General features: G+C 58.9%; 42 protein-coding genes and 1 pseudogene (2 of these 43 cut by a window edge). 8 read left to right on the forward strand and 35 right to left on the reverse strand.

The genetic code is table 11. The features are described 5' to 3' along the window. Together DXT77_RS01415 and DXT77_RS01420 are read right to left on the reverse strand one after the other, a co-directional pair. On the reverse strand, positions 1-1,514 hold the 5' portion of the coding sequence (locus DXT77_RS01415; RefSeq protein WP_119426336.1) for an ATP-dependent DNA helicase. 805 nt of this gene lie to the left of the window's left edge; the window shows 1,514 of its 2,319 coding nt (coding positions 1-1,514); its start codon is at positions 1,512-1,514; its stop codon lies off the left edge, out of view. Continuing rightward, on the reverse strand, positions 1,511-3,163 hold the full coding sequence (locus tag DXT77_RS01420; RefSeq protein ID WP_119426337.1) for a VRR-NUC domain-containing protein: 1,653 nt from the start codon (positions 3,161-3,163) through the stop codon (positions 1,511-1,513). The genes DXT77_RS01415 and DXT77_RS01420 overlap by 4 nt, the downstream gene beginning before the upstream one ends. A 195-nt stretch (positions 3,164-3,358) precedes the next feature. Between DXT77_RS01420 and DXT77_RS01425 the strand changes: the two genes are divergently transcribed. After that, a complete protein-coding gene (locus DXT77_RS01425; protein ID WP_119426338.1) occupies positions 3,359-3,583 on the forward strand; it encodes a YgdI/YgdR family lipoprotein in 225 nt (74 codons plus the stop codon). Between the two features lie 57 nt (positions 3,584-3,640). On the opposite strand, the gene DXT77_RS01430 is transcribed toward DXT77_RS01425, so the two are convergent. The 14 genes from DXT77_RS01430 to DXT77_RS01495 form a co-directional block, all read right to left on the reverse strand. Then, the gene (locus DXT77_RS01430) at positions 3,641-4,015 is read right to left on the reverse strand and encodes a hypothetical protein (RefSeq protein WP_119426339.1); all 375 of its coding nucleotides are present in this window, start codon (positions 4,013-4,015) and stop codon (positions 3,641-3,643) included. A 163-nt stretch (positions 4,016-4,178) separates the two neighbouring features. Continuing rightward, positions 4,179-6,032 carry a polyurethanase gene (locus tag DXT77_RS01435; RefSeq protein ID WP_119426340.1) on the reverse strand — a complete coding sequence of 618 codons (1,854 nt, stop codon included), beginning with the start codon at positions 6,030-6,032 and terminating at the stop codon, positions 4,179-4,181. Positions 6,033-6,182: 150 nt separating this feature from the next. Continuing rightward, positions 6,183-7,871, reverse strand: coding sequence for a polyurethanase (locus DXT77_RS01440; protein WP_119426341.1), 1,689 nt, complete (start codon positions 7,869-7,871; stop codon positions 6,183-6,185). A gap of 57 nt (positions 7,872-7,928) precedes the next feature. Next, on the reverse strand, positions 7,929-11,015 hold the full coding sequence (locus tag DXT77_RS01445) for an autotransporter serine protease (protein WP_119426342.1): 3,087 nt from the start codon (positions 11,013-11,015) through the stop codon (positions 7,929-7,931). A gap of 191 nt (positions 11,016-11,206) precedes the next feature. Further along, the gene (locus tag DXT77_RS01450; RefSeq protein ID WP_119426343.1) at positions 11,207-14,101 is read right to left on the reverse strand and encodes an autotransporter serine protease; all 2,895 of its coding nucleotides are present in this window, start codon (positions 14,099-14,101) and stop codon (positions 11,207-11,209) included. Between the two features lie 42 nt (positions 14,102-14,143). After that, positions 14,144-15,511: a TolC family outer membrane protein gene (locus tag DXT77_RS01455; RefSeq protein ID WP_119426344.1), complete on the reverse strand. Its 1,368-nt coding sequence runs from the start codon at positions 15,509-15,511 to the stop codon at positions 14,144-14,146. Positions 15,512-15,513: 2 nt separating this feature from the next. Further along, positions 15,514-16,863, reverse strand: coding sequence for an HlyD family type I secretion periplasmic adaptor subunit (locus DXT77_RS01460; RefSeq protein ID WP_119426345.1), 1,350 nt, complete (start codon positions 16,861-16,863; stop codon positions 15,514-15,516). Further along, a complete protein-coding gene (locus tag DXT77_RS01465; RefSeq protein ID WP_119426346.1) occupies positions 16,860-18,647 on the reverse strand; it encodes a type I secretion system permease/ATPase in 1,788 nt (595 codons plus the stop codon). Before DXT77_RS01465 ends, DXT77_RS01460 begins: the two co-directional genes overlap by 4 nt. Before the next feature lie 204 nt (positions 18,648-18,851). After that, positions 18,852-19,280 carry an AprI/Inh family metalloprotease inhibitor gene (locus DXT77_RS01470; RefSeq protein WP_158593086.1) on the reverse strand — a complete coding sequence of 143 codons (429 nt, stop codon included), beginning with the start codon at positions 19,278-19,280 and terminating at the stop codon, positions 18,852-18,854. A 92-nt stretch (positions 19,281-19,372) separates the two neighbouring features. Beyond that, complete coding sequence (locus tag DXT77_RS01475) at positions 19,373-20,836, reverse strand: serralysin family metalloprotease (protein ID WP_119426347.1); 1,464 nt, start codon at positions 20,834-20,836, stop codon at positions 19,373-19,375. A gap of 405 nt (positions 20,837-21,241) precedes the next feature. After that, positions 21,242-22,327: a polyamine ABC transporter substrate-binding protein gene (locus DXT77_RS01480; protein ID WP_119426348.1), complete on the reverse strand. Its 1,086-nt coding sequence runs from the start codon at positions 22,325-22,327 to the stop codon at positions 21,242-21,244. A 56-nt stretch (positions 22,328-22,383) separates the two neighbouring features. Then, on the reverse strand, positions 22,384-22,728 hold the full coding sequence (locus DXT77_RS01485; protein WP_119426349.1) for a cupin domain-containing protein: 345 nt from the start codon (positions 22,726-22,728) through the stop codon (positions 22,384-22,386). A gap of 29 nt (positions 22,729-22,757) precedes the next feature. Next, the gene (locus DXT77_RS01490) at positions 22,758-24,164 is read right to left on the reverse strand and encodes an FAD-binding oxidoreductase (protein ID WP_119426350.1); all 1,407 of its coding nucleotides are present in this window, start codon (positions 24,162-24,164) and stop codon (positions 22,758-22,760) included. A 51-nt stretch (positions 24,165-24,215) separates the two neighbouring features. Beyond that, positions 24,216-25,031, reverse strand: coding sequence for an AraC family transcriptional regulator (locus tag DXT77_RS01495; protein ID WP_119426351.1), 816 nt, complete (start codon positions 25,029-25,031; stop codon positions 24,216-24,218). A 263-nt stretch (positions 25,032-25,294) separates the two neighbouring features. Between DXT77_RS01495 and DXT77_RS01500 the strand changes: the two genes are divergently transcribed. Then, positions 25,295-25,567, forward strand: a complete 273-nt coding sequence (locus DXT77_RS01500; protein ID WP_119426404.1) for a DUF1652 domain-containing protein — start codon at positions 25,295-25,297, stop codon at positions 25,565-25,567. Between the two features lie 57 nt (positions 25,568-25,624). Here the strand turns inward: DXT77_RS01500 and DXT77_RS01505 are convergent, their stop codons facing one another. Further along, the gene (locus tag DXT77_RS01505) at positions 25,625-28,099 is read right to left on the reverse strand and encodes a UvrD-helicase domain-containing protein (RefSeq protein WP_119426352.1); all 2,475 of its coding nucleotides are present in this window, start codon (positions 28,097-28,099) and stop codon (positions 25,625-25,627) included. Between the two features lie 279 nt (positions 28,100-28,378). Here DXT77_RS01505 and DXT77_RS01510 point away from each other — a divergent pair, with 279 nt between their 5' ends. Next, positions 28,379-29,074, forward strand: a complete 696-nt coding sequence (locus DXT77_RS01510; protein WP_119426405.1) for a pirin family protein — start codon at positions 28,379-28,381, stop codon at positions 29,072-29,074. A gap of 62 nt (positions 29,075-29,136) precedes the next feature. Here DXT77_RS01510 and pgm read toward each other — a convergent pair whose 3' ends face one another. The 4 genes from pgm to DXT77_RS01530 all read right to left on the reverse strand — a co-directional run bounded on the left by pgm (position 29,137) and on the right by DXT77_RS01530 (position 35,363). Then, complete coding sequence (gene pgm / locus DXT77_RS01515; RefSeq protein ID WP_119426353.1) at positions 29,137-30,783, reverse strand: phosphoglucomutase (alpha-D-glucose-1,6-bisphosphate-dependent); 1,647 nt, start codon at positions 30,781-30,783, stop codon at positions 29,137-29,139. A 109-nt stretch (positions 30,784-30,892) separates the two neighbouring features. Then, positions 30,893-32,293, reverse strand: coding sequence for a PLP-dependent aminotransferase family protein (locus DXT77_RS01520; protein WP_119426354.1), 1,401 nt, complete (start codon positions 32,291-32,293; stop codon positions 30,893-30,895). A gap of 46 nt (positions 32,294-32,339) precedes the next feature. Then, positions 32,340-33,794: a hypothetical protein gene (locus DXT77_RS01525; protein WP_119426355.1), complete on the reverse strand. Its 1,455-nt coding sequence runs from the start codon at positions 33,792-33,794 to the stop codon at positions 32,340-32,342. A 546-nt stretch (positions 33,795-34,340) separates the two neighbouring features. Further along, positions 34,341-35,363: a zinc-dependent alcohol dehydrogenase family protein gene (locus DXT77_RS01530; RefSeq protein ID WP_119426356.1), complete on the reverse strand. Its 1,023-nt coding sequence runs from the start codon at positions 35,361-35,363 to the stop codon at positions 34,341-34,343. A 270-nt stretch (positions 35,364-35,633) separates the two neighbouring features. On the opposite strand from DXT77_RS01530, the gene DXT77_RS01535 reads away from it, so the two are divergent. Beyond that, entirely contained in the window at positions 35,634-36,548 is a 915-nt protein-coding gene (locus DXT77_RS01535) for a LysR family transcriptional regulator (RefSeq protein WP_119426357.1), read from the forward strand. Positions 36,549-37,093: 545 nt separating this feature from the next. On the opposite strand, the gene DXT77_RS01540 is transcribed toward DXT77_RS01535, so the two are convergent. The 11 genes from DXT77_RS01540 to DXT77_RS01600 all read right to left on the reverse strand — a co-directional run bounded on the left by DXT77_RS01540 (position 37,094) and on the right by DXT77_RS01600 (position 49,176). Further along, complete coding sequence (locus DXT77_RS01540) at positions 37,094-37,591, reverse strand: GIY-YIG nuclease family protein (RefSeq protein WP_119426358.1); 498 nt, start codon at positions 37,589-37,591, stop codon at positions 37,094-37,096. Between the two features lie 69 nt (positions 37,592-37,660). Then, positions 37,661-38,392 (reverse strand): TIGR02391 family protein, encoded by a 732-nt coding sequence (locus DXT77_RS01545; protein WP_256662856.1) that lies wholly within the window; start codon positions 38,390-38,392, stop codon positions 37,661-37,663. A gap of 173 nt (positions 38,393-38,565) precedes the next feature. Then, positions 38,566-39,351 (reverse strand): aldo/keto reductase, encoded by a 786-nt coding sequence (locus tag DXT77_RS01550; RefSeq protein WP_119426360.1) that lies wholly within the window; start codon positions 39,349-39,351, stop codon positions 38,566-38,568. Next, positions 39,348-39,932, reverse strand: a complete 585-nt coding sequence (locus DXT77_RS01555) for an AAA family ATPase (protein ID WP_119426361.1) — start codon at positions 39,930-39,932, stop codon at positions 39,348-39,350. Before DXT77_RS01555 ends, DXT77_RS01550 begins: the two co-directional genes overlap by 4 nt. Next, complete coding sequence (locus tag DXT77_RS01560) at positions 39,926-40,540, reverse strand: 3'-5' exonuclease (RefSeq protein WP_119426362.1); 615 nt, start codon at positions 40,538-40,540, stop codon at positions 39,926-39,928. Before DXT77_RS01560 ends, DXT77_RS01555 begins: the two co-directional genes overlap by 7 nt. Beyond that, on the reverse strand, positions 40,540-41,676 hold the full coding sequence (locus DXT77_RS01565) for a radical SAM protein (RefSeq protein WP_119426363.1): 1,137 nt from the start codon (positions 41,674-41,676) through the stop codon (positions 40,540-40,542). Before DXT77_RS01565 ends, DXT77_RS01560 begins: the two co-directional genes overlap by 1 nt. 1,699 nt (positions 41,677-43,375) lie before the next feature. Next, the gene (locus DXT77_RS01580; RefSeq protein WP_119426365.1) at positions 43,376-45,841 is read right to left on the reverse strand and encodes a DEAD/DEAH box helicase; all 2,466 of its coding nucleotides are present in this window, start codon (positions 45,839-45,841) and stop codon (positions 43,376-43,378) included. Between the two features lies 1 nt (position 45,842). Beyond that, complete coding sequence (locus DXT77_RS01585; protein ID WP_119426366.1) at positions 45,843-46,643, reverse strand: hypothetical protein; 801 nt, start codon at positions 46,641-46,643, stop codon at positions 45,843-45,845. Positions 46,644-47,234: 591 nt separating this feature from the next. Beyond that, the gene (locus DXT77_RS01590; RefSeq protein ID WP_119426367.1) at positions 47,235-48,419 is read right to left on the reverse strand and encodes a sugar transporter; all 1,185 of its coding nucleotides are present in this window, start codon (positions 48,417-48,419) and stop codon (positions 47,235-47,237) included. 149 nt (positions 48,420-48,568) lie between these two features. Continuing rightward, complete coding sequence (locus DXT77_RS01595; RefSeq protein WP_119426368.1) at positions 48,569-48,853, reverse strand: hypothetical protein; 285 nt, start codon at positions 48,851-48,853, stop codon at positions 48,569-48,571. A gap of 44 nt (positions 48,854-48,897) precedes the next feature. Continuing rightward, the gene (locus DXT77_RS01600; protein WP_147406977.1) at positions 48,898-49,176 is read right to left on the reverse strand and encodes a hypothetical protein; all 279 of its coding nucleotides are present in this window, start codon (positions 49,174-49,176) and stop codon (positions 48,898-48,900) included. A gap of 189 nt (positions 49,177-49,365) precedes the next feature. Here DXT77_RS01600 and DXT77_RS01605 point away from each other — a divergent pair, with 189 nt between their 5' ends. From DXT77_RS01605 to DXT77_RS01620, 4 genes are all read left to right on the forward strand, one after another. Continuing rightward, positions 49,366-50,292, forward strand: coding sequence for an HTH-type transcriptional regulator ArgP (locus DXT77_RS01605; protein WP_119426370.1), 927 nt, complete (start codon positions 49,366-49,368; stop codon positions 50,290-50,292). A 192-nt stretch (positions 50,293-50,484) separates the two neighbouring features. Further along, entirely contained in the window at positions 50,485-51,738 is a 1,254-nt protein-coding gene (mexE, locus tag DXT77_RS01610; protein WP_085709792.1) for a multidrug efflux RND transporter periplasmic adaptor subunit MexE, read from the forward strand. A 15-nt stretch (positions 51,739-51,753) separates the two neighbouring features. Continuing rightward, entirely contained in the window at positions 51,754-54,945 is a 3,192-nt protein-coding gene (locus DXT77_RS01615; protein ID WP_119426371.1) for an efflux RND transporter permease subunit, read from the forward strand. Next, on the forward strand, positions 54,942-56,363 hold the full coding sequence (locus DXT77_RS01620) for an efflux transporter outer membrane subunit (protein ID WP_114882879.1): 1,422 nt from the start codon (positions 54,942-54,944) through the stop codon (positions 56,361-56,363). The genes DXT77_RS01615 and DXT77_RS01620 overlap by 4 nt, the downstream gene beginning before the upstream one ends. A 58-nt stretch (positions 56,364-56,421) precedes the next feature. On the opposite strand, the pseudogene DXT77_RS01625 reads toward DXT77_RS01620, so the two are convergent. The 3 genes and pseudogenes from DXT77_RS01625 to DXT77_RS01635 all read right to left on the reverse strand — a co-directional run. Next, positions 56,422-57,409, reverse strand: a pseudogene (locus DXT77_RS01625) (biotin/lipoyl-binding protein). Between the two features lie 4 nt (positions 57,410-57,413). After that, the gene (locus DXT77_RS01630; protein WP_085709788.1) at positions 57,414-57,614 is read right to left on the reverse strand and encodes a DUF1656 domain-containing protein; all 201 of its coding nucleotides are present in this window, start codon (positions 57,612-57,614) and stop codon (positions 57,414-57,416) included. Continuing rightward, positions 57,604-57,671: the 3' end of an FUSC family protein gene (locus tag DXT77_RS01635; RefSeq protein WP_119426372.1), read on the reverse strand. The gene runs 2,068 nt beyond the window's last position; 68 of the gene's 2,136 nt are visible here — the last part of the coding sequence; its start codon lies beyond the right edge, outside the window; it ends in the stop codon at positions 57,604-57,606. The genes DXT77_RS01630 and DXT77_RS01635 overlap by 11 nt, the downstream gene beginning before the upstream one ends.

A 57,671-nucleotide genomic window follows, 5' to 3' on the forward strand; every position in this document is an offset into this window, starting at 1 on the left:
ACGTTGCGCAGGCACAGTTGCGACAGCGGACGTTTGCGGTCGAGGTCACGCTTGCTGATGTCGAACAGGTAGTTCGCATCGAACAACTCCGCGACACGGCAGAATTGCAGCATCTCGAACCAGGCATTCTGCAAGCCGCTGTCCAGCCCTTGCGGGTGATCATTGAGGTAATCACCAATGCTCGCGCTGCACGACGTGATCGCCTGCAGCAGTTTTTCCGGTGCCTTGTCGTAGGCCTGATACGGCGCCAGTTGCGCGTTGTGCAGGGCATTCCATTCGCGGTTGACCCGTTGCAGGGGCTTCTTCAACGCCTCGGGTGCGGTTTTGCGCACGTTGTTGAAGACTCCCTGATCGAAGGTGGCGCTGTACATCTGTCGCCCACGCTCGACCAGGTTATGCGCCTCGTCCACCAGCACCGCGACTTTCCATTGATTGAGCTGGGCCAGGCCGAACAGCAGCGCGGTGAAATCGAAGTAGTAGTTGTAGTCCGCCACCACCACGTCGGCCCAACGCGCCATTTCCTGGCTCAGGTAATACGGACACACCGAGTGTTGCGCGGCGACTTCACGGAGTGCCGCCTGATCCTGCAACCTCAATTGACTGGCCGCTTCTCGGGCCGCCGGCAACCGGTCATAGAAGCCTTGAGCCAACGGGCAGGATTCGCCGTGACAGGCCTTGTCGGGATGCTCGCAAGCCTTGTCCCGCGCAACCATCTCCAGCACCCGCAGCGGCAGGGTTGCGTGGTGATCGAACAGCACTTGCGCCGAATCCAGCGCCAGTTTGCGCCCCGGTGTCTTGGCGGTGAGGAAATACATCTTGTCCAGCTGCTGCGGCGCCAACGCCTTGAGCATCGGGAACAGCGTGCCGAGGGTCTTGCCGATGCCGGTGGGGGCCTGGGCCATCAGACAGCGGCCGGTGCTGACGGCCTTGAATACCGACTCAGCGAGATGACGCTGGCCGGGGCGGAAATTGTCATGGGGAAAGCCCAGTTGCTGCGCCGCCAGATTGCGCGCTTCACGGTGGGCCATTTCCTGCTCGGCCCATGCCAGGAACAAGCCGCATTGTTGTTCGAAGAACTCGCGCAATGCTTCAGCGCTGAAGGCTTCGACCAGGCAGGTTTCCTTTTCGCTGACGATGTCGAAGTACACCAGCGCCAGATTGATCTGTTCCAGCTGCAACCGGCAGCACATCAGCCAGCCGTAGATCTTCGCCTGCGCCCAATGCAGCGCGCGGTGGTTGGCCGGCTGTTTGCTCAGGTCGCCACGGTAGGTTTTGACTTCCTCCAGGCAGTTCTGCGTCGGGTCGTAGCCGTCCGCCCTGCCCTTGACCTTCAAGGTGCGGAACTCGCCCTCCAGCGCCACTTCGCTTTGATAGGCGTCATTACGCCGCGAGGCGACGGTGCGGTGACCGGCGATACCCTCCAGCGCGGTGGGCGACGGGGTGAAGCGCAAGTCGAGGTCGCCGCTCTTGGCGGTGAACTCGCACAACGCCCTGACGGCGATGCTGTAGCTCAAGCGCCCTGCTCCGCCCATTGCACGTAACACACGGCTACCGGCATCTGGTGCGTGTGGCAGAACTCCAGCCAGCGCAATTGATTGTCCTGCAAGCGGTCGCCGGGCCCTTTGACTTCAATCATTCGATAAGTCTTGTGCTGCGGCCAGAACTGGATCAGGTCGGGCATGCCGGCGCGGTTGGCCTTGATATCCAGCAACAGGCGACTGAACCAGTGTTTGAGATGTTCGGCCGGCAGGCAGGTCAGCGCTTGTTCCAGCAGTTCTTCATTGAGTGCGCCCCAGAACACGAACGGCGATTGAATGCCCCACTTGGCGGCAAACCGGTTGCGGATGGTGTCGGCATAACGGCCGTCGTCGAGTTCCGCCAGGCAGACTTCGAACAGCTCGGCCCGACGTCCCTGAAAATCCTCGTGGAGCAAATCCGCCGGCCCGCGCTGGAACGGGTTGAAAAACGCCCCCGGCAGCGGTGCGAAAATCGCCGGCCAGCACAACAGGCCGAACAGCGAGTTGATCAGGCTGTTCTCGACGTAATGCACAGGGCCGGTGTCCTCATGCAGATGCGCTTGCACGTGATACTCCACCGACAGCGCCGGATCGAGCCGAGGCAGGTGCAGATCCAGGCGTTCAACAGGTCGTGCAGCAACGCGCTTGAGCGGTGGCCCGCCGAGTTTACGCCGCAGCCGTGGCAGTGCCCGTTGCAGCCCCTGTTGTTCGGCGGCGCTTTCCGGCACCTGTTCGGCCAGCGTGCCCAACTCCAGCGCCAGCGCATATTCGCCGCAGCGTTCCAGCACCCGGACCATCCGCAACCGCGCGCCGGGATAGGCACAGCCGCGATAAAGGCTCAGGGCCAGGGCAAATTCCGCGATGCGTTCGCAATGCTGACCGATCTGGAACAACAGCTTGCCGAGCCGGCGCTGCAACCACGGGTTATCGAACTGCAAAACGCTCAGTTCTTCGGCAATCGGCTCCAGCGCCTCGCCCGCCTCGAAACGCTGCTGGCAATCGTGCAGGAACAGGCAGGCATCGACGTCGGCACGGCTGCGCAAGCCTCGGGAATCAGCACTGAGCTCGACTTTTTCGTAGGTGTAGATTCCAAGGTCGGCGAGGACGAATTCCGACCAGTCCTGATACAGATTGCCGAAGAACATCAGGCGAAACCGGTCGCACAGTTCCATCAACGTCAGGCTGAACAATCGGTCTGCAATCGCCGGGCACCAGTCATGCCAGCAGCGTGATTCGGCAAACTGCTCGTGCAGGATCGGCAACCAGTCGACCTTGCGACCCTTTGGATCATCGATGGCCGGGCCGAAGGCTTGCACGACTTCAGCCTTCAGCAGCAGATCGAACAGCTCCGGCATCGTCAGCAGCGCTTGCTCGTCCAGCCAGCCATGATCGAGCAACGGCTGCGCGGCTGATGCAATGTCACCAATCTCCGGATAGTTGAGTTTGCCCGCGCGAAAATGCACGCCCTTGCGCATCACCATCCGCACCAGCAACCCCTGGGAGCCGCGCGGCAGTGACTTGAAGTCACGAATGAAGGCATGCTCCGTTTCGCTCATTACGTCGGCATAGCGAAGCTCAAGCCAGTCAAGCACTTGCCGGAAGTTGTTGAGGTAATAGAACGGATCGTCGAGGGGGCTGGAAGTCACGGTGATAACGGGCCATGGCAAGCGAATACTGGTTATGCGTACAGATACCAGTTCTGCCCCGACGGGCGCAAACGGAAAAGGATCAGTGGCATCCGCGATCCGGTTTTTTTCGCTAGTCCATCGAACTTTTACGGGCGCGATGGCACCAACCGCGTTAGAGGCCGACAATGGTCGAAATGAACAGGAACGCTGCGTATGAAAATCAAGATTCTCGGGATCCCGCTGGCTGTTGCTGCCCTGCTGACCCTGGCCGGTTGCTCGACCCCGACAGTAGTCACCCTGCAGAACGGCACCCAGTACCTGACCAAGGACATGCCCAAGACCAAGTCCGAGGACGGCTTCTACGAGTTCCGGGACATTTCCGGCGCGAAGATCCGGGTCAAAGCCGATGAAGTCGCCACGGTGCGTAAGGAAGACTGACGATTACCCCACGAAAAAAGGCTGCAATCCTGTAGGAGCGCAGCCTTTTTGCTTTTTTCAGCGGGGTAACGCCATCCCCGGCAGGGAGCCGTCGCAGTTCAACGGGCGTTCACCGCGCCGGACCATTTCTTCCTGCAAACGCTGGCAGCGTTGACGCTCCTGCTGCGCCATGCGGTCGATGCTCAGGTTGCCGGTCATTTCGGGCTCATTGTTTTCGCCGATGCGAACGGTCACGAACGGTTGTTCGGGCTGGATATGAAAGCGGCTTTTCTCTTCGACCGGCTCGCTGTTCTCGGTGGATGCCGGTTTCGGCAGTTCTTCGGAGCTGACACCGTAGCGGCTCAGAATCGAGCTGTGAGGCAGATCGGCCCAGACGTTGGCCGACAGCAGCGCCAACCCGACGATACCGATATACCCCTTGAAACCTTTCACGTTTGAATCTCCTGTACTCAATGGCGGCTTGCCCATACATGACGAGTGCGCATGCAATGGCTTTAGTCCGCATTTCCTGTTGGTGCAGGGGTTTGAGTCAGGTAGTGGCCAATGAGTCACTTTTGACAGGGAGAGGGAAAAAATTCCCTCTCCACCGTCACGATCAGGCGATCACGATTCCATCAGCACTGAGACTGTTCAGCGAAACCCCGACCAGCGTCACCGAATCAGCGCCAAACTTCAGCACCGTATCCTGCCCCACCGACGAGGCATGGGCGCGGAAGTCATCGCCGGGCAACACACCCTGTACGCCGAGGAACACCAGTTTGTCGTTGCCGTTGAAGCCCACAACCCGGTCCTGGCCGAATGCGCCGCTGAACAGGAACGTATCCGCCCCGCCGCCCGACTCCATCAGGTCATTGCCGGCGCCGCCGACGAACACGTCGTTGCCCGCGCCACCGATCAGGTGATCGTTGCCGTCCAGGCCGAACAACCAGTCGCCACCTGCATGGGCCTTGAGGGTGTCGGCGCCGCTGGTGCCCTTCACGCTCGACTCGTACTGGGTGACGTTGTTGCCGACCTTCAGGCCGTCGGCGGTCACGCTGTGGGTCACGTCGTCCTTGAACAGGCCCCAGAGGAAGCCCGGCTCTTTGGTGACGATGCTGCCGATGTCGCGTGTGATGCTGATGCCGCCGTTGGCATCGCGGATGTACAGGTTGCCGGCGCCGTCGTTGGCGAAGTCGAACTTGTTCACCGACTGCTGCAGCTCAAGGGTGTTGTTGCCTGAACCGCCGAGGATGATGTTGTAGCCGCCGCTGTCGCGGAAGGTGTCGTTGCCGGCACGCCCTTCCAGATAATCGTTGCCGCTGCCACCCTGGATCAGGTCGTTGCCGTCGCTGCCGATGATGAAGGTGCTGCCCTTGTGGGGCTCGGCGTTGCGGTTGAGGTCCTGCACCCAGGTGTTGGCCCGCGCCGGATCCGACAGGTTGGCGACGATGATCGTCGAGTCACGGCTGGTGAGGTCGTAGAACTTCGACTCGATGACCCGGTTCATGCCGTCGCCGTAAGCCGTCGGCAAGTGCGAGATCCAGGTCGGGATGTTGACGATCGAGTACGGCAGCACGTTCCACACGTTCGAGGCGTAGTAGTCGTTGAAGCTGACGATGTTATCGGTTGCCGACACTTTCGATGCGTCGTGTACGCCAACCGATGCAGCGGTGAAGGTCGAGCCGTCGAGGGCGCGGAATACCGGGTCGTTCTCATAGCCGACATTGAGCACTTTGTCAGTGCTGCTCTGGGTCGGCGAGGCGTAGGCGATGTAGTTGGAGTCCTGGAAGAACCCGCCCCACTTGCTGCCGCTCAAATCCGCCATGCTGTTGACCGCCAGCCCGCCGAGGCTGTGGCCACTGACCAGTATGTCCTTGCCGCTGAGACCGTTGGCCTTGGCGAACGCCACCACGTTGTTCATCAGGTTGCCGAAAGCTTCGCCGACGTAGTTCTTGGCGTAATCCTTGGGGCCGAATGCGGCGAGCAGGTCATTGATGGCGTCGGCGATGGAGTCGCCGATGAGGATTTCCCGTGGGCCGCTGGTGCCGCGAAAGGCGATGCCTATTTCCGTGAGATGGCCCTGGGCGTCGTACTTGCCGAGGATTTCCACTTGCGCGCTGGTGTAGCCGGGCTTTTCGCCGAAGAAGGTTCCGCGCACGTCGGTCTTGCCGTCATAGCCCAGTTGCGACGCGGTGATGGGCGTCCAGCCGGCCTTCTTTACGGCGTCGAGAGCGAGTTTTTCCGAGTCGGGGTTCCACGGGAGTCCGGGAATCACCCCTTGCGAATCGGTGCCGCCGATCAGCGCGCTGATCAGCGTGGCCGGCAGGCCGAGGCCGAAGCCGTTGTGCTGATAGCCGACCGCGAAACCGTTGTCGAGGTTGTGATAGGAGTACAGCGTGATGGCCATGGCATCGCTGAACAAGGCCTTGGAATCCGCTGTGCTGAAGTTCTTGTAGTCATACACACCCATTGCTGTTGCCTCTCTCTTTGTTGGAATTATTCAGAGATAGCTCACAACCAGAACGCCCCTCTCGGGGCGCCCCGGAGCATTTCCTTACAACACTTCTGTCATGCAACTCCAATGGGAACCGCCGCAGGCCGCGGTGGTTCCCGCACGGAATCAGGCGAACACGAAACTCGAGTCCGACAGGTTAGCCACACCCACCCCGATCAGGGTCACGGCATAGTCGCCAATCTTCAGCACGGTATCGGCGCCCGACTGCGAAGCATGCTGCTTGTAGTCGTAGCCCTGCCCCGCGCCCTGCACGCCCATGAACACCAGTTTGTCGCTGCCCTGGTAGCCATTGATCGAGTCGAAGCCGAACGCGCCGCTGAACAGGAAGGTGTTGTTGCCACCCACCGCACTCATCACGTCGTTGTCGGCGCCGCCGACGAAGGTCACGTGGGCCTTGTCGCTTAACAGGTGATCGTCGCCACCCAGGCCGAACAGCCAGTCGCCGTCCGCGGTGGCTTTCAGCGTGTCGCCGAGTGCGCCGCCGTTGAGCGAATGGTTGTACTGGGTCAGTTCGGCGCCGTTGGCCAGGCCTTTGCCGGTGACGGTCCAGGTGATTTCCTTGCTGCTCCACATCGAACCGGACTCTTTGCTCACGATTGCGCCGATGTCGCGGGTCATGCTGATGCCGCCGTAGGCGTCGCGCACGTATAGCGTGCCGTCGCCGTCGCTGGCGAAGCTGAAGTTCTGCAATGGCTTCTGCAGGTCGAAGGTGTTGTGGCCCTGACCGCCCAACAGAATGTTGAAGCCCCCGTCATCGCGGAACAGGTCATCGCCGGCACGACCTTCAAGGAAGTCGTTGCCCGCCCCGCCCTTGAGCCAGTCGTTGCTGTCGGTGCCGATGATGAAGGTGCTGCCGGTGTGCGGCTCGCCGCTGCGGCCCAGATCCTCGACCCAGGTCTTGCCCCGGGACGAGGCTTCCAGATTGGACACGATGATGGTCGAGTCCTGGCTGGTGAGGTTGTAGAACTTCGAGTCGATCACCCGGTTCAGGCCATCGGCATAGCCCAGCGAGCTGTGGGCCGACCAGTTCAGCGGGTTGACGATGCTGAACGGCACCAGGTTCTGCGCGGTGGACGCGTAATTGTCGTTGAAGTTGACGATGTTGTCGGTGGTCGAGTCGTGCGGCTTGTCGTGTTTGCCCATCGACGCCGTGCTGAACGTGGTGCCGTCGAGCACACGGAATACCGGATCGTTCTCGTAGCCGATGTTCAGCACGTTGGTGCCGGTGCTGCTCTGGGTCGGCGAGGCGAAGGAAATGTAGTTGGCGTCCTTGAAGAAGCCACCCCAGTCGCTGGCACTCAGTTCCGCCACGCTGTTGACCCCGAGCCCGCCGAGGCTGTGGCCGCTGATCAGCACGTCCCTGGCAGCGATGCCATGGGCCGAAGCAAACGCGGCCACGGATTTGAGCAGGTTGTCGAAGGCGTTCTTCGCGTAGTTCTTGGCGTAATCCACCGGCCCGATGGCGGCCAGCAGGTTGTTTTTCATGTCGCCGAAGGTGTCGCTGTAATTCAGCCCGCCCGTGCCGCGAAAGGCCACGCCGATACCGATCAGCTTGCCGGCGGCGTCGTATTTGCCGAGCACTTCCGCCTCGGCGCTGGTGAAACCGTCCTTCTCGCCGAAGAACGTCCCCTTCGCGTCGGTCTTGCCTTGATAACCCAGGGCCGAGGCGCCCAGTGGCGCCCAACCGGTGCCGGGCAAAGCCTGCCCGGTCGGCGTGTAGGAATACAGCGTCAGCGCGATGGCATCGCTGTACAACGCTTTGCCGTCGGCATTTTTGTAATCGAACAATCCCATGTCGTGCTCTCTCTTCCTTTCAAAAACGGCAGTTCTCTGCAGAACTGCCGCTACACCTTAGAACTGCCAGTCCAGCGTCAGGCCCACACCGTGGTCCTTCTCGTTCGAACCGATCAGTCCGTTGTAATCCAGGTTGACCCGGACATCGCGATTCAGCGCCAGACCGGCACGAACGCCGACCACCGCGGCATCTCGATCCATCGACACACTTTGCACGTTGAACGCGCTATTGCCATTGACGAAGGCCAAGTGGCTGTCGGAATCCACGCTGCTCAGGTTGTGCTGCCAGCCCAGTGTCGCGCCCAGTTCCAGCTGATGTTTGTCCGACAGGGCAAACGTGCGCTTGGCGCGGACGCCGAGGGTCGACAGCACGGCGTCGCGGTTGTCTTCACCACCCTTCAGTGCGGCGGCATCACCCTTCTCGGTGAAGCTGTCGCTGTTCAGGTGCACGTAAGCCAGGTTGGCGAACGGCTCCAGGTTCATCGGCTGCAGACCGAGATCGTAGGCGGCTTCTGTGAACAGTTGTGCGGTGGTCGCATCGCGTTTGGTTTTCTGCTTGCCGCTGACACCGGCGAATTGCAGGTCACGTTTGACGTCGATGCGATGCCAGCTGTAAGCCGCGCCGGCGGTCAGGCGCAGGGCATCGATCTGGTGCCCCAGGTACGTACCCAGGTGATAGCTGTCAATCGATGCCGACGAGTGCGTGCCGCTGCCCATGTTCAAAGAACTGTCGCTATAACCGGTAACGAAACCCAAGCGAGTATCTTCAGTAATCAAACCATCGACACCGAGCAACAGACCGCCAATGGAGCTGTTGGAATTGGCATTTTCATGGCCGCCATCGGTCTTGCCCCAGGCACCTAGCACTTTGAACCAGGCATTGCTGCGGTCATCGGTCGGCGCACCAGCGTCGAACAGATCCCGTTCGCGCAGACGCTCGCCCACCGCATCACGCAGGTAACGGCTGTCGTTGATCAGCAGCGTGCCGATGGCCGGGTGAATCTCGCCGGACAGTTGCTGGAACGCGTCCTGCGCAACGGCGGCGGTCGGCGACAGCAGCAGGGTTTCGAACAACGCATTGCCCGCCCCCAGACGTTCGGCGGCCGCACCGACGGCGCGCTGGTTCGGCGTCAGGCCGACGCTGGCGAACGAAGCACCGTTGCGCCCGACATTCAGTTGAACACCGCCCGAGGAGTAATCGAGGGTGCCGCCGAGGAACGCGTAGTTGGGCAAGACCTGACCAAAGCGCCCCTGAATGCCACCCGCCGCCTGCAGAATGTTGAACTGACTGCCCAGCAGCGATTTCACTTCAGTCGTGGTCAACAGCGTCGGGCTGTTTTCCAGGGTCAGGGCGACCGTTGCGCCGTCAATGATGGCGGTGCCGCCAGCGACCACGCGGTCGCTGCTGGTCGGCGAAACTTCCACGGAATAGGTCGAGCCCGGTTCGAAGGTCACGTCACCGGCCACGTTCAAGGTGCCGATGGAGTTGCCCGGCGCCACGATACCGCCGCTTTTCGCGGTCAGCGCGGCGATGCGCCCGTTACCGCCCAAAATACCGCCGTCATTGACCGTGACCGCCGATTGCAGTGAGCCATTGATCGCCAGTCGGCCACCATTCACCAGGGTCGGGCCGGTGTAGGTGTTGGCGCCGGTCATCACCAGGGTGCCGATCCCCTGTTTGGTCAGACCGCCGTGGCCGGAAATGTCGTTGCGCCAAGTGTCGAGCCCGCAGGTGATGTCGGTGCATACCCGTTGGGTAGGTTTGCCGGCGTCGATGATCGCGCCGATCCCCGGCAGATCCGCCACGAACTGGCTGGAACCGTAGGCGCCTTCGATGCGGAACTCGGCCGGGATGTCCTGCTCGGTGACGAACATCGCCGGGCCGTCGATGGCCTTGCGCAGGTTGATCATGCCCCAGCCGTACAGAGCGTCGATGCCCGGAGCGCCAAGGTCGGTGGCGGTGGTGCGCAACACGCTGGCGACCTGAGCGCCGGTCATGTACGGGAAACGCTCCATCAGCACCGCCACGGAACCAGCGGCGTGCGGCGCGGCCATCGAGGTGCCGTTGTAGTTGGCATAGCCGGTGGTCAGGTTGTCGGCGTTGGTGCCACCGATGATCGAACTGTAGATCTGTGTACCCGGCGCCGAGACGCAGAAGCTCGCGGTGTAACCGCAGCGCGAGGAAAAGGTACTCATGATGTACGGGTTGGCGCTGGTCTGGTCCGGGTTCCTTTGCAGAGCCGAGACGGTCATCCAGTTCGGCGCGATTTCCGGCACGAAGTAGCCAAGGCCGGCGATGGCGTCCGGGTTGTTCAGGTTGTAGTCGTTACCCGCCGCAAAAATGGTCACGATCCCGCTGCGCGCGGCCGCGATTGCACCGTCATAGGCACCGCCGGGTTTGGTACCGAGCAGCGTGCGGATCTCGTTGAACTGCAATTGCGCGTCGTTGACGGTGAAGTGCGGGTACGCCGGGTCGCGACCGCCAAGGTCGAAACGATCTGTGATGCCAATGCCCCAGCTGTTGTTGATGATTCGCGCGCCACTGGCGATCAGGGCATCCCAGCCGGCCTTGTACACCGCGCCGTCGTTGCCGCGGACGATGCCGTCTTCCGGCCCCGGGTCGCCGTTATCGGCACTGATGATCTGTGCACCGAACGCCACACCGTGCATTGGCCCGCCATCACGGCTGCCCGCCGCGATACCGCCGACGTGGGTCCCGTGAGCGCCGAGCTTGCCGTTGGAACCCACCGACGGTGAACCGTCATAGCGGAAGGCGTCCCCGGCTTTGACCGGGATGTACGGGTCGGTGTATTCGCGGATACCGCTGGTGACCAATGTGATCACTTTGTTCGGGCCGGAAAACTCCGGGTGCGCGGCATAGACCGGCTGGTCGAAGATCCCCAGTTTCACGCCTTTACCGGTGTAACCGGCGGCGTAGGCGTAGTCTGCGCCGATCGCGCCCAGGCCCCAGTCCGCCTTGAACTCGGCACTTCGCCAACTGGCCGGGTCCCCTGCCCGGCCGTTTTCCACGTAGGGCGCGGCGTGTGCGCTACCCCAGGTGGCCATGGCGCAGAGCAAGGCGCAGTTGAGGGTTTTCAGGCGAAAGCATCCACCCGATTGCGCGGGGGTGTTGTTGTTTTTCATCCAGCGACCTTCCTTAGTGATGTTGCACAAAATCCGTCTTTTGAATTGATCGTTCCGACGCTCCCGCGTGGAATGCAGCCCGTGACGCTCCGCGTCCCTTGAAGCATTCCCACGCAGAGCGTGGGAACGATCAGTCAGAACTGCCAGTTGAGGCTCAGGCCGACGCCGTGACTCTTCTCGCGGCTGGCCAGTTATCCGTTGTAATCAAGGTTTACCCGTACGTCGCGGCTCAGGGCCAGGCTGGCCTGTACCCCCACCAGTGCGGCGTCGCGTACCAGCGGCGAGCTTTCGACGCTGTATGGCGCGCTACCGCTGGCGAAGCGCAAATGCTGTTCGGATTCGATGTCGGTCAGGCTGTGCTGCCAGCCGAGATGGCCGCTGACATCGAGCTTCTGCGAGCCCGACAGGTTGATCGTCTTGACCGCCCGGACGCCGAGGGTGCTGAGCACCGTATCACGCTGATCGCCATTGCTTTTCAGCGCGGCAGCATCGCCCTTCTCGGTGAAACCATCGCTGTCCAGATGCACGTAAGCCAGATTGGCGAACGGCTCCAGAGCCAGCGGTTGCACGTTCAGCCGGTAGGCCGCCTCGCCGAATACCTGAGTGGTGGCGGCATCGACCTTGGCTTTCTGTTTGGCGCTGACATCGCCGTATTGCAGGTCCCGTTTGACGTCGGCGCGATGCCAGCTGTAGGCCGCGCCAGTGCTCAAACGCCAAGCGCCGATGTCATGCCCGGCATAGGCACCGAGGTGGTAGCTGTCGACCTTGGCCGAAGCGTGCGTGCCGGACCCCATGCTCAACGAACTGTCGCTGTAACCGGTCACCAGACCGATGCGGGTCTGCTCGTCCAGCGCACCGTCGACACCGGCCAGCAGGCCGCCAATCGAGGTGCTGTAGCCGGCGGTGTCGTGTCGCGAGTCGGTTGTGCCCCAGGCGCCGAGGGCCTTGACCCAGCCGTTGCCTTGCGCGCTGTTCGCATCGTGAAGGCGTTCGCCGATGGCGTCGCGCAACTGACGGCTGTCGTTGATCAGCACCGAACCGAGGGCCGGGTAGATTTCTCCGCTCAATTGCTGGAAGGCTTGCTGTGCATCACTGGCGGTGGCGGACAGCAACAGGCTTTCGTACACGGAGTTGCCGGCGCCCATGCCTTCGACGGCGCTGCCCACAGCCCGCTGATTCGGCGTCTGGCCGACGCTGGCAAAAGACGTCGCGTTGCGTTCGACACTCAGCATGATCCCGTTACGGGTGGACGCGAGGCTGCCACCGATGAACAAGTAATCCGGCACTACCGCGCCGAACTGCCCCTGAATACCGCCCGCCGCTTGCAGAATGTCGTACTGATGACCGAGCAGGCTTTTCGCTTCGGCGGTGCTGAGCAAGGTCGGGCTGTTTTCCAGTGACAGGCTGACGGTGGCACCGCTGATGGACGCCGTGCCTCCGGCGACGATGCGGTCGCTGGCCGTCGGTGACAGCTCCACCGCGTAGGTCGAGCCCGGTGCGAAGGTCACGTCACCGACCACATTCAAGGTGCCGATGGAATTGCCCGGAGCCACACGACCGCCGCTGTTGGCGGTCAGTGCACCGATCCGCCCGGAACCGCCGAGGGTGCCGCTGTCATTGACCGTGACCGCCGACGTCAGCGAGCCGTTGACGCTCAGCAGACCGCCATTGACTGTGGTCGGGCCGCGATAGGTGCTGTCGCCGGTCAGGATCAAATGCCCGGCGCCAGACTTGATCAGGCTGCCCTGATACACCCGATTGGCAGCCGCCGCCTCACGGGCCGTGCCGACGGCATAATCCGTCTGGTCCTGTTGGCTGGCACCGACCGGAACGCCGTTCTGCCAGCCCTTGTCCTGCAGGGTCTGCTGCCAGGCGCTGTGTTCGGCGAGGTCTTCGCTCTGGCGCTGGATCAGTGCCTTGTCGGAGATATCGTTGCTCCACACATCGCGTTGCCCGGTGGCCAGACTTGCGTCGAACGCCCCGAGCAACTGCCCCGGTCCGCCCATCGCCCGCTTCAGGTTGGCCACACCCCAGCCGACCCGCTCGTTGGGTGCGTCGGTCGCGGAACCGTCGAGCTGAGTGGCGGTAGTCAGCAGCACTTCCAGCGCCTGCTGGTTGTTCATGTACGGGTAACGCTCCATCACCAACGCCAGGGCGCCAGTGGCATGGGGCGCGGCCATCGACGTGCCGGACTTGATCCCGTAGCCGCCGTCGGGAACGGTGCTGTCGATCTTCGCGCCCGGCGTGGTGATGCACCAGTATTTGGCGATACCGCACTGGTTGTATTTCTGCTGATTGCTTTGATCCAGTCCCGACACGGCCAGCCAGTGGCCTTCCAGATCCGGCTGAAAGTACGGCAGCGCCGAGCGCACGCTGGCGTTGGGGTAACCACTGTTGCCGGCGCTGAACACGTTGATCACGCCGCGGCGCGAAACATCGGCGGCGGCATCGAGCCAGGTGCCCTTGTTCCAGTGCTGTGCGTAAGCGGCGTGCAGATCGTTCAGGGTTCGATAACTGACATCCGGCGGCTGGCTGCCCCAACTGTTGTTGATCGCCCGTACGCCGGCATCGGCAAGTGCGTCGTAGACCGCTTTGAAGTAGCGCGGGTCGGGATTGGGACCGAACAGGAAACTGTCGTTCTTGTTGGTGTTGCCGACGTAGATCTGCGCATTGAACGCCACACCGTGCATGCCGGTGCCGTCGCGGGAAGCGCCCATGGTTCCGACCACGTGAGTGCCGTGAGAATCGTTGTTCGGATTGAGCGTGCCGTTGACGCTGAAGAGCGCACCATCGACATAGCTGCCGCTGCTCAACACCGGATGATAACGGTCGCTGGCAAACTCGGGATGGGCGGCGTCGAAACCGGAATCCAGCGCGCCGATCTTCACGCCCTTGCCGGTGATGCCGGCGGCGTAGGCCTGATCGGCCTGCATCCGGTCCAGTCCCCAGTCCCGCAGGAATTCGGCGGAACGCCAACTGGCGGCGTCGCCAGGTTTGCCAGACTCCAGGTATTGCGCCTGGGCCTGGCTGACAGAAATTGCGAGCAACAAGGCGCCGACCGATGCCGGCTTGAAGCGTACGTCCATGTTCACCACTCGTTTTTGTTGTTTGGTGTAAAAACTACGGTGTTATTGCGTCCGTGGGCCTTGCCCGAATGCTTCGTCCACCCGAGCCAGATCCTGCTCGCTCAAGGTGCCCGCGTAGTAATGCAACTTGGTCCAGGCCATGAGGTAGTCATAGCGCGCCTGGGCCAGATCGCGGCGGGTGGTAAACAGTTGTTGTTCGGCGTTCAGCGCGTCCAGATTGGTCCGTTCACCGCCGAGAATGCTTTGTTTGGTCGACACCACCAGCGCTTCGGCCGAGGTCAGGGCTTTCTGGTAGGCGCGCAGTTTGTTGACCCCGGACAGGCACGCACTGAACTGGCGCCGCAGCTCGATCAGAGTCTCGCGGGTCTTGCCGTCCAGTTCGTATTCCGCCTGCTCCATGTTGCGGCTGGCCTGACGGGTCGATGCCGATACCCCGCCACCGGCGTACAACGGCACGTTGACTTCGAAGCCGATGGTATTGGTCTCGTAGCGCTGGTTGTAAGTGTTGCCGCTTTCCGATTCATTCTTGCGCATTGCCGCGTAGGCACTGACTTTCGGCAGATGCCCCGCACGATTGCGTTCGACTTCATAGCGCGCCACTTCCACGGCCTGACGCTGGGAAGCCAGGTTCGGGTTGTTGCTGATCGCCAGTTCGTGCCAGGTGTCGTAGTTGGCCGGCGTCAGGGCGAAAGTCTGGAAGTTCTGATCCAGCGGTGCCAGATCGGTGATGTTCACCGCTTGCTCACCGATCAGTGCCCCCAATTCACGCAACGCGGCATCCTGCTCGTTGCGGGCTTCGATTTCCTCGGCCGTCGCCAGTTCGTAGCGCGATTCGGCTTCGAGAATGTCGGTCCGCGTGCCTTCGCCCTGCTTGAACATGTGTTCGTTCTGCTGGAACTGCTGCTCGTAGGCCTTTTTCTTGGCCTGGGCGATGTCGATCTGATCCTGAGCGAACAAGGCCTTGGTGTAATTGTCCAGGACCCGTACCAGCAGTTCCTGACTCTTGCCGCGGAAGTTTTCGTCGGCAAACAGCGACTGCGCCACGCCTTTGCGATAGGCCGCGTAGGCTTCGTAGTCGAGCAGCGGTTGTTGCAGGGTCAGGGTCGAGCCGTAACTGTTGTAGTTACGCTCTTCAGTGTTGTTCCTTGCCCGGGAGTCGAGGGACGTGGCCTTCGACGTGTTATGGCCCTTGTTGTAGTTGTAACCCAGTTTCGGCAACAACCCGGCGCGGCCGATGGCCCGGTTTTCAAGGCCTGCATCGCGTTCCTTGATCGCGCCGAGGAACACCGGGTCGTTACGTAATGCCTGTTCGTAGATCTCGAACGGCCCCATGGCCGCCACCGCACTGTTGCCCGCGAGCAGCGCGAACGCTGCCGCCAGCATGGAAAGCTTATTCATACAGCCGAACATCCTTATTCTTCAGTCAATGCGGAGCCGGCCCGGTCGAGCAGCGGTTTGAACAGGTAGTTGAGGAGTGAACGTTCGCCCGTGCGGACGAACATTTCCGCCGGCATGCCGGGCTTGATCACCAGGCCGTTGAGCTTCTCCATGGCCTGATCGCTGACGCTGCTGCGCAACACGTAATACGGCGCGCCGGTTTTCTCATCGACCATCTGGTCGGCGGAAATCAGGCTGACTTCGCCCGGAACGCGCGGGGTCTTGCTCTGGTTGAACGCGGTGAAGAGGATGTCCACCGGCAGGTGCGTGCCGACCTTGTCGATCAGGTTGATCGGCAGGTGCCCTTCCACTTCCAGGCGCGTGCCTTGCGGGACGATCTCCAGCAGGGTTTCGCCCTGACGCACCACGGCGCCTTCGGTGTGCACGCCGAGATTGACGGCGATGCCGTCCGAGGTCGCAAGAATTTCGCTGTGTTGCAGGTCGAAACCGGCGGAGGTCAGTTGCTCGGACAGGGTGACGCTTTTCAGTTGGGCGTCGGCCAGTTGGCTGCGGACTTCTTTCTGGTATTCCTCACCGTGCTGTTGCAGTTTCAGGCGCGACTCGAGAATGCCCTGCTCCACCCGGCCACTTTCGCCGGTGTTCTCGGCCAGTTGCTGTTGCACTTGCGACAGCTGACGCTGGTATTCCATCAAACGGTTGCGCGGAATGTAGCCGTTGTCCGCCAGCGGTTGCAGATTGCTCAACTGCTGTTGCAGGGAATCGGCCTGGGCGTTGAGGTCGGTGCGGGCACGGCGCATGCCGGCCAGTTGCGCGGTGGCGCCTTCGATGCTGGCACGCAGCGCAGCCTGCTCGCGGGAGAACGCTTCACGACGGCTGCTGAACAGTTGCCGCTGGCCTTCCAGTACCAGCGCCAGACGCGGGTCGGCGTTGTCGCTCAGCTCTGGAGGAAACGTCACCTGCTTGAGGTTGTCACGCTCGGCCTGCCAGCGCGCCACGCTGGCCCAGGCCATGCGGTACTGGGCCTGCAGCGATTGCACGTCGGCGGCGACCTGGGTCTGGTCGAGGCGGAACAAGGGCTGGCCCTGCTTCACGATCTCGCCTTCGCGCACCAGAATCCGGCTGACCACACCGCTGCTCATCGACTGCACGGCCTTGCGTTTGCCGGAAACCACCACGGTGCCTTGCACCGGAATCCCTTGATCCAGCGGTGCCAGTGCCGCCCAGGCAAAGAAACTGCCGGCGCCGGCCAGTGCCAGAATCCAGCCCACGCGGGCGAAGAATTTCGCGTCGCGCTCCGGGCGTTCGGTGATATACGCGTGTTCCATCGTGGCTTCGTTTTCTGTGTTCATGCTCGCGCTGCTCATACACCCGAATTCCTTGTCGTGGGCTGGTACTGCCGGCTCATGCTGAGCCCGCCCGGTGCCTGCGCGGTTTTTTCAGTTTGTTGTTGCGGCTGTTGTTGCTGGTTGCCGGACAGCGCCTTGAGCACGTCATGGCTCGGACCGAAGGCTTGCAGTCGACCGTCGTTGAGTACCAGCAGCTTGTCGGCCTGGGCCAGCACCGAAGAACGATGCGTCACCAGCACCACGGTGGTGCCTTGCGCCTTGAGTTGCACGATGGCGCTGGACAGCGCCGCTTCGCCGACGGTGTCGAGGTTGGAGTTCGGTTCATCCAGCACCACCAGGCTTGGCGTGCCGTAAATCGCACGCGCCAGGGCCACACGCTGTTTCTGGCCGCCGGACAGACCGCTGCCGTCCTCGCCCAGTTGCGTGTCGTAGCCTTGCGGCATGCGCAGGATCATTTCATGAACCCCGGCCTGTTGTGCGGCAGCCACGACTTTCTGCGGATCGGTCTCGCTGAAGCGCGCGATGTTCTCGGCGATGGTGCCGCTGAACAGTTCGATATCCTGCGGCAGGTAGCCGATGTACGGACCGAGCTGATCGCGGTTCCAGCGATGGATGTCGGCACCGTCCAGGCGCACCGTGCCGCCGAGGGTCGGCCACACGCCGACCAGCACCCGCGCCAGGGTCGACTTGCCGGAGCCGGAAGCCCCGAGCACGCCCAGCACTTCACCGGCGGCCAGATTGAAATTGACCATGTGCAAGGTCGCGGCACGTTGCCCGGGCGGGCCGGCGCTGACCTGTTCGAACGTGATCTGGCCTTTCGGCGCCGGCAGCGCCATGGCGTCGTCGCTTGGCGGGAACGACTGCAGCAGGGAATCGAGTCGGCGGTAAGCCAGCTTCGCCCCGCTCCATTGTTTCCACACGGCAATCAGCTGATCGATCGGGCTGAGCACGCGGCCCATCAGGATCGAACCGGCGATCATCATCCCGGCGGTCATGTCACCCTTGATCACCAGCAATGCGCCCAGGCCCAGCACCAGTGATTGCAGGCACAGGCGCAAGGTCTTGCTCAGGGAGCTGATGACCGCGCCAGTGTCACTGGCCTGGTTCTGCAAGCCGAGGAAGCGTGAATGCACCTGGAACCAACGCTTGCGCAGCGAGCCGAGCATGCCCATCGCCTGAATGGTTTCGGCGTTGTGCAGGTGGCTGGTGGCCAACTGGCTGGACTTCTGCGAGAAACCGGCGGCTTCGCCCAGTGGTTTCTTGGTCATGTATTCGTTGAGGCACGCCAGGGCGATCAACAGCAGCGCGCCGGCCGTGGCGAGAACGCCGAGCCAGACGTTGAACAGGTAAATCACAAACAGATAGACCGGGAACCACGGCGCATCGAAGAACGCGAACAACGCAGGCCCGGTGACGAACTGGCGGATGTGGGTCAGGTCGCCCAGGGACTGGCCGGCGTTGCCCTCGCCCTTGAACAGGTTGCGCTCGAACGCGGCTTGATAGACCCGCAGGTTGAAACGGCGCTCCAGCTGGCTGCCGATGCGGATCACGATGAAGCTGCGCACCACCTCCAGCAGGCCGATGAACGCGAAGAACCCCACGACCATCAACGACAGCATCGCCAGCGTGGTTTCGTTTTGCGAAGACAGCACTCGGTCATAGACCTGGAGCATATAAATGGAGGGCACCAGCATCAGCACGTTAATCAGTGCGGTAAAGCATCCGACGCTGATCAGAATACTTTTATAGTCACCCAACGCCTTGAATAAGGGAGCGGTGGCCGGGGCCTTCGCCATCTTCATTGATTATTCCTGAAATGATATTCCCCGCCGTACTTGGCGAGACTTCAATTAATTGCCCGAACAGAGGACGGGACATACACCGTCAGTATTGGCTTACACTTCAACAACAACTTTCGCGATTTAAACCGGCGTCAGCGTTATTGCAGACTCGCTTATAACTGTAACGGAGCGCCTTATATTTAAACTGTGAGTCGGTTCCGGTGATCAGGGCTGTTTGGCAGCTCGTTCGAGTGTAATCACCAGGCCTGACTTCAAAGTGCTCAGATAAAGCCCATCACGTTGTCGGCTGAAAAACTGGATTCTTGAGCCTTCCTTGCCAGTGATCGAAAGACCGTCCGGGTCGGGAAACCAGCCGATGGCGCTGTCCTGCAGCCACGCGCTCAAGCAGTCGGCGCCCTTGCCCAGGGTCTGGTTGGCTTCGAGGTCAATCTGGCAGGTGTTCGACGGCTTGTCTTGCTGCGCCTGTGCTTCGGGAGCGTCGTTGCGAGCGGTCAGGGTTGCTTGCCACTGCCCGGCAAATACCGATGGGTCTTCGAGTCTGAGGCTGCTTGCCATGGTTGTTTCTCCAGAAATCATCATCAGCATCGGCAACAGATACGCTGCCGCTTTGCGGGTAAAAGCGAATTGGATCATAGGAAATTTCACTCCGGCGTGTAGCCTTGCTTACCGGCCAAAGCGATGCAAGCAAAGAAAGCGGCGCATCACGCGCCGCTTTCCTTTTTACATCACGCTACGATGTCGCTGATCGCCGCCTGGCCAACGGTGCTGACCTGGAAGTCCGCCACGCCGTGCCCGGAGAAGTCCACCGACAGCAGGCTGTTGCCGCCCGAGGTGGTCAGGATCGCATCGCCCGCCGCACCGGTGAAGGCGCTGACGAAGTGCAGGCCCGCACCTTTGGTGATACCGGTCAGGTCGATTTTGTCCAGGCCGCTGGCAAAGTCGAGGATCTGATCGATGGCACCCGGCTTGGAGTCGGAGCTGGCCGCGAACACGAAGGTGTCCGAACCCGAACCGCCCCACAGCTTGTCGGCACCGCCGCCGCCCCAGATGATGTCGTTGCCGGCACCGCCCTTGAGTTCGTTGGCTGCGCTGTTGCCGATGATCAGGTCGTTGCCCGAACCACCGATGGCGTTCTCGATGGTGACGCCCTTGGCGATGGACACGTTGCCCACCAGGCCGCCAACGTCGGAGAACGAGGCTTCATTGAGGTTGATCTTCTGGTTCTGGGTGAAACCCGAGAAGTCGAAGGTATCCTTGCCGCCCGCATCCCACACCGAGAACACCAGCTTGTCCGACGATGAAGTCGCGCTGAGGAAGTCACGACCGGCGTTGGAGTTGAAGCCGTAAGTGGTATCACCGGTACGGGTGGACATGTTCGCGCCGTAGAGCTTCTGGATCGCTGCAATGTCATCCAGCAGCGGGCCTGAAGCATAGGCCTCGACACCGCCCTTGCTGAAGTTCTGGCTGGTGTTGCTTTCACTCCAGTAACTCATGAGGCTGTAGCCGCGGGTGTCTTGCCCGTAGGTAGCGTCATTGTAGGTCGGGTTGCCATTGCCGGCGTTGTAGTCGCCAGGGTGAGACAGGCCCAGGGTGTGGCCGATTTCGTGGGTCAGCGTCTGACGCCCGTAATTGTTCACGCCCGGGTTCTTGTTGACGTCGTATCCACTGCCGGTCAGGTACCAGGACTGACCGTCATAACCTGGCTCGGTGCCTGGCAGGAACGCGAATGCCGCCGCGCCTTCCTGACCGCCGCTGTAGTTACCGAAGGTCATGTGGCCGTCGCCACCCTTGGCTGCTTCGGTAAAGGTCACGTTGGCGACATCGGCCCAGGATTGCATGGCGAGCACCGCCTGGGCTTTTTGCAGGGAGCTGAACTGACTGAAACCGGTGACGCCCAGGCCGCCGAAGTTGGCCGTCTTGGAGGTCAGAAAGGTGTAGGTCAGTTCGATCTTGCCGCTGCCGTCGAGATCGTGCCAGGAGGCACCGTCGCGCAGCAGTTGAGTGGCGGCTTGATCCACCGAGAAGGAGGGTTTGCCATTGACCGTGAGGTTGCCACCACGATCGTACTGATGGCTGAAGCTATTGATCTGGTTGAACGCCGAACTGGTCGCTGCCAGTGGTTGTGGCGCCGCGCTCAGCTGGAAAGCCTGTTCGGCGGTATCAATAGCATTAGCTTTTACTTTCGACATAAACACACTTCCTTGTTTAGCAATGGAACAGTTTTTGTCCGATAGCGACAACCTCTGGCGAGATTGTCCTATCACTCGCCCAATGAAGGCGTAAGAAACCTGACACAATTTGAAATCTGTCGTCTAGCGATTTTTCGAGATCAAATTGAACTATTCCGGGAAAGTCCCGTAAACAAAGCGCGTGCCGCTGAAAGAATGTTGCAAGTGTGGTGAGTTTGCCTAATTGTCTGACGATTTCTTATTTAAATATTAAATATCGGTAAGTTACTTTTTGTTAGCCGCGTCTCACTTTTCTGCACTTTATTAGTGCGGTGCCAGCGAAGTGACATCAAACAAGTAAACATATGCAGCAGGCGTCATATGCCTTTGACGGAGCGGGGAAAAACCCGCTCCGACAGTTTTTTTTCAGCTACCGGTACGAATCTTGTTCCAGACGCGCGTGCGGATCCGGTCGATGTTCAGCGGCATGGCCTCCAGCGCGAACAATTTGCCCATCATTTCCGGGCTCGGATACACCTTGGTGTCGTTCTTGATGGCCGGGTCGATCAGGCTGTCGGCCTGTTCGTTGCCGTTTGCGTAATGCACGTAGTTGCTGATGCCGGCCATGACGTCGGGCTGCAGCAGGTAGTTCATGAAGGCGTAACCGGCCTTGGCATCCGGGGCGTCGGCGGGCATGGCCACCATGTCAAACCAGATCGCGGCGCCTTCCCTGGGAATCGCATAGCCGATATCGACGCCGTTCTTTGCTTCCTTGGCGCGGTTTTCCGCCTGCAGGATGTCGCCGGAGAAACCCACCGCCACGCAGATGTCGCCATTGGCCAGGTCGCTGGTGTACTTCGAGGAATGGAAGTAGCTGACATACGGCCGGACTTTCATCAGCAGCGCTTCGGCCTTCTTGTAGTCCTCGGGGTTCTTGCTGTGATGCGGCAGACCCAGGTAGTTCAGCGCTGCCGGCAGCAATTCCGGGCCGTTGTCGAGGATCGCCACGCCGCACTTCTGCAGCTTTTCCATGTATTCGGGCTTGAAGATCAGGTCCCAGGAATCCACTGGCGCGTTATCGCCCAGCACCGCCTTGACCTTGGCGATGTTGTAGCCAATGCCGGTGCTGCCCCACAGGTAAGGAAAACCGTGCTCGTTGCCCGGATCGTTGGTCTGCAAGGCCTTGAGCAACACCGGGTTGAGGTTCTTCCAGTTCGGTAACTGGTTCTTGTCGAGCTTCATCAGCGCCCCGCCCTGAATCTGCCGCGCCATGAAATGGTTGGATGGAAACACCACGTCGTAACCGGATTTGCCGGTCATCAATTTGCCGTCGAGGGTTTCGTTGCTGTCGTAGACGTCGTAAGTGACGCCGAGACCGGTGGCCTTTTCGAAGTTTTTCGCGGTGTCCGGCGCAATGTAGTCGGACCAGTTGTAGACCTTGACCGTTTCCGCTGCCTGAGCAAGGGAAGCGGCGAGCACCAAGGGGGCGAGAGCGAGGGTCTTTCGGATCATGGATCGATTCCTGTATTGGCTATTGTTGTTGGCAGGCAATCAAAAGGATCAAGCAATCAGAAAATCAGGACGTAGGTCTTGCGCACGGTTTCCTGGATGTCCCAGATGCCGAGCGTGTTGGCCGGCAACATCAGTGCGTCGCCACCTTGTATGTGCAGGGTTTCGCCGCCATCGTCCGGGGTAAACGTGCAGCGGCCGGAAATGAAGTGGCAGAACTCCTGGGCGGTGATCTGCCGCCGCCAGCGACCCGGGGTGCATTCCCAGACGCCGGTTTCGACGCCGTCGTCGCGCACGACGCTGGTGGTCGATGCCACCGCGACCGGTGTGCCGAGCGGCACGGCCACCGGGCTGGATTCGTCCAGTTGCAGCGTGGCGGTGTTCTTGAATTGGGTGATGCTCATGGCGTTACCTATTTGGAATTGAACAACGTTTAGTGCATGAAACCTTCCATGAACCCGGCCACCCGACTGGCAAGCTTGCGTCGCCAGGGCGCGGTCGACGGGTTGGCCAGGGTCTGGTCTTCGTGGACGAAGCTTTTGATGATCGCGTTGTAGCCAAGCCAGCGGCACGGTTCTGGCTCCCAGGCGCGCAACGCATGGATTCCGCCGTCCGGCAGCACCCAGGGCTGATGCACCAGTTCGGTATCGCGCTCGAGAATCAGATCGGCCAGGGTGCGGCCACCGAGGTTGGAAGCCCCGACGCCCTCCCCGCCATAACCGCCGGACAGCGCAATGCCATTGGCCCGATCACAAAGCATGTGCGGTTTGAAATGCCGGGACATGCCGAGGTTGCCGCCCCAGGCGTGGGTGATCGCGGTGTTTTTCAGTTGCGGGAACAGTTCGCCGAACAGATAGCGCCGCAGTTCTACCTCGTCCCGGGTCAGATCGAAGTTGTGCCGTAACTGGCCGGCGAACTGATAGCCACCACGGGCACCGAAAATCAGCCGATTGTCGGCGCTGCGCTGGCCGTAAGTGACCTGACGACTGAATTCACTGAAGGCCTGGCCACGATTGAGGCCGATTTCGTCCCAGGTCGCCGCCGACAACGGTTCGGTGGCGACAATCAGGCTCTGCACCGGCAATTGATAACGCCCCAGCGGCGGCAATGTCACCGAATAACCTTCAATGGCCGGAGCGATCCAGCGACTGCGAACGCTGGCCTTGTCGGTGCGCAGACTGCCCGCCTGCCAGTGGGTTACGGGACTGTTTTCGTAGATCTTCACGCCCATGCCCTGAACGGTTCGGGCCAGGCCGCGCACCAGTTTTGCCGGCTGAATGGTTGCCACATGGGGTGCGTAGATGCCGCCATAAGGTTTGGCGACGCGAATCTGCTGCGCCAGTTGTTCAGGATTGAGCCAGCGATAATCGTCGTCGGTCAGGCCTTGGGCGTGCAGTTTGTTCAGATACTCGCGCAGGCTGGCTTCCTGCTCGGGATAGCGCGCGGCGCAGTACAGCACCCCGCCCTTGCGGTAATCGCAGTCGATGCCTTCGCGCTCGAGGACGACTTCCACTTCATCGGGAATGCTGTGCAGCAGATCGAATGAGGCGCGGCGTTGTTGTGGTGACAGGCCCGCCAGCAGGCGATCCTCGCCCAACAGATTGCCCATCAACCAGCCGCCGTTGCGACCGGACGCGCCAAAACCGGCGGTTTGCGCCTCGATGATGGCGATGTTCAGGCCCGGCGCGTGCTTCTTCAGGTAGTACGCGGTCCACAGCCCGGTGTAACCGGCACCGATGATTGCCACGTCGACGTCAAGGTCTTGTTCCAGCGCCGGGCGCGCGGTGAGCGGCTCGTCGAGTTGGTCCATCCACAAACTGATAGTGCGCCACGCCGGCATGCAAGACTCCGCCAATCCAGATTTCGATGGCGTCGATCCTAGTGGCAGACCTCAAGGACTGTCTTGCGCGCGTGCCCGCAAAGAAATTTGTTTGGCATAAGCCTTGGGTGACTGGCCGGTGTGCTGGCGGAAACAGCTATAGAACGCCGAAATCGAGTTGAACCCGGCGGCGAACGCCAGCTCATCAATGCGCAGCGGCGGCGTCGCGTTATCCAGCGATTGCAACAAATGCTGGAGCCGCGCCTGATTGACGTAGCGGTAGAAGCTCTGCCCCAGCACCTGGTTCAGCAGATAGGAAATCTGATTGCGGCTGTAACCACACTCCTTCGCCACCCGTTGCAGATCCAGTTCGGGATCGAGGTACGGCTGCTGACGCTGGAAATACTGCTGCAGGTCTTCGGCCATGAAACTCAACTGACGTGGCGAAAGGCCCAGTCGGCTCGCCGCCGGACGCTGACTCGGCGTCGAGGTACTGGAACCCTGCTCGCGCACCAGGGATGCGTATTCGTTGACCCGCCAGATTTTCGCGTCCTTGACGGTAATCGCTTCGCTGGAACGGAACGACACCAGGCCATTACCGCCACGCAGGGTCACTTCGTACTGAATGAACGCCGTATTGCCGTCGATGCGGATCCGGTCGCAATGCTCCAGCGCTTCGTCGGATTCACGGGGCATGCTGACGCGAACGTACTCGCGCAGTTCGTCGAGGCCGAGCACGCGGTTCTGGAAGAAATCGTTGTACTGAATGTCCGGATGGTACAGCGCCATGACGCCATCCAGGTCCCGGTGTTTCCAGCACAGGTGATAGCGCATGACCGTTTCGGCCGTGGCCGGGGTCTGCTGCGGGCCGTCATCATCGGCGTGCATAAGGGACTCTTGGCAAAAGAACCGAGCTTGCCCAACTTCGGGCCCGGCATCAACAACCCGGACGTGATGGCACTTTGGCGATGATTTCATCAGCCGTGACTTACATCAAAAAAATCCCAGCAATCGCCAAACGGCCTGAAAATTCTCACAGGCTTTTCACATCCAGATGCTACTTTTAAGGACAGTCACCGGTTGAGCCAATGAAGGCTCTTCCCACCTACCATGAGCAAACGGAAGCGCTCGATGAAGAAGGCGGGCAACACATGAACAAAGGGTCAAGCAAGGTCACGTTCCCCAATGCCTGCCAGCTGATGCGCTGGCATTTTCATCCCATGGGTTTCGAAGCCACGATGGACGCACCGGGCAGCATGATCGCCCGCCTGTTCGATCGGGCCAGCGGCGAAACCCTGATCGCCATTGCCGGCATTCCTTGCGCAACGGTGATGAATGCAGCGGATGTCGAACGAATAATCGAAGCCGTCGAGGACGAACTGGAAGCCTTTGTTCCTCCTGAGTCTCTTAGAAATTACGCCTAAACCATTGATTTAAAATAAAAAGCCCGCTGTGCGCGGGCTTTTTTGTGGGCGATCGGTTCAGGCGGTTTTCTTTTCCGGCCGGTGATCGACAAAGAACGGCTTGCCCTTGGCGACCCGGTCCGACGCACGCGGCATGTTCACGGCCTGGGCATCCTGCGGCTCGACGTACCAATAGCAATGACTCACTGCCCGGGTAATGCCGACATAGGCCAGACGCAGGATTTCGTCCTTCTGCGCCGTATCGTAAGGCTCGTTGTCACCGACCTTGCCCAGCCCGGCCATGCGGTAGACCTGATTTTTGTAGGGCGAACTGGTGAGGTGCTGGCAGTCGCCCAGCAGAAACACCGCATCGGCCTGCAAGCCTTTGGCGCTGTGATAGGTCAGCTGCTTCAAGCGCCGTGACTCGTACGGCAAGCTCGAATCAACATTAACTACTGACTGAATATGCTGTTCAATCAATGACTTATCGCTACTTTTTCGATAGAGCATCAGGATTGAATCGCCGTTTCTGTAGTGCTCCGCCAAGCGTTGACCCAGTGCCTGGTCGTCGCGTTCCAGTACATTGACCGGTTGCAACGACTTCTCCTCGCCGCTGGCCTTGGCTTTCTTGCCGGGAATCGCCGGTGCGGCACGGACGATATGCTCGGCTGCGTCGATGATGTGCTGATGGCTGCGATAGTTGTCGCTGAGCATCACCCGCGTGGTGCTCGGCGAGGAAAACTCCTTGTTGAATTCCATGAAATAGCTTGGCGAACTGCCGCGCCAGCCGTAGATCGACTGCCAGTCATCGCCCACGCACAGCAAGGATGAGCGTTGCGCGCCGCGTCCGACGTGCATCGCCGGGCCACGGCTGCGGATCTCTGCAAGACCGGCGCGAATCCACGAGACGATCTGCGGTGAAACGTCCTGAAATTCGTCGATCATAAGGTGCGACATGGGGCGCAGCAGTTCATCGCTCAGAAGCTTGAGGTTTTCCGGCGAGTGCTCGCTGAACAGCGCGAACATGCGGTTGTAGGTCATGACCGGCGGCTTCTGATCGAGCAAGTGATCTTCCAGTGCGCGCCAGAACAGGCTCAGCGCCTCGAAGAAAAACCGGTCCGGATCATCCTTGGCGAAACTCATGCGGCCAACGACGTCCGGCACATCCAGTCCCAGGTTCTCGATAAACCCGGCGGCAACGACAAAACAGTCCAGCAACGGCGCGGATGCGAGTTCTCCCTTGACCTTGTAATCGAAGCCGGGACCGGCACTGGCATCACCGGCCAACGTAGCCAAAACGCGTCTTGATGACTCGTAACTATCTATCCAGATCAATGGCTTACGACAGAAAGCTTGAAACAGAGTGCGCTTCACGGCCCATTCTGCGCGGACCGTCAGCTTGGCATCGGGACGGCAGATTTGCGGGTTTTCTCTCGGATCGAAGCCCAAAACGACCCAGGCATCGAGACTCGGGATATAGCCATGACAGTGAAAGGTCGAGCCGTTGATCTCGAAGGTCTGACGATTCGGCTCAACCCCTTTGATCGGCCAGGCACCGGCGCGAAACCATAGATCCTCGATCACATCGCACAGTTCTTCGTCACGCTTGGCCGCCAGTTCGGTCACCGCCATACGCTTTTGCACGTCCGGGTGATCGCGCTCCAGCTCCTTGAGCTGGAAGGCATGCCGGGACAATGGCTGGATCAATTGCCGGAAACGCTCGTCCTCGGTGTAGAGCCGGTGATAGCAGGCGTTGAGCTGCTGGCGCTGGGCGTCGTTGATCCGCAGATCGAACGGATTGCTGTCAACGTCATCGTCCCCGCCCTGTGTTCCGAGACTGAGGTTTTCAAACGCCTGCAAACGCTCGAACCCCGGCAGGCTGCGCACCATTGGCAGAATCCGCGAATGAAAGGTGCGTACCAGATCCCGGGCGGTCTTCTGGCTCAGGGAATGACCCCAGAGGGCAAACAGCTCGATCAGTTTGCTGATGAAGTCTTTGCGCGACTCCCGGGTGAAAGTCACCACGGTCATCGAGTCCAGCTCAAAGCCCAGGTAGTGCGTCAACAGCAGGATGCGCAACACCAGCGTGGTCGATTTGCCGCCCCCCGCCCCGGCGACCACCGACGTTGACGGCGTATCACTGAAGATCATCTTCCATTGCGCCACGCTCGGCTGGGCGTGGGCCGGCAGCAAGCGGGCAACGTCAGCCTTGATGCGTTTCTTCAGCTCGGCTGTCAGCGGCAGGCGCCAGTCATCGAACAGGTGATTGTCGATCCCCGGCGCGCGATGCTCGGTGCTGCGGCTGTCGCGGATCAACAGGACCTGACGGCCCTCCTCCAGCCCCTCGGCCTTGCCTTCCTTGTAGCCGTAGTCGAACCCGGCGGTGTGCCCGCTGCGAAAGCCATCGGCCTGACCGTGCAGCCACGATGCCCGATGTTGGGCGCGCAACTGCGTCAGACCATGCCCGAGAAAACGCGCCGCCAGGCGTTTGAACCACGGCATCTCGGCCAAGGGACGAAGTTCGGGAGGAAGATCGGGGGTGTGTTGCGCCACGCTGACGGACTCCAGAGGCTGATGCTGTTGAGGGCTATGGTGTCTGCATTTGCTGCTGAGTTCTAGCGAAATGCTTACGGGTCATTGAGTTAGGCGATGAACTGAAGGCTGCATGAGAGCGTTTCGAGATTTTTAACATCAGCAAATTCGATGGGAATGCAGCACTTTTTACGCTTTTTCTCGATTGTTAGTTGATAGATGATGCTCGCCATCAATCACCGGTCTCGCTTCGTGGCTGCGGCCGAAACGCCCCATGACGAACCTTTTGAGGAGAAGATCATGCTTGAACTCAGACCCTTCAGCTCGCTGGGCGGCGCCCATCACGGCTGGCTGGATGCCCATCACCATTTTTCGTTCGCCGAGTACTACGATCCACAGCGCATGAGCTGGGGCAACCTGCGGGTGTGGAACGATGACATCATCGCCCCGGGCACCGGCTTCCCCACTCACCCGCACCGGGACATGGAAATCATCACCTATGTGCGTGAAGGTGCGATTACCCATCAGGACAACCTGGGCAACAAGGGCCGCACCGAAGCCGGCGACGTTCAGGTAATGAGCGCCGGCACCGGGATCGCCCACAGTGAATACAACCTGGAGGCGACCCCGACCAAGATCTTCCAGATCTGGATTCTGCCGACCGAAACCGGTGCACCGCCATCCTGGGGCGCCAGACCTTTCCCCAAAGGTGAGCGCGAAGGCTTCGTGACGCTGGCCAGCGGCAAGGACGGTGACGATGAAAGCCTGCGGATTCGCGCCAACGCACGTCTGGTGGCGGCCACCATCAAGGCCGGGGAAACCGCTGAATATCGACTCGATGCAGGACGTCGCGCTTATCTCGTACCGGCCACCGGTGTGATTGAAGTCAACGGCCTGCGTGCACAAGCTCGAGACGGTGTCGCGGTGAGCCAGGAACCGGTGCTGACCGTCACGGCCATTGAAGACAGTGAAATCGTGTTGGTGGATCTGGCCTGATCGGCTGGATTACAGGCAAAAAAAGGGCGACCTCATGGTCGCCCTTTTTTATTCAGCACTGATCACTTGGTGGAAATTGCACCATCGACCAGGGTCTGCGCTTCGGCCACCAGTTGCTTGAGGTGGTCGTCGCCGATGAAGCTTTCAGCGTAGATCTTGTAGATGTCCTCGGTGCCCGAAGGACGCGCGGCGAACCAGCCGTTCTCGGTCATCACTTTCAGACCGCCGATGGCCTGATCGTTGCCCGGTGCCTTGCTGAGAATGCTCTGGATCTTCTCGCCCGCCAGCTCGGTGGAAGTCACTTGCTCCGGCGACAACTTGCTCAGCAGGGCTTTCTGCTCAGGGTTGGCCTTGGCATCAACGCGTACCGAGAACGGCTCGCCCAGCTCTTCGGTCAGTGCACGATAGGCCTGGCTTGGGTCGCGACCGGTACGGGCAGTCATTTCAGCAGCCAGCAGGGCCGGGATCAGACCGTCCTTGTCGGTGCTCCAGACGCCGCCGTCCTTGCGCAGGAACGAGGCACCGGCGCTTTCTTCACCGCCGAAACCGAGGGAGCCGTCGAACAGACCGTCGGCAAACCACTTGAAGCCGACCGGCACTTCGTACAGACGACGGCCCAGACGCTTGGCCACACGATCGATCAGACCGCTGCTGACCACGGTTTTACCCACGGCCGCGTCGGCGCGCCATTGCGGGCGATTCTGGAACAGGTAGTCGATCGACACTGCCAGATAATTGTTCGGCGCCAGCAGACCGCCGGACGGAGTCACGATGCCGTGACGGTCGTGGTCCGGATCGCAGGCGAACGCCACGTCGAAGCGTTCCTTGAGGCCGATCAGGCCTTGCATGGCATGGCTGGACGACGGGTCCATGCGGATCTGGCCATCCCAGTCGACGGTCATGAAGCGGAACGTCGAATCGACTTCCTTGTTCACCACATCGAGGTCCAGACGATAGTGCTCGGCGATGGCCGACCAGTAGCGCACCCCTGCTCCGCCCAATGGATCGACACCCAGACGCAGTTTGGCGCCACGGATGGCATCGAAGTCGATGACGTTGATCAGGTCGGCCACGTAGGTGTTGACGTAATCGTGGCGGTGCGTGGTCGGAGCTTTAAGTGCCTGCTCGTAGCTGATGCGTTTAACGCCAGCCAGTTTGTTGGCCAGCAGTTCGTTGGCCTTGGCTTCGATCCACTTGGTGATATGGGTGTCCGCCGGGCCGCCATTGGTTGGGTTGTATTTGTAGCCACCGCTTTGTGGCGGGTTGTGCGACGGCGTGATGACGATGCCGTCAGCCAGGCCGGTGGTGCGGCCGCGGTTATAGCAAAGAATGGCGTGGGACACGGCCGGCGTCGGGGTGTATTCATCGCCTTCGTCGATCATCACGGTCACGCCGTTGGCTGCCAGCACTTCCAGGGCACTGGCCCCGGCCGGTGTGGACAGCGCATGAGTATCGATGCCGACAAACAGCGGGCCGGTGATGCCCTGGGCTTCGCGGTACAGGCAGATCGCCTGGCTGATGGCCAGAACGTGCCACTCGTTGAAACTCAAGTCGAAGGAGCTGCCACGATGCCCGGAAGTACCAAACGCCACACGCTGGGTGGAAATCGAAGCGTCGGGTTGACCGGTGTAATACGCCGTTACCAGTCGCGGGATGTCGACCAACAACTCTGCCGGTGCCGGTTTGCCCGCAAAAGGACTGAGTGTCATGCAAAACCTCTGAAATAGAGTGGTTCAGGAAATTACAGCGGAGTTTACTGGCAGTTTGACCGTAGTGCGATGGGATCTATCCGGTGCGTCCCCGATGTTTTTTAACAGCTCAGCCATCGGGCGCCAGCCGCAACGCATCGCCGATCAAACCGACGACGCCTTCCAGTTCTGGCCCGTTGCTTGCTGTCGCACTCAGCCGCATGTGTTGCCCATGCATGCCTTGCGCGCTGAACAGTTCGCCCGGTGCGATCAACACGTGCTGCTTGAGCAGGCGTTGAAACACCGCGCCCATCACCACTCGGCGCGACGAGCGCACCCAGACCGTCGCGCCGCCCTGCGGCTCATCGATGTGCAGCGCGTCACCCAGCCCTTCGCGCAGCAACTCGATCAACCGGGTACGACGCTCCTTGAGCAGGCGCTTCAACACCGGGAGATGCTGATCGACCCGACCACTGGCATACAGTCGGGCAATGGCCTTCTGGCGAATCGGCGAAAGCCGGAACGAGCGCAGCAGAAAGTGCCGTTGCAAGTCGGTGCGCCACTGGCGAGCAAGCACGAAGCCGTAAGGCGCTTCTACACCGATCACCTTTTCGAAGGTGGAAAACACCAGGAGACGATCCGGATCCAGCAAATCCCGCAGAGGTCGACGTTCACAGTCGTCACCCAGTTCGCTGTAACTGTCGTTTTCCAGCACCCAGGTTCCATGATCCCTGAGCAGCTGCGCTATGGCCTCTCGATTAGCCTCAGGTGCCAGACTGCCACGGGGCATGTTCAACAAAGAAGACAGCAGGATCAGTCGAACCGGCTCGGTTTCCAGCAACATTTTCAATTGCCGTGGATCAAGCTCCCCGCCAGGTTGCACCGGCAGCTCGATGACCCTCACTTCGGCAGACTGGAACAGGCGCAACACCATCCAGTCACAGGGCGATTCAACCACCACGGTTGCGTTACGCAGTTCGAGGACAGCGATCAGGATCTCCAGCACCCCTCTCACATCAGCGCCGATATAGACGTCCTCGGCGTGCCAGCAGTGAGTCGGTGATGAGGTGTAGCGAGCCGCCAGCAGCATACGCAACTCAAGCTCGCCACACGGCTGGGCCGGGACCTGTGATTGCCGAGGGTATTGCCGCATCAGCTCCCGTTCGAGCATCAGCAACGGACTGTCCAGCGGCTGGATCGATGCCGGATCGTCGGCGCTCAATACGCGCATGCCGAAACACCTTGCGTTGACGTAGACGGTTTCCAGCAAATCATTGCCTCGACCCGGCGGCATGACCGAGGACGCCGGTTGTGCGAAATACCCGGACTTGGCCACTGAATAGACCCGGCCTTCTTTCTCGAGCAGCGCATAGGCGTACTGGATGGTTGAAATCGATACGTTCAACCGTTCGGCCAGTTGCCTCAAGGATGGCAGCCGCATCGCACCTTCGCCGCCTGGCCCATCGATCAGTTGGGTGAGATAGCGATAGACCGCCTGATAGGCGAAATCGGTTTCACGCGAGGCATTCATGAACGGGCGTCCGGCATTCTTTGGCGATCGGGCACCACACTCACACTCAACCTTCCGCCGAGCGGTCGCCTGCGGCAACCTCACTGTCGGCAGGGTCCGGGGCGTGCGTCGCCTGCTCAGCCACTCGGACAGGCGCCATGGCATACAACCGGCTGATCAGTTGCACGGGCAAGCCGCTGACATCAGTCATCCATTGCAAAACCTGCTCCGGAGCATGCAACCCCTGCATCGCACGATGCAGGTCCGGCATGGCCACCAGCATGCCAGGATGGCAGGTTCGCAGAAAACGTTCGAGTCCTGCGCCACCCTCGATGAAGGGCGCAAACAGCAGGCATACCAGTTGCGCTTCATTGAGCCCGAAATTCTTTTGCAAGGCAGCGGCGGCCAGTGATCGATGCTCGCCCGGATCGGTCAGAGTGCCGAACGTCGCCATGAAGCGCTCGCAGGTCTGCTCCGAAACGTCCTGGCGACGCATCAATGCGAGGCAACGCTGCAGGTATTCGGATACACCACTTTCGTAATTGCGACCCTCGATGCAGCAAGCCTGAAGACCGCTCAGGTAGGCAGCGATCAAGGGATCCGTCGACTCACCGGTACCCGTTTCGAACAGCAACTCGTCAGTCTGAAACCCGAGAAAGTCGCTGAGCAAGGGCCACCGTTCCTCCATCTTGCCCACTACGATGTCATCGATACCGATATAACTGGTGCGTCGGCAGGCTTCGAACTGGCCGAGCGGCCGCCATGGCGGCAGGTCGTCTGGTGCACGGAGTTCCCGGTAACAGTCACCTCCCATGGCGTCCAGCGCATCGAACAACTCATCGAACCCGGCGGTCCGCTTTGGCAGTGCGCCGATGCCGGCCTTCTGTGCTGCGCGATCCAGCCCTTGCAGGAAGTGCGCCTGACGGCGTGCGGAGTCGCTGCTGACCAGTGCATCGACACCATTGCTCCACCGAGCGACCTGCCCGTAGAACTCGGCCGTGGCCAGGTACGCATCGTCCCAAAGCTCCAGGCTCTCGCTCCAGCAGCGGCGGTGGCCAACCATCAGCAGATTGATGCGGTTCGCCTCGCGCCCATCGTCGGAAAGGGGCTCTTGATGGTGGAAAGGCAAGACCTCCCGGTTGTCGATCATCAGCAGTTCGACCCTTGGGTCGTCATACAGAAACAGGGCGCTGAAGCTGCGATGCATGTTGTGCAATGCCGACGCCGGTGTGGCGCAACCACGCAGGGTTGCCACCCGTAACTGAAAAGTGCCCGGAGCCCGTCCGGCGATACTCAGTTGCGCTGCGCGCAACAGCGCCAGGCTGTAGCAGCAATCACGAGTCCCCGATTGTGTCACCAGCACCTTGAATTCACCGATACGATCCATGCCCCCGGCGGCTACCGCCAATCGCTGAATCAACAGCTGCAATGCCGTGCGTTCGGCACGGGAAAAGAAACTCAGCAATCGTTGCAATACTTGCTGGTAGACATAGTTCATTGCCTGGTCATGGATCGTGCTCATCAGTACTTCACCCGATATCAAAGGTTTTATATTGCGCAGCCACAAACGCCGGATACGCAATCACTCTTCATTAATTAATAGACGCTGAAATGCTAACACTTAAGGTTTTGTAGTTATTTGAAACAGTTGAGCTCATAACAATTTGAATTCACGACCCGAACGCCGCAAACCCGCGTCTTTACGGGCTTTTCTCGATACAGAAGTTTTCCTAGGAAAATTCTTACAACGGCTTGCGCATGATGAGTACAAGAAAAAAAGAAGGGATTACTGGGTCGCCCTACAGCAATTAAACAGAATTTGAAATATCGGCCAGTCACTATTGCCCGGTATTGCGCAAAGTAAACAGAATGCACAGCCATAGCTCATTCCTTGAGATGAAAGTAGTCATTCAATTATCAGGGTCTGGATGGCGATTAGAAGATACAGATCAAGAGCAAAAACCAGTTCAGTTGCTGAACGTCCCCAAGCATCGCGCCCGGGGTTTCTCATGGTCTGAAGGATGGAACGCACAAGAGTCCGTGGGACCACGGACTCTGATCACAAGGGTCAGGCAGGTTCGACTTGCAGGGCAACCCGTTCACGGCAAGGGCATTCGTCCATATAGCGGTGTGCTTCGACAAACTCGTTGAACGGGAAGACCCGGGTCTTGAGCGGAAGCAGCACGCGGTCGGCCGTCAGCTGGTTGATGTCACGCAGGGCACGTTGCAGCGCGACGTGATCCTGGACGATGCCCAGTTCCGGCTTGCCGGTGAAGTTGCCGATGCAGTGCACGAAGAACTGGATGTTCTTCTGGAACGCTGCGCACGCCGGGAATGGCGTCTGGTTGCCACCTTGCAGGCCATACAACACCAGACTGCCGCGAGGTGCCAGCACATCACCCAGCAGCGACATCTGCGGGCCGCCGAGACCGTCGAACACGACGTTGACGCCGCGGTTGTCAGTAATCTTGTTGATCCGCATCAACAGGTCTTCTTCTTCGGTGACGATGACTTTCTCGGCACCCAGGGAAAGCAGGTATTCGCGCTCTTCAGCGGTTTTCGTGGCGGCAATCACGCGCACACCCAGCGCCTTGCCCAACTGGACAAACGATGGACCGGCGCAATGACTGGCGTCGGTGACCAGGGCAAACTGCCCGGGTTTGACTCGCGCCAGATCGACGTAACCGAAATAGGCGATCAACAGCGGCGTGTAATGCACGCTCGCCTCGATCGGGGTCAGCACGTCCGGATAACGGGTGAGCGCGGTACGTGGCAGAACGATCAGTTCGCCGTAGACCGGATAGTCATTGGGGCTCTCGGCCGGGAAGCTGGCCACCTTGTCACCGACGATCAGGTCTTCGACACCATCGCCAATGGCTGTGACCACACCCGCCATTTCATGGCCCAGACCCGAAGGCAGGCGAGCCTGTGACGATGCCAGGTTCTGACGCCAGAGCGTGTCATACCAGCTGATGCCGATCGCCTCGACACGCACCTGCACTTCGCCAGGACCTGGCTGAGCGGCCGCATGCTCTTCGCATTTGAGCACCTCGGCCGGACCAAACTTGTGAAAACGGATCGTGCGGGACATCGCAAACCTCGTCAAAGTAACCTCTAATGCCCTGAACTCTATCTGGGCTTTCCAGCCAAGACTATCAGTGGCTATTAATAGTCGACATGCCTGTCATTGATTCCGCAGTATGGCCAGCATTGAGCAAATCCATGAAAAAACTGCTGCATCCATCTCAGTAAAGCTGAATTACCCGGTGCAGAGTACCAGCCTTTCCCCGTAAGATTCATGCCGGCCATTGTTCTCATATGGTCGCTCTCGTCAAGCTTGATGACTCTGCCAGGACTCCAGATGAATCGTAATGACCTGCGTCGTGTCGACCTGAACCTGTTGATCGTATTTGAAACCCTGATGCACGAACGCAGCGTGACCCGCGCGGCGGAAAAGCTGTTTCTCGGCCAGCCGGCGATCAGCGCGGCGCTTTCGCGCCTGCGCGGTCTGTTCGACGATCCGTTGTTTGTACGCACCGGGCGCAGCATGGAACCTTCCGCCCGGGCGGTGGAAATCTTCGCCCTGCTCTCGCCTGCCCTGGACTCGATTTCGACAGCGGTCAGCCGCGCCGCCGAATTCGACCCGGCCACCAGCACCTCGGTATTCCGGATCGGCTTGTCGGACGACGTCGAATTCGCGTTGCTGCCCATGCTGCTCAAGCGCCTGCGCGCCGAGGCGCCGGGGATCGTGCTGGTGGTGCGCCGCGTCAACTACATCCTGATGCCCGGCCTGCTCGCCTCCGGCGAAATCTCCATCGGCGTCAGCTACACCACCGACCTGCCGGCCAACGCCAAGCGCAAGGTCTTGCGCCGCAGCCAGCCAAAACTGCTGCGCGCCGACACCGTGCCGGGGCCGCTGAGCCTGGACGACTACTGCGCTCGCCCCCATGCTCTGGTGTCGTTCGCCGGCGACCTCAGCGGCTTTATCGATGAAGAACTGGAAAAACTCGGCCGCAAACGCCACGTGGTGCTGGCAGTCCCGCAGTTCAACGGCTTGAGCACGTTGCTGGCCGGGACCGACATCGTCGCGACGGTACCGGATTACACGGCTGATGCGCTGACGTCTGCGGGTGGGGTTCGGGCGGAAGATCCACCGCTGCCGACTCGCACGTTTGAACTGCACATGGCGTGGCGTGGGTCGCAGGATAACGATCCAGGGGAGCGGTGGTTGAGGTCGCGGATTCAGATGTTCTTTGGGGATCCTGAGAGTCTCTAGGTTTTGTCGGACAGGCTGTTTAGCTGATCATTTTTGCCTTTTCATAGACCATGGAGGTCCATCCACTTCCAGTGGATTGCCACACTCGGGGGCATATCTGAGGGCATGCTTTGGATGGTTGGAAAAGAGTGCCCCCAGCCTGAAGTCCAACAGCCCCTTCTCGGAAAAGTTATACGCTACTGTTCCCAAACCGCCGTCGAGCGCTATCCGATCACATCAGCTTGTCGATTATTATTTTCTGGCCCCATGAAATACTGCCGGCTCGGTGCAGGGACGCGATACGATCCTCCCCCCGAATATAGCGGCATGACCCAAGCGTGACGGAGACCAACACGATCAATGAGCAACCAGTGTAAGCGTATGGTGAATTACCCTCTCGCTCTTATGGCCGGGATCGGGCAGGGGCTTAGACGTTGATCACCTCCACCCCCGCCCACAAATACCCAACCTCGCGCTTCGTCACAGAGCCACCAATCCGCGGCAGCGCCTTCACTTAGCGAACCTTTTTTTCACGGCCATGATCGAGAAATTTCGAGGCGCGAAGATCAATCACGATCGTCCTGCGCGAGATCCGAAAAGTCTGTGAGCACATCACAATTGATGCAGTGGTACATGCAGGAAGCGTCTTGGTAATGCATACCGCAAAAGCATCCACAAAACGGGCAGCACTCTTGGATCTCCAAATCACCCCATGCCCAGACGCCCATATATTCCGGTAATACGTCTCGCCCGTACCCCGTAATTTCGAATGCATCAGCATTTTTTGCTATGAATCCATTCTCACCTTCACCCATCAGGATGGGTAAGACGTCAGCAGGTTCGATCCGGAACCATTCTCCAATCTGCCTCTGTGGCGCGAGATGGATGTGGAGCTTCCTTTCAAGAGCCGCATCATTTTCTGAATGAATCCAGCCCATTACCTCCAAGGGAAAGGGGCTACCGGTCTGTAGCTGACCCCACCGGCGCGTTATGTCGCTAGCGCGCCCAATTTTAATGTGGATGCAATTGTTGGCCTGTACCTGGCCAATGAAATAGACCAGCATCGCATTTTTCTCGATAGAGGTGAGTCAGGCCAAAGGGGCTGAAGAAATCCGCTAGCCCGCCCTATGAACCTAAGGGTTTATCTTGCGGGTGACATCAAGCTTACGATGCATCAGCGATACCATCGTGAGAATGTCGAGGGCATCTTGCTCGGACATAGGCCAATCTATCTTCGTCGCATGCGCTAAAGGATTGCGGACGGCGCCGAACAGTCCGATTAGCAGATTCGCGAATCCCTTCTGCTCACTTTTTTCAGACTCGGTGGCCAGGGGCCCCACGGCAAGCACTGGGATTTGCCCAAGGAAAGCCTTTGTCACCAAATCGGCGCCATCACCATTCAAGCCCGACAGATTTCGGATTCGTGCCGCAATCCCCTTTGTAGCCTCAAATACGGCGTGGAAGTAATTTTCGCTCAACAGTTCTGCCCGGCAATATTTCACAACCTCCTCATGCACTGCTCGGGCTTCTAACGCAGCTTTGAGCCGACCTACACGGGCACGGGCCACATCCAGAGTGGTTGCCTTGTCCGCACGCCCGACCTTTCCATCATCACGCACATAGAATCCCGAGAATGCTAGGACAACGTTGAGCTCATCCCTGCGCCAAATAAAGGCCTCACGATCCCGGGCGTAGCTCACAGGATTCATAGCACTGTTGATGAAAAGGATGAGATGGTTCCCGACCTGATGTTGGTTTTGCATTTGTGCCAAAGCGTTGAACAAGCGCTTCCACTTGGTGTTGCTGGCGTCGGCGTCTGGAATGCGAATGTCTTGGAGGAGATATCCAATTTGATTGCCGCTCAAGCCACGTTCCGTATCAGCTAGAACACGACATGCAGCTTCTAGGTGTTGCGAACTAAAAGGTGGGATGCGGGTACTCAAAGCCAATCTCCATCGGTAAACACTAGAGTGCCGCTCGAGCAGCTGGGAAAAATAGCCCATAGGCCAATGTGTCGGATGAGAGAGCGCACGAGGTGCTAGCCCTCAATATCCGATCTGAGATTTTCCTCCAGATGCGCAACTCTGGATGTGCCCGGGATTGGGAATATGACCGGCGAGTAATTCAGAAGCCATTTTAAGGCATGGGTTGCCGAGGCGGGCTGGTCTCGAACCTCGCCGGTCGAAAAATACCTTCCGGCGCTCAAAGGCGCGTAGGGAATGAACGCTATTTCGTTCTGCTCACACCAGCGGATCACATCCTCGGAAAAGTTATCCAGGATGCTAAATTGATTCTGAACCGCGACGATGGGTGCAATCGTAATCGCCTGCGTGAGTTGAAGAATATCGACTTTCGACAAGCCTAGGCTTTTGATCTTCCCTTCTTGACGCATCTTCTCAAGCTCCCCGACTTGGTCAGCCAAAGGAACATTAGGATCGACACGATGCAAGTAATACAAATCTATCGCTTCGACGTTGAGCTGCCTGAGGCTCATCTCAACGCATTGGCGCAAATACGCTGGAACGCCACATGGCGCCCACTTGCCGGGGCCTTGGCGGGTGAAGCCACCTTTAGTCGCAATGATCAGGTCGTCGGCATAGGGAAACAACGCTTTACGAATTAGCCCCTCGGCCACATTTGGCCCATAGGCGTCAGCGGTATCGATGTGTTGCACGCCCAACTCCACCGCTTTACGCAGGAGCTGAACAGCTTCAGCTTCTAAAGCTGGTGGGCCCCATATGCCCGGCCCCGTGAGCCTCATGGTGCCAAACCCGAGGCGCCTAACCTGCTTTCCTGCCAAAAGTCCCGTACGGGCGGCGGTCATAAGTGCTCCAATTTTCGAAGGATTTGAGTGTGTAAGCTATCGAGAAGAGCATCTCGTACGTTAGGAACAAGCATCTGATGCTCGATCCCGAAGTCGCTCAAAATCTGGTGCAAATGGCTGTCGACGGACGCCCTGAAAGCCAAGTTGGTATCACGTCCTGGGCCGAGAGCAATGGAGCTATCAAGCCTGGTCGCAACGATCGTCGTGTAGCCAGGAAGCTGGCTGGTGATTAATGACTTGACTGCATCTACCTGGTGCATCGGCGCTGGTGTACCCCGATGCTCGATTGCGGCATTCCAATAGGCCACGGCATCGATGATCGGTCGATCGACCAATATCACCTCGGCAGCGTTAGCCGCTGCTCGTTGCGCCTCGAGCGTACGGTCGATAAACCACATCGTGGAGTCGTAGGTATGCTGAGTGAGTAGCGGGATACCTTGCTGTACCGCCAGCCTCCCGAACGATGGAATGGTAGCAACGCAGATGCCTTTGCACTCAAGTGAAACTTTAAGCGCTTCACAGAAGGTGGACTTCCCCGTGGAGTGGGTTCCAGTGACACCTAAAAGAACAGGCTTCACCATAGGCTTCCTTGCTCCGGGGGAGGCGATTGCTCGACAGGTTGCGTTTTGAGCTGCGCGATTTTGCAGATGTCCTGCCAAGTGCTGACAGCTGACTTTTCGATGAGATGATCAAGCAATAAGGCCGTCGCATAAGCATCATCTGCTGCTCGGTGGAGCTGGTCGGCGACCTTGTCGCGCAGCCCTGTGTCAATGAGCAATGACTCAAGCCGATGACTCTTGGCGTTAGGGTAAACGTGACGAGCAAGTTTCAATGTGTCGATGACCCCCACTGGCGACCATTCGGGCAAGTGACGCTTCATCACGTTATAGTCGACCGGCGCATTGTGCGCGACGAACCATCGGTTCTGCAGGTGCTGCTCGACGTCATCCATGATCTCAGCCCAGGATGGGCAATTTTCCAGCTCCGCGTTTTTAATACCGTGGATTCGCTGGGCCTGCCAAGTGATCCGGTTGACGGGCTTGATTAACCAAGACAAAAGCTCGCGGTTTTCAGTCGGTGGAAATGAGGCGATTCCCACCTCGACCAAGTCGGGTGGCGTATGCCCATTGCCCTCAACGTCTACGATGATGATTGGTTCAGAGGGCCAGGCGAAGTCTGTTTTTAGCATCAGAGATTCCTTGTTGCCTCGGCGCGGCCATGGCGCGCGTAGTGATGTGGCTTGTCAGAGTCGTGCACCTGATAGCCTAGGGAGTGCTGTAGATAGTAACGACGCTGTTCGTCCAGACCACGAACGACAATCGCACGGTCGTTCACCTGCGGATCCTCCACAGCACCCAGTTCGTGGCACATTCGATTGAGAGTCTGCTGATCTGGCTTCTTCCATGCCGCCTTGCAGATGGAGAATTGCGAGCTAGGGCAGGTAGCGCACAGTTCGGTGATGCCGAAGTGTCCGTTGTAATCGGGTTGCAGATGCGCATAGGCGACTCCGCAAGAGGTTTTGTGGAAGATCGGTGTCACCTGATTCTGCTCCCCGTACAACCTCAATAGCCTCTGCTCATCTTCCAGTGGGAGGAGCTTTCGCCTAGCCGTCATTTTGTATGGCTCAGGAATTCCTTGGCTCTGGTAAAACTCGGCTATCTCCTTTCGATAGAACAGCCCGCTAAATACGGTCGCGTGGGCATAGTTGGCGAGCGCCGCGGCCTTTGCAATGTGTTCTGACGAGTCGTTTAGCCCTGGAACGATCGGGCGCCAATACAACACCACTTTGTAGTGCCTAGCATGGCGGAACAGCATCTTCAGGCTGTTGGCAGCGATCGAAGACTTGATGGGTTCGATCTTCGGATCATCAATTCCTGAGTAGGTAACCAGCACTGTCAGCTTGATATTTCTGAGTGTATTGAAGCGCTCGCAATCGTCCTGAGATACACGCCATCGAGTAATCACAAGCACATTGTTGGTTAGCCCAGCCTCATCAAGCATACGAAGCAGATTGTGGGTATGACTCTTGACCTCGGGGAGCATCGGGTCGGTGGCCCGGTTGAACAACTGAACAGGTGTGATATGAGGCTGGAAATACCTGTGATTGATAAATCGCTGGAAGGCTTCTTCATCGCTCATCAGTGCCTGCGGAGTGCGCTGATCGAAATTCCCATAAAGGTGACGAACGCAGTAGCTGCAATCGAGTGGACAGCCAATGATGTGATTCAAGCTGAGCCCGCTTTTGCGGTACCCAACTGGATCTATGAGATTCGGGTTCGCGCTTTGTAACTGCGTCGAGTCGATGATTCGGATCTGGGATCTCACTGCAATTCTCCTTGCTTGCCATCGGATCATCAGATGGAGTGAGCGCCCATTTAGGGTGCCTACCCGTCCATCCTTGGTAGGTAATAATAATGGCCAAATGATAGCTTAATTTCTGAGTTCACGGGCAAGCCCAGCCCATATGGCTGAGCCAATAGTTTCGCTGTCCGCAGCATCCCACGCTTAAGCGCCCTCATGATGTGATCCAAGTAAATTGCGAACCCGGCGAAACGCACTGGATCAAAGGCCACTAGTAGAAAGTCTCGCAGCTCAGATAGAGCACTGCAGCACGCGCTTGACCAATTGCACGATGCTGGAAATGGCGCTTTGTTCGCTTATTTGCTGCTTTGAGGTCATCATTTGCACTGCGGACGACTTGAAGTGGACAAGACAGATGCTCGACCCGGTCAACCAGACATCGAGGATCGACGTCCCACTAACGATGCCGCCGGGGCTTTGACCGTAGAACTCTCTCGACCCATTGCCCCTGCTCTTCGCTTCCATCATTTGATGCTTGGTGACCGCTGCCCCGCCAAGTCAGCTCGCTCACTTCCTGGTCGAAGAGGGACTGGCCGAGAATCGAGGGCAGCGCGGTATACTGAGAAGAGGAAACGCAACAACGCACCGTTAGCGTCGCAGAGCATCACAAGGCTCAGGATGCTCACACAGCGGTTGCGTTGTCCATCCAAGCTTGTAGATCGATCAGCCCAGTTCATTCAGTCTGAGATGCAAGCGGTTAAAGATCTGATCGGACGTCCCTAGGTTTCGCCAGCCTCGATAACGTTGGCACGCCGTTGGCTGCGGTCCGAAGCGATCTGGCATTTCTCACAACAAAGCCCCCGAAGGGCATCAATGGCGCTTCTCAGAATTTCATGCAGAGTGCCAAGCATCATGCCCGGCACTCTTTTCATTTGAACTTTCAACAAGCCCCCAAGGGTTGGCGATACCATCATTACGCTTAAACGATATCAGAATCGTGTCGTTGCCTCGGTGCTCTCCAATGCATTGCCACCAAAACTTCTTAATATTTCGTTAGTACTGGATAACCATATTCCTAAAATATTGATGATTCATTATCTTGTGACTGAACAGACAATCGACAAACTCTCCACACTCTATCCCAATCTCGTTCACCATTGCACTAATAACAAATCTGTGCCTAAACCCATCATAAATCTCCTGATGCAGAGCCACAAAAAAATCTTGGAAATTTACATCTTGATAACACTCGGACAGGACGCCCGACTCATAATGGCACATCCTTTTAGATACACCGTATTCGTACTGAAATAAACCGTCCAGCCTTTCAAGTATAACATTCTCTATGTGTACCAGCTCATCTCTAGACACATCATGATTGCATTTGAAAGCACAGAACAAATAGTAATTAGGATTTGCTGAGCTGTATGACCTAGAGCCCAAGTCCCCCATAGTTATACCTATCTTGGCGAAGCGGTCATTACCTGCATCGGCCCCTAGATACAGCCATTTATCCACTGACGTAAAGTTCATCATTGTCTGCGTATAAACATGATCAAGCTTATAGTCATCAAACGAAATCGATTCATCCCAAGGAAATTTGTCTTTTCTCAAAATACCACCCAGTTCTTTAACGAAAAAAACAGCTTTAGTAGCTATTCCGACATACGGAGATTTTGTCGCCTATCCTGATCAAACTCGCAGGCGTTTCCAAGATCCTCAATCAGATGGGTTTGAGGTTCATCTTGGCTTCAAAAATCAGCAGATCGCTTTCCTCATTGTTGATCATCATGTTGATTAGGCGAGGGTTCACTTCGATCTCGCCGCCGAGCGTCGCACGCACAGTTTCGGGGTACCGTTCGAGCATCAGATCCGCCAGGCCATGGCTGTAGCCATCGCGGATGAGCTTGATCTTGGTGTCATCCGCAGTGCCGTATTTGATGAGTTTGTAGAAGCCTGGATCCAGGGCACCTACTCCATTCAGCACCTCGACGAACTTGAAGATCTTGTTGTCGAAGAAATCGTCCTCGTCCTTGAGGCGGACGATTGCCAGGTTAATACGCTCGCCGTCATCCTTTTGGGAGATCCTTACCCAGTTCTCGTACTTGCTGTCGCGATATTTGGTATCACCCCATTTACCCACGAACACATGATCGCTATGGCTAGTCTCGACCAGCTTTTTCCAGTACGCGAGCGTCTGTCGGATCGTTTGCTTGACGCTGAGTTTCTTCAGCTTCCAATCCAGGATCATGGCGTAAAAATTCCGGGCAGGCTCTTGCTTGAGACGCACTAGGTCGCTGTACTCTCGGCTGTTGTCAAAGTGATCGACGAACGATTTGGAGATCGCAAGCATCAGCCGGTCAACGGTGTTGATGACGCCGTTCGCCTCGATGCCTCGCCTGATCTTCCGTTCAATAGTCTCCTCCTCTGAGAACACGTCAATTTCACTGACATTGTTCGCGATGAGGAGCTTGCCCACCTGAGTGGTAACGTACCGACACTCTCGATCTTTAACCACGCCAGGATGCAGATTCTCAAGACGAGCCACGGCGTCGTCGTAGAGAACCGACACCTTCCCATCGATGATCTTGGTGGCTTCAAGCAGAACGTTGCTGACAGTGTCCTTGACCACCTTTGAGACGTTGACGGATTTATCGTAGAAAGTCTCAAGCGCTGCATTGTCGCGGGTGTAGCCATTTACGCCCAACAGGTAGATGCTGGACTCCAGCTTTCTCAACGCAGCCTTAGCTCCAGGCGCGAAGACCTCACTGAACCGGTTGACGCGTCCGACCAAGTTCTTGAATTGAGATGGCGTCAGCTTTTGCTTCCCTTTGAAAAAATCAAAGACGAAGAGTCGTTCTATCGGCAGGTTCACCCCTTCAAGAAGCGTGGAGTTGCAGACCAGAAACCTCATCTGCTTGGAGCTGCTGAACAGGTTCTCTAAGTAAAGACGGATAGTGTCGGGAATCGAACCATGGTGGTACATAACCCCTTTGCGCAGGCAGCCGATCAGTTTGTAGCGTCGGTCAAAAAGCTCTTCTAGCTCGGCACAGGCGGTCTGGATCAGCGGACAATCTACGAGCGGCAGCACGGCTGACAGTTCAACCGCAAATGACTCAATGCTTTTCTTCCTGTTGCCGTAAACGATGTTTTTGGACAGTGCTTCGCCTTTGATGAGCTCGAAGCAGTTGGCATACCTCCGATCGAGCTCCATCCAGTCATTTAGGAAATGGTCATAGAGCTTGAGCTTCGTCTGGCCACTCCTTGCCCTGAAATCCTTGATGTAGAAGCGCTCAGACTTGATGTACTCGTCGATCTTGAATCCGCTCGGGATCATGTCGAGAAAGCGCACACGGACATTGAGTTCATCGCATAGGAAGGGAGTCAGGAACTTGAATGATGTTCCCGGGTTACGAGCTCCCAGGATGCACAGCATGGCAGCCAGTAACTCACTTCTGCGGTCGCTCTGCAGCAGATTGTGGGCCTCGTCGACGAAGACCATATCGAAGCTTAGTCCGGCGTTTTCGTTCAAGAGCCTGTTGAGCCGCTCCTGGGTCAGGACAAATGCCCTGTTCTTGCGCTCAACCGAATACATCTCGGGGTGGGTCACCACCTTGCCCAGCCCCTCAATGTCCGCGTAGATCAACCGCTTTTTCGTCTGGGCCAGCAGAGCCTTAGAGGGCACGAGGATCAGGATCCGCTGCCCTGGATTTTCCCTCACCGATTGGATGATGAGCTCTGATTTACCGTAACTGGTCGGAGCAACCACGACTGACGACTTACGGTACTCCGACTGAACAAATGTCCGCAAGGCATCCTGTTGCTCAGTCAGCACGATGCCTTGATCGCGGAAGGTATCGATGAAGCTGCCCACGATGTTTCGGATGAACGACTCACTGCGGTGGTCATCCTCGGAAAAGTCGCTGCTGATCACTGCTGAGACAGGGTGCAGGCCATTGTTGAGTGCTACATCGTACAGCGCCTGGTACTGACCCGAAGCGTTACCGTAAAACAGGATAATGCGGTAGCCGAGACGCCGAATTTCGAGGGTCTTGTGGTTAAGGAGCAGCACGGCGATAGCCAAAAGTTTCACGATCTCTGTGTTACCCAGTTCATCTCCCTTGAGGAGTTGGAAATACAGATTCTTGAAATTGGTGTTGCCCAGCTTCCTGATAGTCAGCTCTTCCATGCTACTGCTCCGCCTCCTGCCTCAAGAACTCTTCCAGCTTTTCCATGGTGCCTTTGTGGAGGGACAGCACCCACACCGTTTTGAACACCGCTTCAGCTACCAGTTTGGTGGTGAACTTCGACACGGTATTTTCAGCGATAGCCTGGGACACTTCGCTGAACAGGGCAGAGACCAGAAACACATTGTTGTCCGAAGCACTTGCCCCGTCTTCTTCAGCCAAATCGCCTTCCATCTCCAAGATCTCAATAACCGAGTCCCGGTAATTGGCTTTGTTGTGGATCGCATTTTTCGCGGCATTGATCGCGTTGAGCCAGTGATTGAGCTCCGGCTCAGCCAAACGCTTCTTGAGGTCATCCCGAGCCAAACGCAATAGCGCACTTGTGGCCGAGCAAGATGTCTTGTCCGCCCCTCTGCCGCCCGACTTGACCTCGGTAATCCACACGTTGTTGGTTGAGGTCTCGTACAGGAGGAGATCGAAGCCCTTTCGGATGCTCTTCTCTTCCATATTGAAAAACGGGGAGACCACATCGAAGTCGGGGAAGAGCTTCAGAATGATGACGTGAGACAGGAGTTCACCCAGCATGCCAATCCGGGTTTCCCAAGTTTTCTTGGAATAGCGCTCGTTCCAGAAGTGCTTAATCGTCGCAGGGTATTTGTAGATCGCCCGGTCCTTGCTGGCCTGATCAGCGCCATGGCAGATACGGGTGAGGTTTTCCCTCAGCGCGAGCTTGAGCTCATCAGAAAAATTCTCGACACAACACAGGGCATACTGGTCTACCTGCTTGAAGCTCACGCCATCCATAACACTTCCCACAAACACTAAACCGCAGAATCCTCTTGCGGTTGCTGCGCGCGATCGATGATCCCACCCTGATTAAGGGTAGGCACCAGCTGAGCAGCTGTGCGCGCGAGTGAAATCTAGTCGGGGACGACTGATAGCGGCACTGTGCCAGCGTTACCGCAAGTTAGCGTGATTGACGGGAGCGGTAAACAGGATCGGAGACAATTTTTGGTGCAAATCGTCGGAGGTAGCGTAATAACTGTATAAATATCCAATTATTCGTAGGTCAATCAGCGTCGAACTGAAAGATACGTAGCACTGTAGACCACTCCATCCGACACCGCTGATCATTACCGACTGAGAGGTAAGCAGTGTGAGACCCCTACCCCCACTTATGAACTACTGAAAGCCATCTGAATCCATCTGGACTCTTCCGGAAATCGCCACTCGCGAACCTGATGCACTGGGGGCAAAATTGGGGGTACATTTGAATTTTTTCTGCCTAAAAGCACCGTCCTAGAGCCAAGTCAAAATGTTCTTCGGGGATCCAGACAGTCTCTGAGAGATCTTTCCGAAACCGCTTTGCTGTCGTTAGCCAAGCGGTTCAAAAACTCAAACAGAGGCCCCGGATCGAGCCAAGCGATAGACCGACAGACAGTAGATAAGCAGCGCCAACGCCGCCAACATCCCACCAACAACCCCGACATAAGCAAAACCAAACTGGCTCCCCACCCAGCTCCCCATCAGCGCCCCGCCGCCAATGCCGATGTTGTAGATCCCCGAAAACAGCGCCATCGCCACATCGGTCGCGTCAGGCGCCAGCACCAGAACTTTGGACTGCAACGCCAGACCGAAGCCCATGATCGCCATCCCCCAGAAGATACTCAGCGCGCACAGGTATGAGACTTTGCCGTTCAACGGCAGCAGCAACGCCAGACACAACGCGAGCAACGACACGGCAACGATCAGAAAGCGCTGCGGGCTGTACCGGTGCAGCCAGCTGAACAGCAGCGATCCAACAATCCCCGCGCCGCCGAATAACAGCAGGATCAGCGTGACCGTCTCGCCACTCATGCCCGCCACCACCTGAACGAAAGGCTCGATGTAGCTGTAGGCGGTGAAGTGAGCTGTCACGACCATGGCCGTCAGGAAATAGATCGCCATCAGCGCCGGTCGCTTCAACAATAAGGGCAGGCTTTTCAGTGATCCCGAGTTCTGGCTCGGTAACAACGGCAAGACCCTCGCCAGCCAGAACACCAGCGTAGCCGCCAAGACTGCAATCGCGATGAAGGTGGTTCGCCAGCCCATCGCCTCGCCCAGTATCCGGCCGAGGGGAATACCGAGCACCATCGCCAGGGAAGTGCCGGTCGCCAGCAGGCCCAAGGCCTGGACCTGTTTACCGGGCGGCGCCAGGCGCACAGCCAGAGAAGCGGTGATCGACCAGAACAATGCATGGGATAACGCCACGCCAATCCGGCTCAGCAACAGGACGGCGAAGCTGGTCGCCACACTCGACAGAATGTGACTGACGATGAACATCGCAAACAGTACGATCAACAGCTTGCGCCGCTCGACGTTTCGCGTCAGCAGCATGATCGGCAGCGACGTCAGCGACACCACCCAGGCATAGATGGTCAGCATCAGGCCGACCTGAGCCGACGTCATGTCGAAGCTGCTGCCAATCGAACTCAACAGGCCGACCGGGACAAATTCGGTGGTGTTGAAGACGAATGCTGCCAGTGCCAGCGCAATGACCGCATACCAATTGCCGCTGGTGGTCGTCGTAGAGTTGCTCATTTGAAAGTCGCGTCCATCTGTCGGTTTTACGTACACCAATTGCCGGAAAGCCTCAGACGACAGGTGGTTCGATGGCGACTCTACTATAAAGAAACGCGGACGGGTTCATCGTGGGGGGAAACTCTCGGCGCTCGGGATACGGGCGTGCATCATTGGCTGGTGTAGCCTTTGAACCGCATGCAATCATTGGTCAGATCAATCTGTTTTTCGGCGATCACGATGCCATCCCCCACGGCGTTGCCCATGCCGTGCGTCTTGTCGTCTGCTGCCGGCGTCGAGTGGTAGCTGGCCGTTGCGGCTTTGGCCTGGTACTGGCATTCAGCTTTGTCGTGCTGGATGTCAGAGGCACTGGCGCCCGGCCTGGACCAATCATGAACAGAAGTGGCGCAAGCGCTCAAAAGCATCGCGAACAACGTGAAAATAATGAACTTCATGGCTTTCTCCATCGGGAAAAGGATTCTGATTGCGCTGTCTTGAATCACTTGCAGACGAACGTCACGTTGGCGACTTCATTCTCGGGATCCAGCGGCAAGCGAGATTGAACTTCAAACTCGCCGAGTTGCTTGCCCAGCGATGCACACTTTTTGTAGGCATTGTCCAAGGCCAACTGACGGGCGCCTGAGTGGGTGTGTCTCGATAGCAGAGCATTCGACGACGCCTGATATTCGTAGGGTCCGAGCCTCAAGTCGTGGGACTGCCAGATATAGTTGCCAACCAATGCGACAGCGCTCACAGCAATAATCATGTTGAGTTTCATGGCAGGCATCGGTCGCTGGACCTTTCATTCCTCATAACGCTCACCCCGTGTGGTCAATAGCGCGACGTTTGTGCGGGTCTGAATCGTTCAGATCGCCGTGATGGAATGATTGAGCAGTTCGGTACCGAGATGAAGAAAAACGAAGTATCTTTCAGTGCGGATTAGAAAAACTTAACGAGACTGGCGGCCATGCAACTCGATGCAAAACAGATGCAGGCGTTCCTTGCCGTCGTCGACAGCGGCAGTTTCGAAAAGGCTGCGGAACGGCTCAACGTGACACCGTCGGCGGTGTCGCAACGGATACACGCACTGGAAGTTCGTCTGGGCAGCTCGGTGGTGGTGCGCGGGCGACCGTGTGAGCCCACTCAGGCGGGAAGAAAGCTGATGCACTATCTTCGCCGTGCGACGGTGCTCGAAGAGGAACTCCTCAACGATCTCAACGGTGACGAAAAAGAGCATCTGCGGGTTGTCATAGCTGTCAACGGTGACACGCTGGCGACCTGGTTTTTTCCCGCACTGGCCGAGATATTCGTCAGCGAAAAAATCCTGCTCGACGTCGTGGTCGACGATCAGGACCACACCTATGCATTGCTGGAAAGTGGCCAGGTCATCGGTTGCATCGGCACGCGCTCACAGCCGATGCGTGGATGTTTTGCAGAATTGTTGGGATCAGTACGCTACCAATTGGTGGCGTCGCCCGCCTTTCAGGAGCGCTGGTTTGCCAAGGGGCTGACCCGCACGGCTGCACGCAAGGCGCCCGTTTTCGCTTATTCGCGCAAGGACACTTTACAGTCTGATTTCATGCGGTCGCGTTTCGGTCTGCAGGCAGATGCTTATCCAACCCACTATCTGTCACTTCCCGAAGCACGCCTCAAAGCCATTCGCCGTGGCCTCGGATACGGGATGGTGCCGTACATGCAGGTGAGCGACCTGCTGAAAAACCGGGATCTGGTGGATCTGGCGCCGGGTCATTTCACTGATGTCGAGCTTTATTGGCACGCCTGGGATCTGCAATCACCGCGCATGGAAATGCTCTCCGAACGTGCGGTACATGCCGCGCGACGCATTTTGAGCAGCAAAACATCGGTCAATCGCTCAACCATGCCGAAAAAGTGAACCGTTGCATTCGCGGCAACACAGATTTGTCATCGGTCATATTGATAGCCCCCTAACGAAAGGTGCATGCTAGAGGGCTTCGCTCGGTCTTATATCATTCCGAATGATAGTTACCTTCGTGTCATTCGATTCGTTTGCTATCTACCTGCCGAGCATCATCCGCCCATCTTCAATACATTGGCGGATGCATCCATGGAACAATCACTCAAACATTTGCGCTTCCCGTTGGCTCTGTTGGCCGTGATGGTGATGAGCGCCTGCGGCAAGACTCCAGAAACCGCCGCCGCCATGCCTGCTGCCAAAGTCAGCGTGGCCAAGGTGCTGGAACAACCGGTCAACGAGTGGGACGAATTCACCGGGCGCCTCGAGGCGCCGGAAACCGTTGAAATCCGTCCACGGGTCTCCGGCCAGATCGACGAAGTCGCCTTCACCGAAGGTGCACTGGTCAAGAAAGGCGACCTGCTGTTCCAGATCGACCCGCGTCCGTTCCAGGCCGAGGTTCGCCGCCTTGAAGCCCTCGTAGCCCAGGCTCGTGCCAACGCCACCCGCAGTGAAAACGAAGCCGGCCGTGGCGAACGCCTGCGTGCCAGCAACGCCATCTCCGCCGAACTGGCTGACTCGCGTACCAGCGCTGCACAGGAAGCACGTGCCGCTGTCGGCGCCCTGCAAGCACAACTGGATCTGGCCAAACTGAACCTGAGTTTCACCCGTGTAACCGCACCGATCAGTGGCCGCGTCAGCCGGGCCGAGATCACCGCCGGTAACCTGGTGACCGCCGACACCACCCCGCTGACCAGCGTGGTGTCCACCGACAAGGTCTATGCCTACTTCGACGCGGATGAGCGTGTATTCCTCAAATACACCCAACTCGCCCGTCAGGGTCAGCGCGGCGCAACCACTCCGGTGTACATGGGCCTGTCCAACGAAGACGGCAACCCACACCTGGGCCAGATGAACTTCGTCGACAACCAGGTCAACCCGAAGACCGGCACCATTCGTGGTCGCGCCGTGTTCGACAACAGCGACGGCACTTACACCCCGGGTCTGTATGCGCGTCTGAAACTGGTCGGCAGCGGCACCTACAACGCCATGCTGATCAACGATGAAGCGGTCGGCACCGACCTCGGCAAGAAGTTCGTGCTGGTGATGGATGGCGACAACAAGACCGCCTACCGCGCCGTCGAGCTCGGTCCGAAGATCGAAGGCCTGCGCATCGTGCGCAGCGGCCTGAACAAGGACGACACGATCATCGTCAAGGGTCTGCAACGGGTTCGCCCTGGCTCTCCGGTATCCCCTGAAGTGATCCCGATGGCCAGCGAGCAAACCATTGCCGCTCTCGCTCAACAACGACAAGCGCTGGAAGCCAGCAACCTGCCCAAAGTCGCACCTGCCAAAGGCGCGTCGGGATCGGTTGTGAAACTGGCTGCTGCGACCCCACGCGGTTAAGGGACGACAACTCCGATGAATTTTTCCCAATTCTTCATTTCACGGCCGATCTTCGCAGCGGTGCTTTCGCTGCTGATCCTGATCGCCGGCGCTATCTCGCTGTTCCAGTTGCCGATCAGCGAATACCCGGAAGTCGTGCCGCCCACCGTGGTGGTACGTGCCAACTTCCCGGGCGCCAACCCTAAAGTCATCGGTGAAACCGTGGCCGCTCCACTGGAGCAAGCCATCACCGGCGTCGAGAACATGCTGTACATGTCCTCGCAGTCGACCGCCGACGGCAAGATCACCCTGACCATCACCTTCGCCCTGGGCACCGACCTGGACAACGCGCAGGTGCAGGTGCAGAACCGCGTGACCCGGACCGAACCGAAACTTCCGGAAGAAGTGACGCGCATCGGTATCACCGTCGACAAGGCATCGCCCGACCTGACCATGGTTGTGCACTTGACCTCGCCGGACAAACGCTACGACATGCTGTACCTGTCCAACTACGCGATCCTCAACATCAAGGATGAGCTCGCTCGCCTCGGTGGTGTCGGTGACGTGCAGCTGTTCGGTATGGGCGACTACTCGCTGCGTGTATGGCTCGACCCGAACAAGACCGCTTCGCGCAATCTGACCGCTACTGATGTGGTTACCGCCATTCGCGAGCAGAACCGTCAGGTCGCCGCCGGCCAGTTGGGCGCGCCCCCTGCCCCGAATGCCCAGAGCTTCCAGCTGTCGGTCAACACTCAGGGCCGTCTGGTGTCCGAGGAAGAGTTCGAGAACATCATCATTCGCGCCGGCGACAACGGGGAAATCACTCGCCTGAAGGACATTGCCCGCGTCGAGCTGGGTTCCAGCCAGTACGCCCTGCGTTCGTTGCTGAACAACCAGCCGGCCGTGGCGATCCCGATCTTCCAGCGTCCAGGCTCCAACGCCATCGAAATCTCGAACGAAGTTCGCGGCAAGATGGAAGAACTGAAGAAAAGCTTCCCGCAAGGCATGGACTACAGCATCGTCTATGACCCGACGATCTTCGTGCGCGGTTCCATCGAGGCGGTGGTCCACACCCTCTTCGAAGCGCTGATCCTCGTGGTTCTGGTGGTGATCCTGTTCCTGCAGACCTGGCGCGCCTCGATCATTCCGTTGGTGGCGGTGCCGGTATCGTTGATCGGGACGTTTGCAGTGATGCACCTGTTCGGCTTCTCGCTCAACGCCCTGTCGCTGTTCGGCCTGGTACTGGCGATCGGTATCGTGGTGGACGACGCCATCGTGGTGGTGGAGAACGTCGAGCGGAACATTGAACTGGGACTCGAGCCCTTCGCTGCGACCAAAAAGGCCATGGGCGAAGTGACCGGCCCGATCATTGCCACGGCGCTGGTGCTGTGTGCGGTGTTCGTACCGGCGGCGTTCATCTCGGGCCTGACCGGTCAGTTCTACAAGCAGTTCGCACTGACCATCGCGATCTCTACCGTGATCTCGGCCTTCAACTCGCTGACCCTGTCGCCGGCGCTGGCCGCTGTGTTGCTCAAAGGTCATGACGCACCGAAAGACCGCTTTTCGCGGGTGCTGGACAAGATCTTCGGTGGCTGGCTGTTCCGTCCGTTCAACCGCTTCTTTGACCGCGCCAGTCATGGCTACGTCGGCACCGTGCGCCGGGTCATCCGTGGCAGCGGCATCGCTCTCTTCGTGTACGCAGGCCTGATGGTGCTGACCTTCTTCGGTTTCTCCAGCACGCCAACCGGTTTCGTACCCGGCCAGGACAAGCAATACCTGGTGGCCTTCGCGCAACTGCCGGACGCCGCGAGCCTGGACCGCACCGAAGACGTGATCAAGCGCATGTCCGACCTGGCACTGAAACAGCCGGGCGTGGAAAGCGCCGTAGCGTTCCCGGGCCTGTCGATCAACGGCTTCACCAACAGTCCGAACGCCGGCATCGTGTTCGTGACCCTGAAACCGTTCGACGAGCGCAAAGACCCGAGCATGTCCGCCGGTGCCATTGCCGGCGCCTTGAACGGCCAGTACGCCGGGATTCAGGAAGCCTACATGGCGATCTTCCCGCCGCCGCCGGTACAAGGTCTGGGCACCATCGGTGGTTTCCGCCTGCAAATCGAAGACCGGGGCAACCTGGGCTACGAAGAGCTGTACAAGGAAACCATGAACATCATTGCCAAGAGCCATAACGTTCCGGAACTGGCCAACCTGTTCACCAGCTACACCGTGAACGTGCCGCAGGTCGATGCCGCCATCGACCGGGAAAAGGCCAAGACCCACGGCGTGGCCGTCAGCGACATCTTCGACACCCTGCAGATCTACCTGGGTTCGCTGTATGCCAACGACTTCAACCGCTTCGGGCGCACCTATCAAGTCAACGTTCAGGCTGAACAGCAGTTCCGCCTCGAATCCGACCAGATCGGCCAGCTGAAAGTACGCAACAACAAGGGCGAAATGATCCCGCTGGCGACCTTCATTAAGGTCAGCGACACCTCGGGGCCGGATCGCGTGATGCACTACAACGGCTTTATCACTGCTGAAATCAACGGAGCCGCAGCCCCGGGCTACAGCTCCGGCCAGGCCGAAAAAGCCATCGAGAAACTGCTCAAGGATGAACTTCCGAACGGCATGACCTACGAGTGGACCGACCTGACCTATCAGCAGATTCTGTCCGGCAACACCGCACTGTTCGTGTTCCCGCTCTGCGTATTGCTGGCGTTCCTGGTGCTCGCCGCTCAATACGAAAGCTGGAGCCTGCCACTGGCGGTGATCCTGATCGTACCGATGACCCTGCTGTCGGCTATCACCGGCGTGATCATCTCCGGCGGCGACAACAACATCTTCACCCAGATCGGCTTGATCGTACTGGTGGGCCTGGCCTGTAAGAACGCGATTCTGATCGTCGAGTTCGCCAAGGATAAACAGCAGGAAGGTCTCGATCCGCTGGCTGCTGTCCTGGAAGCCTGCCGTCTGCGTCTGCGGCCGATCCTGATGACCTCGTTCGCGTTCATCATGGGTGTGGTGCCACTGGTGTTCTCCAGCGGTGCCGGTGCCGAGATGCGTCACGCCATGGGTGTGGCGGTGTTCTCCGGGATGCTCGGGGTGACCTTCTTCGGTCTGCTGCTGACGCCAGTGTTCTATGTACTGATCCGCAACTTCGTGGAACGCAGTGAAGCCCGCAAAGCGGCCAAGGCGCAGAATCTTCCACAGCAACTGGAGGCGCACCAATGAGTCTGAAAGTCTTCCTGCCGAGCCTGCTGGTACTGGCCCTGAGCGCCTGTGCAGTCGGTCCCGACTACAAGACCCCAGCCACGGAGGCGGCCAACATCACGGCCGCCACCGACGGCGCCGCCGGCCAGAAGAACTTTGACCGCTCGAAATTCGAGGGCATCTGGTGGCAGCAGTTCGACGATCCGACCCTCAACCAGTTGGTGACTCAATCGCTGCAGGGTAACCGTCAACTGCGCGTCGCCTTTGCCCGCTGGAAAGCGGCCCGGGCGATCCGCGACGACGTCAGCAACGATGCGATGCCGACCATCACCAGCCGTGCCAGCAGCAATCTGGGCAAGGGACAGATTCCCGGCCAGACCACCCAACGGGTCAACAGCGAACGCTATGACCTGGGTCTGGACATGGCCTGGGAGGTCGATCTGTTTGGCCGGATCCAGCGCAACCTGGAAGCCAGCGAAGCCGATCAGCAGGCTGCCGAAGCCGATCTGTACCAGCTGCAAGTCACCATGATTGCCGAGCTGGTGGACGCCTACGGTCAACTGCGTGGCGCCCAGCTGCGGGAAAAGATCGCCGTGGCCAACCTGGAAAACCAGCAGGAGTCGCGCAAGATCACCATCAGCCTGCGTGACGCCGGCGTGGGCGATCAGCTTGATGTCGAGCGCGCCGATGCCCGTCTGGCCTCGGTCGAAGCCAGCGTGCCGCAATTGCAGGCGGAGCAGGTTCGGCAGAAAAACCGCATCGCCACCCTGCTGGGTGAACGTCCGGACAAGCTGACCGTCGACCTGAGCCCGAAAGACTTGCCAGCCATTGCCAAGGCATTGCCGATCGGTAACCCGGGCGAACTGCTGCAACGTCGCCCGGACATCCTCAGCGCCGAACGCAAACTGGCTTCCGCCACGGCGCGTATCGGTGTGGCCAAGGCCGACCTGTTCCCACGGGTCAGTCTCAGCGGCTTCCTCGGCTGGACCGCCGGGCGTGGCTCGCAGATCGGTTCCTCGGCGGCCAACGCCTGGGCGCTGGGCCCGAGCATCACCTGGGCGGCGTTCGACCTCGGTAGCGTACGTGCCCGTTTGCGCGGTGCCGACGCCGATGCCGAAGGCGCACTGGCGACCTACGAGCAACAAGTGCTGCTGGCCCTGGAAGAGTCGGAAAACGCCTTCAGCGATTACGGCAAGCGTCAGCAACGCTTGATCTCGCTGATCCGCCAAAGCGAATCCAGCCGCAAGGCAGCTGATCTGGCTGAAATCCGCTATCGCGAAGGCACCACGGATTTCCTGGTTCTGCTCGACGCCCAGCGTGAACGCTTGAACGCCGAAGACAGCCAGGCCCAGGCCGAAGTCGAGCTGTATCGCGGCATCGTCGCGATCTACAAGGCTCTCGGTGGCGGCTGGCAACCGGAAACGGTCGCCAGCAAGTAACAGTTTTTTAAAGAGCTCCTTTGGTTGGCCGCAACCAACCAATTTTTTGCCCCGCGTATCATTCGGTCGCGGGGCTTTTTTGTGCCTGTCTTTCGTGGTTCTCCAGAACGGTGACGGTGGCTGTGGTACCTGCCCTGAGGCGATCCTTGCCCGCATAGTCGGAATCAATACCGATACGCACCGGCACCCGCTGTGCCAGCTTCACCCAGGTGTAACTGGGGTTGATATTGGCCAGCAATCGACTGCCCGGCGCGTTTTCCCGGTCGGCGATGGCGAAGGCGATGCTTTGCACGGTACCGCCGAACTTCTCACCGCTCATCAACTCGATCCGCACTCGGTCGCCCTCCTCGATCCGTGGCAGCTTGGTCTCCTCGAAATAGCCACTGACGTAGAACGAGTCACGAGTCGCTGTCCACCAGTGCCAGCAACGCACCGCCGGCCACAGCGTAGTCGCCCTGCCGGGTCAACAGATTGGTGACGTAGCCACTGACCGGCGATTCGACACGGGTACGCTGCAAATCCAGTTCCGCCTGGGTCAGTGCTGCAATCGCCAATTGCACGTTGGCCTCGGCCAGGCCGAGATTGGCCTGGTTTCGCAGCAAGTCGGCCTGGGCCACGGCCACGTCAGTGCTGGACTTTTCCCACTCTTCACCCGAAATCGCGAAGCCCTGTTTTAGCGTGCGCCTGCGCCGCTCTTCGCTCTCGCGTTGCTTGAGCAACGCCTCGCTGGCCACGATGGACGCCCGGGATTGACCCAGGGTGGCCTTGGCTACCTCCACCGAACGTTTGGCATGTTCAACCGCCAGACTGTAGCGAGCCGGATCGATCTCCAGCAGCAATTGGCCCTTCTCGACGTGTTGGTTGTCCTGCACCGCCAGACTGACGATGCGCCCCGAGACATCCGCCGACAGGGTCACCACGTCCGCCCTCACCCGTGCATCCCGCGTCCAGGGTGCGCGGGTGTAATGCTCCCAGGCGAACCAGCCCAGCACGATGGCCAGCAACACCACAGCCAATGTCGTCAATCGAGTGAGCAACGTCTTCAAGGCATCAGGCTCCCATCAACAAAATCAATGTGGCGCAAACGCAGGCGTACAACGCGCCTTCGAACAGCGCTTCATGCCAGACCAGCCGCAGCACGCCGAGGCGGCGCAATACCCAGTCCAGCAATAAAAAGACCGGTATGGCGAGGATCAGCGCCTGGGCGATTGGCGGCAGGTAGACGCCGCCGATCTCGAAATCAATGGGCAAGGACGGGTTCTCCTTCAGGGACGTGCTGTTGCAGATATTCACCGTGGCGCTCAAGGA

It is taken from the genome of Pseudomonas sp. 91RF (assembly GCF_003576265.1).
GTDB classification, from domain to species: domain Bacteria; phylum Pseudomonadota; class Gammaproteobacteria; order Pseudomonadales; family Pseudomonadaceae; genus Aquipseudomonas; species Aquipseudomonas kribbensis.

What these genes read in the sequence shown, in the direction of transcription:
- DXT77_RS01425 (WP_119426338.1), top strand. Translation starts at nt 3,359, where the DNA reads ATGAAAATCAAGATTCTCGGGATCCCGCTGGCTGTTGCTGCCCTGCTG.
- DXT77_RS01435 (WP_119426340.1), bottom strand. Translation starts at nt 6,032, where the DNA reads ATGGGTGTGTATGACTACAAGAACTTCAGCACAGCGGATTCCAAGGCC.
- DXT77_RS01440 (WP_119426341.1), bottom strand. Translation starts at nt 7,871, where the DNA reads ATGGGATTGTTCGATTACAAAAATGCCGACGGCAAAGCGTTGTACAGC.
- DXT77_RS01445 (WP_119426342.1), bottom strand. Translation starts at nt 11,015, where the DNA reads ATGAAAAACAACAACACCCCCGCGCAATCGGGTGGATGCTTTCGCCTG.
- DXT77_RS01450 (WP_119426343.1), bottom strand. Translation starts at nt 14,101, where the DNA reads ATGGACGTACGCTTCAAGCCGGCATCGGTCGGCGCCTTGTTGCTCGCA.
- DXT77_RS01455 (WP_119426344.1), bottom strand. Translation starts at nt 15,511, where the DNA reads ATGTTCGGCTGTATGAATAAGCTTTCCATGCTGGCGGCAGCGTTCGCG.
- DXT77_RS01460 (WP_119426345.1), bottom strand. Translation starts at nt 16,863, where the DNA reads ATGAGCAGCGCGAGCATGAACACAGAAAACGAAGCCACGATGGAACAC.
- DXT77_RS01465 (WP_119426346.1), bottom strand. Translation starts at nt 18,647, where the DNA reads ATGAAGATGGCGAAGGCCCCGGCCACCGCTCCCTTATTCAAGGCGTTG.
- DXT77_RS01470 (WP_158593086.1), bottom strand. Translation starts at nt 19,280, where the DNA reads ATGATCCAATTCGCTTTTACCCGCAAAGCGGCAGCGTATCTGTTGCCG.
- DXT77_RS01475 (WP_119426347.1), bottom strand. Translation starts at nt 20,836, where the DNA reads ATGTCGAAAGTAAAAGCTAATGCTATTGATACCGCCGAACAGGCTTTC.
- DXT77_RS01480 (WP_119426348.1), bottom strand. Translation starts at nt 22,327, where the DNA reads ATGATCCGAAAGACCCTCGCTCTCGCCCCCTTGGTGCTCGCCGCTTCC.
- DXT77_RS01485 (WP_119426349.1), bottom strand. Translation starts at nt 22,728, where the DNA reads ATGAGCATCACCCAATTCAAGAACACCGCCACGCTGCAACTGGACGAA.
- DXT77_RS01490 (WP_119426350.1), bottom strand. Translation starts at nt 24,164, where the DNA reads ATGCCGGCGTGGCGCACTATCAGTTTGTGGATGGACCAACTCGACGAG.
- DXT77_RS01495 (WP_119426351.1), bottom strand. Translation starts at nt 25,031, where the DNA reads ATGCACGCCGATGATGACGGCCCGCAGCAGACCCCGGCCACGGCCGAA.
- DXT77_RS01500 (WP_119426404.1), top strand. Translation starts at nt 25,295, where the DNA reads ATGAACAAAGGGTCAAGCAAGGTCACGTTCCCCAATGCCTGCCAGCTG.
- DXT77_RS01510 (WP_119426405.1), top strand. Translation starts at nt 28,379, where the DNA reads ATGCTTGAACTCAGACCCTTCAGCTCGCTGGGCGGCGCCCATCACGGC.
- pgm (WP_119426353.1), bottom strand. Translation starts at nt 30,783, where the DNA reads ATGACACTCAGTCCTTTTGCGGGCAAACCGGCACCGGCAGAGTTGTTG.
- DXT77_RS01520 (WP_119426354.1), bottom strand. Translation starts at nt 32,293, where the DNA reads ATGAATGCCTCGCGTGAAACCGATTTCGCCTATCAGGCGGTCTATCGC.
- DXT77_RS01525 (WP_119426355.1), bottom strand. Translation starts at nt 33,794, where the DNA reads ATGAGCACGATCCATGACCAGGCAATGAACTATGTCTACCAGCAAGTA.
- DXT77_RS01530 (WP_119426356.1), bottom strand. Translation starts at nt 35,363, where the DNA reads ATGTCCCGCACGATCCGTTTTCACAAGTTTGGTCCGGCCGAGGTGCTC.
- DXT77_RS01535 (WP_119426357.1), top strand. Translation starts at nt 35,634, where the DNA reads ATGAATCGTAATGACCTGCGTCGTGTCGACCTGAACCTGTTGATCGTA.
- DXT77_RS01540 (WP_119426358.1), bottom strand. Translation starts at nt 37,591, where the DNA reads ATGCTGGTCTATTTCATTGGCCAGGTACAGGCCAACAATTGCATCCAC.
- DXT77_RS01550 (WP_119426360.1), bottom strand. Translation starts at nt 39,351, where the DNA reads ATGACCGCCGCCCGTACGGGACTTTTGGCAGGAAAGCAGGTTAGGCGC.
- DXT77_RS01555 (WP_119426361.1), bottom strand. Translation starts at nt 39,932, where the DNA reads ATGGTGAAGCCTGTTCTTTTAGGTGTCACTGGAACCCACTCCACGGGG.
- DXT77_RS01560 (WP_119426362.1), bottom strand. Translation starts at nt 40,540, where the DNA reads ATGCTAAAAACAGACTTCGCCTGGCCCTCTGAACCAATCATCATCGTA.
- DXT77_RS01580 (WP_119426365.1), bottom strand. Translation starts at nt 45,841, where the DNA reads ATGGAAGAGCTGACTATCAGGAAGCTGGGCAACACCAATTTCAAGAAT.
- DXT77_RS01585 (WP_119426366.1), bottom strand. Translation starts at nt 46,643, where the DNA reads ATGGATGGCGTGAGCTTCAAGCAGGTAGACCAGTATGCCCTGTGTTGT.
- DXT77_RS01590 (WP_119426367.1), bottom strand. Translation starts at nt 48,419, where the DNA reads ATGAGCAACTCTACGACGACCACCAGCGGCAATTGGTATGCGGTCATT.
- DXT77_RS01595 (WP_119426368.1), bottom strand. Translation starts at nt 48,853, where the DNA reads ATGAAGTTCATTATTTTCACGTTGTTCGCGATGCTTTTGAGCGCTTGC.
- DXT77_RS01600 (WP_147406977.1), bottom strand. Translation starts at nt 49,176, where the DNA reads ATGAAACTCAACATGATTATTGCTGTGAGCGCTGTCGCATTGGTTGGC.
- DXT77_RS01605 (WP_119426370.1), top strand. Translation starts at nt 49,366, where the DNA reads ATGCAACTCGATGCAAAACAGATGCAGGCGTTCCTTGCCGTCGTCGAC.
- mexE (WP_085709792.1), top strand. Translation starts at nt 50,485, where the DNA reads ATGGAACAATCACTCAAACATTTGCGCTTCCCGTTGGCTCTGTTGGCC.
- DXT77_RS01615 (WP_119426371.1), top strand. Translation starts at nt 51,754, where the DNA reads ATGAATTTTTCCCAATTCTTCATTTCACGGCCGATCTTCGCAGCGGTG.
- DXT77_RS01620 (WP_114882879.1), top strand. Translation starts at nt 54,942, where the DNA reads ATGAGTCTGAAAGTCTTCCTGCCGAGCCTGCTGGTACTGGCCCTGAGC.